The 55,568-nt window shown below is 69.1% G+C and carries 56 protein-coding genes and 2 pseudogenes (1 of these 58 cut by a window edge); 22 read left to right on the top strand and 36 right to left on the bottom strand.

Annotated elements, in window-relative coordinates:
* Together AVL48_RS13145 and ileS are read right to left on the bottom strand one after the other, a co-directional pair.
* Window positions 1-224: the beginning of a penicillin-binding transpeptidase domain-containing protein gene (locus tag AVL48_RS13145; protein WP_061983251.1), read on the bottom strand. The gene continues 1,381 nt to the left of window position 1, outside the view; the window shows 224 of its 1,605 coding nt (coding positions 1-224); it begins with the start codon at window positions 222-224; its stop codon lies off the left edge, out of view.
* A 209-nt stretch (window positions 225-433) separates the two neighbouring features.
* Window positions 434-3,604: an isoleucine--tRNA ligase gene (gene ileS / locus AVL48_RS13140; RefSeq protein WP_061983250.1), complete on the bottom strand. Its 3,171-nt coding sequence runs from the start codon at window positions 3,602-3,604 to the stop codon at window positions 434-436.
* Window positions 3,605-3,907: 303 nt separating this feature from the next.
* Here ileS and AVL48_RS13135 point away from each other — a divergent pair, with 303 nt between their 5' ends.
* The 3 genes from AVL48_RS13135 (at window position 3,908) to AVL48_RS13130 (ending at window position 7,503) form a co-directional block, all read left to right on the top strand.
* Window positions 3,908-4,537 (top strand): hypothetical protein, encoded by a 630-nt coding sequence (locus AVL48_RS13135; protein WP_061983249.1) that lies wholly within the window; start codon window positions 3,908-3,910, stop codon window positions 4,535-4,537.
* 210 nt (window positions 4,538-4,747) lie between these two features.
* Entirely contained in the window at window positions 4,748-4,912 is a 165-nt protein-coding gene (locus AVL48_RS39010; RefSeq protein WP_156515766.1) for a hypothetical protein, read from the top strand.
* A 773-nt stretch (window positions 4,913-5,685) separates the two neighbouring features.
* The gene (locus tag AVL48_RS13130) at window positions 5,686-7,503 is read left to right on the top strand and encodes an FUSC family protein (protein ID WP_061983248.1); all 1,818 of its coding nucleotides are present in this window, start codon (window positions 5,686-5,688) and stop codon (window positions 7,501-7,503) included.
* Here AVL48_RS13130 and AVL48_RS13125 read toward each other — a convergent pair.
* From AVL48_RS13125 to AVL48_RS13080, 10 genes and pseudogenes are all read right to left on the bottom strand, one after another.
* Window positions 7,500-8,078, bottom strand: coding sequence for a hypothetical protein (locus tag AVL48_RS13125; protein ID WP_061983247.1), 579 nt, complete (start codon window positions 8,076-8,078; stop codon window positions 7,500-7,502). The two genes, AVL48_RS13130 and AVL48_RS13125, sit on opposite strands and share 4 nt — an antisense overlap.
* A gap of 86 nt (window positions 8,079-8,164) precedes the next feature.
* Window positions 8,165-9,028, bottom strand: coding sequence for a DivIVA-like cell division protein Wag31 (wag31, locus tag AVL48_RS13120; RefSeq protein ID WP_061983246.1), 864 nt, complete (start codon window positions 9,026-9,028; stop codon window positions 8,165-8,167).
* Window positions 9,029-9,082: 54 nt separating this feature from the next.
* A complete protein-coding gene (locus tag AVL48_RS13115) occupies window positions 9,083-9,358 on the bottom strand; it encodes a YggT family protein (RefSeq protein WP_061983245.1) in 276 nt (91 codons plus the stop codon).
* A 114-nt stretch (window positions 9,359-9,472) separates the two neighbouring features.
* The gene (locus tag AVL48_RS13110) at window positions 9,473-10,087 is read right to left on the bottom strand and encodes a cell division protein SepF (RefSeq protein WP_061983244.1); all 615 of its coding nucleotides are present in this window, start codon (window positions 10,085-10,087) and stop codon (window positions 9,473-9,475) included.
* Window positions 10,088-10,169: 82 nt separating this feature from the next.
* Entirely contained in the window at window positions 10,170-10,901 is a 732-nt protein-coding gene (locus AVL48_RS13105; protein WP_061983243.1) for a YggS family pyridoxal phosphate-dependent enzyme, read from the bottom strand.
* A complete protein-coding gene (pgeF, locus tag AVL48_RS13100) occupies window positions 10,898-11,605 on the bottom strand; it encodes a peptidoglycan editing factor PgeF (protein WP_061983242.1) in 708 nt (235 codons plus the stop codon). The genes AVL48_RS13105 and pgeF overlap by 4 nt, the downstream gene beginning before the upstream one ends.
* An 86-nt stretch (window positions 11,606-11,691) precedes the next feature.
* Window positions 11,692-13,014, bottom strand: a complete 1,323-nt coding sequence (gene ftsZ / locus AVL48_RS13095) for a cell division protein FtsZ (protein WP_061983241.1) — start codon at window positions 13,012-13,014, stop codon at window positions 11,692-11,694.
* Window positions 13,015-13,264: 250 nt separating this feature from the next.
* Entirely contained in the window at window positions 13,265-14,035 is a 771-nt protein-coding gene (locus AVL48_RS13090; protein ID WP_061983240.1) for an anti-sigma factor, read from the bottom strand.
* Window positions 14,032-14,643 (bottom strand): ECF RNA polymerase sigma factor SigK, encoded by a 612-nt coding sequence (gene sigK / locus AVL48_RS13085; RefSeq protein WP_061983239.1) that lies wholly within the window; start codon window positions 14,641-14,643, stop codon window positions 14,032-14,034. The genes AVL48_RS13090 and sigK overlap by 4 nt, the downstream gene beginning before the upstream one ends.
* Window positions 14,636-15,286, bottom strand: a pseudogene (locus AVL48_RS13080) (DUF1365 domain-containing protein). The gene sigK and the pseudogene AVL48_RS13080 overlap by 8 nt, the downstream one beginning before the upstream one ends.
* 128 nt (window positions 15,287-15,414) lie before the next feature.
* Between AVL48_RS13080 and AVL48_RS39005 the strand changes: the two are divergent.
* Window positions 15,415-15,696, top strand: a pseudogene (locus AVL48_RS39005) (SAM-dependent methyltransferase); the annotation flags it as partial.
* A gap of 92 nt (window positions 15,697-15,788) precedes the next feature.
* On the opposite strand, the gene AVL48_RS13075 reads toward AVL48_RS39005, so the two are convergent.
* Window positions 15,789-16,298, bottom strand: coding sequence for a DinB family protein (locus AVL48_RS13075; RefSeq protein ID WP_061983238.1), 510 nt, complete (start codon window positions 16,296-16,298; stop codon window positions 15,789-15,791).
* A 215-nt stretch (window positions 16,299-16,513) separates the two neighbouring features.
* Here AVL48_RS13075 and AVL48_RS13070 point away from each other — a divergent pair, with 215 nt between their 5' ends.
* A complete protein-coding gene (locus tag AVL48_RS13070) occupies window positions 16,514-17,821 on the top strand; it encodes a wax ester/triacylglycerol synthase family O-acyltransferase (protein WP_082857629.1) in 1,308 nt (435 codons plus the stop codon).
* A gap of 78 nt (window positions 17,822-17,899) precedes the next feature.
* Here AVL48_RS13070 and AVL48_RS13065 read toward each other — a convergent pair whose 3' ends face one another.
* The 5 genes from AVL48_RS13065 to gltB form a co-directional block, all read right to left on the bottom strand.
* Window positions 17,900-19,291: a class II 3-deoxy-7-phosphoheptulonate synthase gene (locus AVL48_RS13065; protein WP_061983346.1), complete on the bottom strand. Its 1,392-nt coding sequence runs from the start codon at window positions 19,289-19,291 to the stop codon at window positions 17,900-17,902.
* An 80-nt stretch (window positions 19,292-19,371) separates the two neighbouring features.
* Complete coding sequence (locus AVL48_RS13060; protein ID WP_061983236.1) at window positions 19,372-20,313, bottom strand: trypsin-like serine peptidase; 942 nt, start codon at window positions 20,311-20,313, stop codon at window positions 19,372-19,374.
* A gap of 358 nt (window positions 20,314-20,671) precedes the next feature.
* Window positions 20,672-22,069: an alpha/beta hydrolase gene (locus AVL48_RS13050; protein ID WP_061983234.1), complete on the bottom strand. Its 1,398-nt coding sequence runs from the start codon at window positions 22,067-22,069 to the stop codon at window positions 20,672-20,674.
* 93 nt (window positions 22,070-22,162) lie between these two features.
* On the bottom strand, window positions 22,163-23,671 hold the full coding sequence (locus tag AVL48_RS13045) for a glutamate synthase subunit beta (protein ID WP_061983233.1): 1,509 nt from the start codon (window positions 23,669-23,671) through the stop codon (window positions 22,163-22,165).
* Window positions 23,664-28,232 (bottom strand): glutamate synthase large subunit, encoded by a 4,569-nt coding sequence (gene gltB / locus AVL48_RS13040; protein WP_061983232.1) that lies wholly within the window; start codon window positions 28,230-28,232, stop codon window positions 23,664-23,666. Before gltB ends, AVL48_RS13045 begins: the two co-directional genes overlap by 8 nt.
* Window positions 28,233-28,557: 325 nt before the next feature.
* Here gltB and AVL48_RS13035 point away from each other — a divergent pair, with 325 nt between their 5' ends.
* Both AVL48_RS13035 and AVL48_RS13030 read left to right on the top strand, forming a co-directional pair.
* Window positions 28,558-29,343 carry an SDR family oxidoreductase gene (locus tag AVL48_RS13035; protein ID WP_061983231.1) on the top strand — a complete coding sequence of 262 codons (786 nt, stop codon included), beginning with the start codon at window positions 28,558-28,560 and terminating at the stop codon, window positions 29,341-29,343.
* A gap of 10 nt (window positions 29,344-29,353) precedes the next feature.
* Window positions 29,354-30,418, top strand: coding sequence for an NAD(P)H-dependent amine dehydrogenase family protein (locus tag AVL48_RS13030; protein ID WP_061983230.1), 1,065 nt, complete (start codon window positions 29,354-29,356; stop codon window positions 30,416-30,418).
* A gap of 88 nt (window positions 30,419-30,506) precedes the next feature.
* Here the strand turns inward: AVL48_RS13030 and lgt are convergent, their stop codons facing one another.
* Genes lgt through AVL48_RS13015 form a run of 3 tightly spaced genes read right to left on the bottom strand, consistent with a single transcriptional unit; the run spans window position 30,507 to window position 33,894 of the window.
* On the bottom strand, window positions 30,507-31,556 hold the full coding sequence (gene lgt, locus AVL48_RS13025; RefSeq protein WP_061983229.1) for a prolipoprotein diacylglyceryl transferase: 1,050 nt from the start codon (window positions 31,554-31,556) through the stop codon (window positions 30,507-30,509).
* Window positions 31,557-31,585: 29 nt separating this feature from the next.
* The gene (locus AVL48_RS13020) at window positions 31,586-32,755 is read right to left on the bottom strand and encodes a M20 metallopeptidase family protein (protein WP_061983228.1); all 1,170 of its coding nucleotides are present in this window, start codon (window positions 32,753-32,755) and stop codon (window positions 31,586-31,588) included.
* The gene (locus tag AVL48_RS13015; RefSeq protein ID WP_061983227.1) at window positions 32,752-33,894 is read right to left on the bottom strand and encodes an amidohydrolase family protein; all 1,143 of its coding nucleotides are present in this window, start codon (window positions 33,892-33,894) and stop codon (window positions 32,752-32,754) included. Before AVL48_RS13015 ends, AVL48_RS13020 begins: the two co-directional genes overlap by 4 nt.
* Window positions 33,895-34,020: 126 nt before the next feature.
* On the opposite strand from AVL48_RS13015, the gene AVL48_RS13010 reads away from it, so the two are divergent.
* Together AVL48_RS13010 and AVL48_RS13005 are read left to right on the top strand one after the other, a co-directional pair.
* The gene (locus AVL48_RS13010) at window positions 34,021-34,263 is read left to right on the top strand and encodes a hypothetical protein (RefSeq protein ID WP_061983226.1); all 243 of its coding nucleotides are present in this window, start codon (window positions 34,021-34,023) and stop codon (window positions 34,261-34,263) included.
* Window positions 34,260-34,499 (top strand): hypothetical protein, encoded by a 240-nt coding sequence (locus AVL48_RS13005; protein WP_061983225.1) that lies wholly within the window; start codon window positions 34,260-34,262, stop codon window positions 34,497-34,499. The genes AVL48_RS13010 and AVL48_RS13005 overlap by 4 nt, the downstream gene beginning before the upstream one ends.
* Before the next feature lie 79 nt (window positions 34,500-34,578).
* Here AVL48_RS13005 and trpA read toward each other — a convergent pair whose 3' ends face one another.
* The 5 genes from trpA to AVL48_RS12980 all read right to left on the bottom strand — a co-directional run bounded on the left by trpA (window position 34,579) and on the right by AVL48_RS12980 (window position 39,725).
* On the bottom strand, window positions 34,579-35,370 hold the full coding sequence (gene trpA / locus AVL48_RS13000) for a tryptophan synthase subunit alpha (RefSeq protein ID WP_061983224.1): 792 nt from the start codon (window positions 35,368-35,370) through the stop codon (window positions 34,579-34,581).
* Window positions 35,367-36,596, bottom strand: a complete 1,230-nt coding sequence (trpB, locus tag AVL48_RS12995; protein WP_143104943.1) for a tryptophan synthase subunit beta — start codon at window positions 36,594-36,596, stop codon at window positions 35,367-35,369. Before trpB ends, trpA begins: the two co-directional genes overlap by 4 nt.
* Window positions 36,593-37,402: an indole-3-glycerol phosphate synthase TrpC gene (trpC, locus tag AVL48_RS12990; protein ID WP_061983222.1), complete on the bottom strand. Its 810-nt coding sequence runs from the start codon at window positions 37,400-37,402 to the stop codon at window positions 36,593-36,595. Before trpC ends, trpB begins: the two co-directional genes overlap by 4 nt.
* A 192-nt stretch (window positions 37,403-37,594) precedes the next feature.
* The gene (locus tag AVL48_RS12985) at window positions 37,595-38,170 is read right to left on the bottom strand and encodes a Trp biosynthesis-associated membrane protein (protein ID WP_082857633.1); all 576 of its coding nucleotides are present in this window, start codon (window positions 38,168-38,170) and stop codon (window positions 37,595-37,597) included.
* Entirely contained in the window at window positions 38,163-39,725 is a 1,563-nt protein-coding gene (locus AVL48_RS12980; RefSeq protein ID WP_061983221.1) for an anthranilate synthase component I, read from the bottom strand. The genes AVL48_RS12985 and AVL48_RS12980 overlap by 8 nt, the downstream gene beginning before the upstream one ends.
* A 95-nt stretch (window positions 39,726-39,820) precedes the next feature.
* On the opposite strand from AVL48_RS12980, the gene AVL48_RS12975 reads away from it, so the two are divergent.
* Window positions 39,821-40,426 (top strand): TetR/AcrR family transcriptional regulator, encoded by a 606-nt coding sequence (locus AVL48_RS12975; protein WP_061983220.1) that lies wholly within the window; start codon window positions 39,821-39,823, stop codon window positions 40,424-40,426.
* A 197-nt stretch (window positions 40,427-40,623) separates the two neighbouring features.
* On the opposite strand, the gene AVL48_RS12970 is transcribed toward AVL48_RS12975, so the two are convergent.
* The 4 genes from AVL48_RS12970 to hisF are packed head-to-tail and all read right to left on the bottom strand — an operon-like array spanning window position 40,624 to window position 42,497.
* Entirely contained in the window at window positions 40,624-40,986 is a 363-nt protein-coding gene (locus tag AVL48_RS12970) for a DUF1304 domain-containing protein (protein ID WP_061983219.1), read from the bottom strand.
* A 5-nt stretch (window positions 40,987-40,991) separates the two neighbouring features.
* The gene (hisI, locus tag AVL48_RS12965) at window positions 40,992-41,348 is read right to left on the bottom strand and encodes a phosphoribosyl-AMP cyclohydrolase (protein WP_061983218.1); all 357 of its coding nucleotides are present in this window, start codon (window positions 41,346-41,348) and stop codon (window positions 40,992-40,994) included.
* Window positions 41,338-41,727 carry a hypothetical protein gene (locus tag AVL48_RS12960; RefSeq protein ID WP_061983217.1) on the bottom strand — a complete coding sequence of 130 codons (390 nt, stop codon included), beginning with the start codon at window positions 41,725-41,727 and terminating at the stop codon, window positions 41,338-41,340. Before AVL48_RS12960 ends, hisI begins: the two co-directional genes overlap by 11 nt.
* Entirely contained in the window at window positions 41,724-42,497 is a 774-nt protein-coding gene (gene hisF / locus AVL48_RS12955) for an imidazole glycerol phosphate synthase subunit HisF (protein ID WP_061983216.1), read from the bottom strand. The genes AVL48_RS12960 and hisF overlap by 4 nt, the downstream gene beginning before the upstream one ends.
* A 38-nt stretch (window positions 42,498-42,535) precedes the next feature.
* Here hisF and AVL48_RS12950 point away from each other — a divergent pair, with 38 nt between their 5' ends.
* From AVL48_RS12950 to AVL48_RS12910, 9 genes are all read left to right on the top strand, one after another.
* Complete coding sequence (locus AVL48_RS12950; protein WP_061983215.1) at window positions 42,536-43,138, top strand: TetR/AcrR family transcriptional regulator; 603 nt, start codon at window positions 42,536-42,538, stop codon at window positions 43,136-43,138.
* Between the two features lie 9 nt (window positions 43,139-43,147).
* Window positions 43,148-44,395 (top strand): phytase, encoded by a 1,248-nt coding sequence (locus AVL48_RS12945; protein ID WP_244162311.1) that lies wholly within the window; start codon window positions 43,148-43,150, stop codon window positions 44,393-44,395.
* A gap of 91 nt (window positions 44,396-44,486) precedes the next feature.
* Window positions 44,487-44,996, top strand: coding sequence for an RNA polymerase sigma factor (locus tag AVL48_RS12940; protein WP_061983214.1), 510 nt, complete (start codon window positions 44,487-44,489; stop codon window positions 44,994-44,996).
* Entirely contained in the window at window positions 44,993-45,991 is a 999-nt protein-coding gene (locus AVL48_RS12935; RefSeq protein WP_061983213.1) for a hypothetical protein, read from the top strand. Before AVL48_RS12940 ends, AVL48_RS12935 begins: the two co-directional genes overlap by 4 nt.
* Window positions 45,992-46,019: 28 nt before the next feature.
* Window positions 46,020-46,943, top strand: a complete 924-nt coding sequence (locus AVL48_RS12930) for an NADP-dependent oxidoreductase (RefSeq protein WP_061983212.1) — start codon at window positions 46,020-46,022, stop codon at window positions 46,941-46,943.
* On the top strand, window positions 46,940-47,500 hold the full coding sequence (locus AVL48_RS12925; RefSeq protein ID WP_061983211.1) for a putative glycolipid-binding domain-containing protein: 561 nt from the start codon (window positions 46,940-46,942) through the stop codon (window positions 47,498-47,500). The genes AVL48_RS12930 and AVL48_RS12925 overlap by 4 nt, the downstream gene beginning before the upstream one ends.
* A gap of 48 nt (window positions 47,501-47,548) precedes the next feature.
* Window positions 47,549-48,274: an ABC transporter ATP-binding protein gene (locus AVL48_RS12920; RefSeq protein WP_061983210.1), complete on the top strand. Its 726-nt coding sequence runs from the start codon at window positions 47,549-47,551 to the stop codon at window positions 48,272-48,274.
* Window positions 48,271-49,005 (top strand): ABC transporter permease, encoded by a 735-nt coding sequence (locus tag AVL48_RS12915; RefSeq protein ID WP_061983209.1) that lies wholly within the window; start codon window positions 48,271-48,273, stop codon window positions 49,003-49,005. Before AVL48_RS12920 ends, AVL48_RS12915 begins: the two co-directional genes overlap by 4 nt.
* Window positions 49,006-49,014: 9 nt before the next feature.
* Complete coding sequence (locus tag AVL48_RS12910; protein WP_061983208.1) at window positions 49,015-49,410, top strand: PPOX class F420-dependent oxidoreductase; 396 nt, start codon at window positions 49,015-49,017, stop codon at window positions 49,408-49,410.
* 56 nt (window positions 49,411-49,466) lie between these two features.
* On the opposite strand, the gene AVL48_RS12905 is transcribed toward AVL48_RS12910, so the two are convergent.
* From AVL48_RS12905 to hisH, 3 genes are all read right to left on the bottom strand, one after another.
* A complete protein-coding gene (locus AVL48_RS12905; protein WP_061983207.1) occupies window positions 49,467-49,814 on the bottom strand; it encodes a DUF1330 domain-containing protein in 348 nt (115 codons plus the stop codon).
* An 80-nt stretch (window positions 49,815-49,894) separates the two neighbouring features.
* Window positions 49,895-50,632: a bifunctional 1-(5-phosphoribosyl)-5-((5-phosphoribosylamino)methylideneamino)imidazole-4-carboxamide isomerase/phosphoribosylanthranilate isomerase PriA gene (gene priA / locus AVL48_RS12900; RefSeq protein ID WP_061983206.1), complete on the bottom strand. Its 738-nt coding sequence runs from the start codon at window positions 50,630-50,632 to the stop codon at window positions 49,895-49,897.
* A 9-nt stretch (window positions 50,633-50,641) separates the two neighbouring features.
* On the bottom strand, window positions 50,642-51,265 hold the full coding sequence (gene hisH / locus AVL48_RS12895) for an imidazole glycerol phosphate synthase subunit HisH (RefSeq protein ID WP_061983205.1): 624 nt from the start codon (window positions 51,263-51,265) through the stop codon (window positions 50,642-50,644).
* 135 nt (window positions 51,266-51,400) lie between these two features.
* Between hisH and AVL48_RS12890 the strand changes: the two genes are divergently transcribed.
* From AVL48_RS12890 to AVL48_RS12880, 3 genes are all read left to right on the top strand, one after another.
* Window positions 51,401-51,580: a hypothetical protein gene (locus AVL48_RS12890; protein WP_061983204.1), complete on the top strand. Its 180-nt coding sequence runs from the start codon at window positions 51,401-51,403 to the stop codon at window positions 51,578-51,580.
* 71 nt (window positions 51,581-51,651) lie between these two features.
* Window positions 51,652-52,824: an acyl-CoA dehydrogenase family protein gene (locus AVL48_RS12885; protein WP_061983203.1), complete on the top strand. Its 1,173-nt coding sequence runs from the start codon at window positions 51,652-51,654 to the stop codon at window positions 52,822-52,824.
* A 42-nt stretch (window positions 52,825-52,866) separates the two neighbouring features.
* On the top strand, window positions 52,867-53,535 hold the full coding sequence (locus AVL48_RS12880; protein WP_061983202.1) for an NIPSNAP family protein: 669 nt from the start codon (window positions 52,867-52,869) through the stop codon (window positions 53,533-53,535).
* On the opposite strand, the gene AVL48_RS12875 is transcribed toward AVL48_RS12880, so the two are convergent.
* From AVL48_RS12875 to AVL48_RS12865, 3 genes are read right to left on the bottom strand one after another with little or no spacing between them, the layout of a single operon-like run.
* Window positions 53,521-53,949: an NUDIX hydrolase gene (locus AVL48_RS12875; protein WP_061983201.1), complete on the bottom strand. Its 429-nt coding sequence runs from the start codon at window positions 53,947-53,949 to the stop codon at window positions 53,521-53,523. The two genes, AVL48_RS12880 and AVL48_RS12875, sit on opposite strands and share 15 nt — an antisense overlap.
* 9 nt (window positions 53,950-53,958) lie before the next feature.
* Window positions 53,959-54,849 (bottom strand): transketolase family protein, encoded by an 891-nt coding sequence (locus AVL48_RS12870; protein WP_061983200.1) that lies wholly within the window; start codon window positions 54,847-54,849, stop codon window positions 53,959-53,961.
* 4 nt (window positions 54,850-54,853) lie between these two features.
* Entirely contained in the window at window positions 54,854-55,546 is a 693-nt protein-coding gene (locus AVL48_RS12865) for a thiamine pyrophosphate-dependent enzyme (RefSeq protein WP_061983199.1), read from the bottom strand.
* Window positions 55,547-55,568 lie beyond the last annotated feature (22 nt).

Genomic DNA, 55,568 nt, shown 5'->3' with positions numbered 1-55,568 from the left:
TCGTCGACCGGGGCGCCGGTCAGGTCACCGGTGTCGAACTGCCGCAGGAAACGGGTGGCGATCTGCGCCGGGCTCTCCGGCGCGCCCTCGGTGGATCCCCCCGGGCCGTCGGTGGCGGCGGGCGCCTGATCCTCCTGGACCAGCAGTACCACCGCGGCCACCACGACGGCGACGACCGCCAGCACGGCGCCGATCAGGATTCCTCGTTTTCGGGCAGGACTCATGGACTCGCTCTCCCCCAGTGCGGCGCACCCCTCGCGCGCCTCGGGCCAGCCTGCCCATTTCCCCCGCGCAAGGCTCCCTTCGAGCAGGAAAGCGACGTTTCCGAATCCGTTTCGTGATCCGCGCGGGTTCGGTCGTCGGGTCAAAATGAGATGAAAGGCCCCTTTATTGCAAAATTTGCAATGAAGGGGCCTTTCATCTCACTCTCGGGTCAAGCCTTGGCGACCGCCACGGTCACCTTGGTGCCCTCGCCGACCGTTCCGGCCGAGCCGTCGGCGACGGCGTCGTAAGCCACCGAAGTCGCCAAGGTCTCCGAAGAGATGAACTCCTCGTGCGTCTTCGCGGCCGTGACCACGTCGTCCGGCGCGTCGACGGTGAGCGAGATCCGGTCGGCGACGTCGAGACCCGCGTCCCGGCGGGCCTGCTGCACGACCCGGACCAGGTCGCGGGCCAGCCCCTCGGCCGCCAGTTCGTCGGTGACCTCGGTGTCGATCAGCACCAGCCCCGCCCCGCCGGGCAGTTCCGCGGCCGCGCCGCCGCCCTTGGCGACCAGGCGGCGCTCGTACTCGCCCTCGACGAGTTCGATGCCGGCCGCCACGACGGCGCCACTCTCGGACGTCGTCCACTCGCCCGCCTTGACGGCCTTGATCACCGTCTGGACGTCCTTGCCCAGCCGCGGCCCGGCGGCACGGGCGTTGACCGCGACCTCGAAGCCGCCGTGCGCGGCGACGTCCGTGGTCAGGTCGACGGATTTGACGTTGACCTCGTCGCGCAGGATGTCGGTGAACTCGCGCAGCGAGTCGGCCTCCTCCGCGGCGACGACCAGCTTGGCCAGCGGCAGCCGGACCCGCAGCTTGTTCGACTTCCGCAGCGAAAGCGCCGAAGACGCCACCTGCCGCACCCTGTCCATCGCCGTCACCAGCGCCGCGTCGGCGGGCAGGTCGAGGGAGTTCGGCCAGTCGGTCAGGTGGACCGAACGGCCGCCGGTCAGCCCGCGCCAAACGACCTCGGTGGTCAGCGGCAGCAACGGCGCCACCACCCGCGACGTCACCTCCAGCACGGTGTGGAGGGTGTCGATCGCGTCCTGCTCGCCCGCCCAGAACCGGTCGCGCGACCGGCGCACGTACCAGTTCGTGAGTACTTCGAGGAAGTCGCGGACGGTCGAACAGGCACCGGCGACGTCGTAGGTGTCGAGCGCGTGCTCGACGTCGGTCACCAGCTCGTGCGTCTTCGCCAGCACGTACCGGTCGAGCACGTGCTTCGAATCCGTGCGCCACTTGCCTTCCACACCCTCGGCGTTCGCGTACAGGGCGAGGAAGTAGTACGAGTTCCACAGCGGCAGCACGGCCTGGCGGACGGCGTCGCGGATGCCCTTGTCGGTGACGATCAGGTTCCCGCCGCGCAGGATCGGGCTCGCCATCAGGTACCAGCGCATGGCGTCCGAGCCGTCGCGGTCGAAGACCTCGTTGACGTCCGGGTAGTTGCGCAGCGACTTGGACATCTTCTGGCCGTCCGAGCCGAGCACGATGCCGTGCGAGATACAGGTGCGGAACGCCGGCCGGTCGAACAACGCGGTCGCCAGCACGTGCAGCAGGTAGAACCAGCCGCGGGTCTGCCCGATGTACTCGACGATGAAGTCACCCGGGTAGTGGTGCTCGAACCAGTCCGTGTTCTCGAACGGGTAGTGGACCTGGGCGTACGGCATCGAACCCGAGTCGAACCAGACGTCGAACACGTCCTCGATCCGGCGCATGGTGGACTTCCCGGTCGGGTCGTCCGGGTTGGGCCGGGTCAGCTCGTCGACGAAGGGCCGGTGCAGGTTTTCCAGCCGCACGCCGAAGTCCCGCTCGAGTTCGTCGAGCGAGCCGTAGACGTCCGTGCGCGGGTACGCCGGGTCGTCCGACTGCCACACCGGGATCGGCGTGCCCCAGTACCGGTTGCGCGAGATCGACCAGTCGCGGGCGTTCTCCAGCCACTTGCCGAACTGGCCGTCCTTGACGTTCTCCGGGTACCAGGTGATCTGCTGGTTCAGCTCGATCATCCGGTCCTTGAACTCGGTCACCGCGACGAACCACGACGAAACGGCGCGGTAGATCAACGGGTTCCGGCAGCGCCAGCAGTGCGGGTACGGGTGCTCGTAGGTCTCGTGGCGCAGCAGTACCGCGCCCTGGCGGCCGGCGGAACCGGTGCCGTTCTTGAGATCCTTGATGATGTTCGGGTTCGCGTCGAACACCTGCTGTCCCGCGTAGTCCGGGACGGTGGCGTCGAATTTGCCCTGCGCGTCGACCGGCGTGACCGGCACGATCCCGACGGCGTCGGTGACGGCCTTGTCCTCTTCACCGTAGGCGGGCGCGATGTGGACGACACCGGTGCCGTCCTCGGTGGTGACATAGTCCGCGGACAGCACGCGGTGCGCGTGCTCGTGCCCCGCGAAGTACGGGAACGGTGGGGCGTAACGGGTTCCGAGCAGTTCGGTACCGGTGTAGTGCCCGACGACCGTCGGCTCTTCGCCGAGTTCGCGCGCGTACGCGGCGACGCGCGCTTCGGCGAGCAGGAACCGCTTGCCTTCCTGCGCCTCCGACTCCACGACGACGTACCGGACATCGGGGTGCACCGCGGTCGCGAGGTTGGACGGCAGCGTCCACGGCGTCGTGGTCCAGATCAACAGGTATGTGCCGTCGAGTTCGTTGTCGTTGCCCTCCAGGCGGAAACCGACCGTGACGGCCGGGTCCTGGCGGCTCGCGTAGACGTCGTCGTCCATGCGCAGCTCGTGATTGGACAGCGGCGTCTCGTCGCGCCAGCAGTACGGGAGGACGCGGTAGCCCTCGTAGACGAGGCCCTTGTCCCACAGCTGTTTGAACGCCCAGAGCACCGACTCCATGTAGGTGATGTCGAGCGTCTTGTAGTCGTTGTCGAAGTCGACCCAGCGCGCCTGGCGGGTGACGTAGTCCTGCCATTCGCCGGTGTAGCGCAGCACGGACTCGCGGCACGCGTCGTTGAAGACGTCGATGCCCATGGCGTCGATCTCGGACTTCTCGGTGATCCCGAGCTGACGCATCGCCTCGAGCTCGGCGGGCAGACCATGGGTGTCCCAGCCGAAGCGGCGGTCGACGCGCTTGCCCTTCATGGTCTGGTAACGCGGCACCAGGTCCTTCACGTACCCGGTGAGGAGGTGACCGTAGTGCGGGAGACCGTTGGCGAACGGCGGACCGTCGTAGAAGACGTACTCGTTCGAGCCGTTGTGCCCGGCCTCGCGGGCTTCGATGCTGGCCTGGAAGGTCCGATCGGATTCCCAATACGCGAGGACGCGCTTCTCCGACTCGGGGAACGAAGGCTGGGACGGGACGCCGGCCTCGCCGTCCATCTGTGCCTTGGGATACATCTTCGGTGCTCCTCGCGGTTCGTCTCTCTCGTACGGGCTTTCACCCACACGGGGACGAGACGGCCGTTTCCGGCGCGTTCCGCGGTACCACCCCGCTTGCCCGGCCGGTGGTGTTCCGGCTGGGCCGCTCATTCGACGGCTGTGACGGGCCGTACCCGTCCGGTTCTACTGAGGGCGCGGGCCCTGTTCTTCCGGAGGCTCCCCGGTGATGGCCGGATCGGTGCCAGTTGTCTCAAGAGTAGCGCGCGGGGGCAACCCGATTGTCCGGGGTGGGCGAAAACGCGGAGGCGGTGATCGAGCGCCGTGGCCAGGCTGCGCTGGAGCTCCCCGCGCGAGAGTTCACGGTGCTCCAGATGTGGCGCGGGGATCAAGGCCGACCAGCTGATCCACGCGGGCAGACCGGAGGAGGCGACGCGGCTCCTCATCGACGAGGACACCTGCTCGCGGCAGCCCCATTCGATGCTCGCCGCGCTCATGCTCACTTACGTCCGGCTGGGGCGGCTGGAGAAAGCGGTCGACGCGTTCCGGCAGTCCTACTCCGCGTTTTGGTCCAAGCCGGAAAATCTCGACGCGATCGCGCGGCATGTGGAATTCTGTGCGCGCACCGGTAATTCCGAGGCGGCACGGAAACTGGTGGAGCGCCATGCCTGGAGGCGGTACGTTCCCTCGGCCGAGAGGGATTTCCACGCCGCCGCGGCGCTCGCGTTCGGGCCGGGGTCGGAACACGGTTCCGCCGCGCCGGCCGTCGCGGCAAGGTTCGACGCCCGCAATGGCAATTCCGCGCGAAGCGAGCGGATCCGGGCGTTCATGACCGGGGAACCGGTGGTGGATGCGCTGGATCTGGGGGATTCGTTGTCGCCGCGCGCTCGGGAACTAAGTCCGGCGTCAGGCCGCGCTCTCCCGGATCGCCCTGAACCGGTCTCTCGACGGTGACGACGCCCTCGCCGACCTACGGGAAAGGGTCGACCGCTTGGCCGTGCTGGACGAACCCGCCGAGCATCTGCGTGCCGCGCTGCGGCTCGCGGAAGCCTGGGAGTTTTCGGTGACCTTGACTCCGCGCTCAAGGCACTGGAGAACGTAAAACCGCGTACCGACGACGAAGTCTTGTTGGGAGACCACGCGCACCGTTGCGGGGACTTCGTGGTGAAATCGGGACTTGCTTTGCAATTCGTCCAGTTCGCCGCCGAGTACTACGAAACCGTCCACGCCCATTCGAAAGCCGCCGGAGCGCGGATGGGCGCGGCGTGGACCCTCGCCATGACCGGGGAATTCGCGGCGGCGCTGGAGATGTGCGAGCGGATCGGTTGAGGACTCGCCCTCAAGAAGCCCGCCAGGCGTCTTCGCAGCATGTTCTCCGCGCGGTCGTATAGATCGTTATACAGCCGCCAGGTCAGCCTGTGTCCTGAGGTGTGCGGCCAAGGGTGCCGTCACGGCGCTTGACGAACCACAACTCCGGCCGGGCGTCGTTCGGATCCTCGTTGCGGGGCTCCTTGCCATCGGGATCCAGCTTGTCCAAGAACCGTCGCCCCGCCCGACAAGCCAAATCGACCAGATCTCGGGCACGGTGGAAGGGATGCGGGCGAGGGTGCGGACGATCGCGTCGATCTGCGCACTACCGATCGCACCCTCCGCCGCCACCTCGGCGGTCGAAGGCGCCCAAGGAGACACCGGATCCCCACCCAGAGCCCGGCACCCGATCGGCGCGCACCTCGGCCTCCTTTGTCCGTTACCTGGAAATCCTCGAAATCAATGCCGCCAGAGTCGCATGACCCGAGCGGCCACGGACACCGCGACTGTTGATTTCCGCGAGGATCGCATTCCGCTCGGCCTCCAATTGCCGTTTGAGGACTTCCCATTCCTGTTTGCGGGCATACAGCGCCGCAGTGTCGGCACGCCACCACTCGGTGCACGCCGCATCGAACACCTGTGCTATAGCATGTTCAGACTACAGAGATCGAAGAAGCCTTGAAAATAGGCGAGCCGCAAAGTGGTGAATCGCGTTCCAAGGACACAGACCACCCCCGAGTTGCCGTCCCCGCCATCGCCTCTAGGTTGACGGGTATGCCGAATTGCGAGGCCCGATGAAAGGGCCCGGACTCCTCATCGTCCTGCTGGTGGTCCTCGGCGGCGTCAGTGGCCTCGGCTTCCTGCTGGGGCTGGGCAACGCCGCGATCCTCGCCGCGCTGACGGCGCTCTTCTGCCTCATCGCGGCGGTCGGCGGACCACTTTGGGCTGACCTGCGGCTGCTGGCGTGGTTCGCGCCGTCGCTGGTCCTCGCGGTCGGCGCGCCGAGGCTGCTGGGCCAGGTCTCGCAGTGGGCCGCGATCGGGCTGCTGGTGGTGATCGTGGTCGTCGCCGGCCTGCTGCCCGTGCTCGGCGCTCGGTTCGTCACGGTCGGCTTGGGCCTCGGGATGGCGTCCTTGTTCGGTTACGGCTTCCAGTTGACGGGGACGGCGTCGGCCGGGCAGATCCTGGGCGCGCCCGCGCTCGCGGTGGGGGTCGTGATCCTGCTGCGGATCCTGATGGGCGCCAAGGATCCGGCCAAGCCGACCCGTGAAGCGCTGGCGGACGCGATCGCCGCGGGTACGGCCGAAACGCAGGAGCGCGCGGCGAGACTCTGGCTCGCGGACCGGCCCCGTCGCTGGACCGGCAGGGTCCTCGGCGGCATGTTCCGGTACCGCGCGGCCACCGGATTGCTCGAGATCCGCGGAAAACACCTCGACAGTGCCGAAATAGCCCGAACACTCGACGCGGCCAAGGAAGAAGCCGTCAGGCTCGCCGACGTCGTCCGAACCCCGAAAGCAACGGACGGCGTCGAACCGGTGCGGCGGATGGAACTTGTCCAGCTGCCTGGCGCCACGGCCAGGCTCGTCGCCGCGCTCTGGGACTCCCTCGAAACCATCCGGTCGGCGGCGACCGAACGCGACGAATCGCATGTGGACGTTCCGAAAGGACTTCGCCAAGAACTGCGTCGCATCGAGCTGAGCGGCGCGTTGTCCTGGCGGTCACCGCAGTTCCGGCACGCGCTCCGCTGCGGGCTGGGGGTGGCGCTGGCGCTCGTCGTCGCGAGTTTCCGGCCGGGCGACCCGCTCACCGTGTCCTTCCTGCTCGCCACTTTCGCCATCATGCAACCGGACTGGCACGACAGCCTCCGCAAGGCCTGGCAGCGCATCGGCGGTTCCCTCGGCGGCGCCGTCGTCCTCGCGCTCGTCCTTTGGCTTCTGCCGCAAGGGTTTCTGCTGCCGATCGGGCTGGCGGCCCTGCTCGGCGGGTTCTCCGTCATGCGGACCCGGCCGACGATCTTCAACGGCTGCATGGTGCTGATGTCCGTCGGCATGAACGCGACGACCAAACACCTCGACCCGCGCTACGTTCTGGTCGAGTATCTGCTCCTGATGGTCCTCGCCGGCGCCATCGCGCTGCTGTTCGGTTTCGCCGCGATCCCCGGGGTACCGAAACCCGGTCCGGCTGAACGCTTCGGCACCGCGGTCGAGGCCACCCGCACGCTGCTCGGTTCGGTCGGGCGGAAACTACGCGGTGACAACGTCGACCCGCGGACGCTCGGTCGCGAGTTCCGCGCCGCCGCTGTCGCGCAGCACGGCCTGCTCGCCGCGGAGCCGGGCACGAAGGAACCCGCGCCTGGACAACGTGACGCGCTGGAGAACGCCGCCGAAGCCTTGCGCGGCCTCTCTGTCACGGCCTCGTCGCTTTTGCTGCGCCCTGGATCGGCCGGTGCCGCGGCCGCTGTCGGCGAAGCCGCCCGCGCGCTCGGGACCGAAGAAGTGGCGGAGATCCCGGTGCCGCCGGACGCCGACGAGGAACAACGCCTGGTACTCGACACAATCGCCGCCGACGTGGTCGCCCTCGGCGAGGCGGCTCGGTTGGTCAGGGCCGCTTAACCGTCCGCCTTGGTCTTGTCGCGATGCTGTCCGGCGATCTCCGCGTCGGGCGTGCACAGCGCGCACGGCGTGAAGCCGAGCTGCCGCGCCTCTCCGATACCGAGCGGAATGGTGTCGCGGGTTTCGAGCCACGCGCAGGTGGTCACGTGATAGCGCGGGTATTCGTCGACGACGACGATCTCGGTCTCCAGTTCGGAGACGATCGCCACATCCGCAGGATCGCTCTCCTCTTCACCGGGATCGCCGATGCGTTGCGGCTCGGCGGCCTCTTCCGGGTCGCCCAGTTCACCGGTGGTGGGCATCAGGACGGTCTGCTCGGCGTCCTGGGGCCTCTCTTCGTCATCCTCTTCGGAGTCAGCCGCCTCGTCGGCAGGGTCGTCCGCCGTCTCTTCGACGGGTGCGGCGCTCTCTGCGGAACGCTTCTTCCGGCGACGCAGCCAGTCGAAGACGAGGAGCAGCCCAGCGACGACGGAGAGGGCGATGGAGATCCAGGCCCAGAGGGAGTTCGCGGTGATGAGCGCCGCGACGAGCAGCCCCAGAGCCGTCAGTACCAGTACCAGGACGATGTAGAGCACGGTGAATTACAACATGACGGGCAAGCGGAACGGCCCCGACCCTCCGGAGAGTGCCGAGGCCGTTCCCATGCGTTGACCGAGAGCCGTCAGCCGGCTTCCGCGCGGGGACCGAACGAGTAGCCCTGTCCACCGCCCGAGGACGATGCCGACTGTCCCGAGTTCGACGAAGACGCCGAAGCCGGAGCGGCCGAACCGCGGTCGTCGAGCTCACGCAGCTGGGACTCGAGGAACCCACGCAGCCTCGTGCGGTACTCCCGCTCGATCGTGCGCAGCTCTTCGATCTTCTTGCCCAGCGAGCCCTTCTCCGCGTTCATGTTGTTCATGGTCTCGGTGTACTTGCGCTGAGCCTCGCGCTCCATGGTCGTCGCCTTGTCGCGCGCCTGGCGCTCCAAGGTCTCGGCACGGGTTCGCGCGTCGTTCAGCATGGTCTCGGCACGCGTGCGCGCCTCGTTCACCATCGAGTCCGACTTGGATCGCGCGTCCGAAAGCAGCTGCTCGGACTTTGTCCGGGCTTCGGCGAGCATGCCGTCCGACTCGGTCTTGGCCTCGGCGGTGAGCCGGTCGGCCATTTCCTGGGCCAGCCCGAGCACCTTCGCGGCCTGGACGTTGGGTTCCCCGTTGTCCGGCACCATCGAATGGGCCTGGGTCTGCTCCATCGCCGACTGCGGCGGCGGGACCGGCGCCAGGCGACGCGACGGTTCGTCACGCACCTGTGGCGGCGGTCCGACGGCACCGGCCTTGGCGTTTTCGAGCTCACCACGGGCGGTCTCGAGCTCGTTGTCGAGCTGCTCGACCTGCTGCCGCAGCTCGTTGTTGTCCTCGATCAACCGGGCAAGCTCGGTCTCCACCAGGTCGAGGAACGCGTCCACCTCGTCCTCGTTGTAGCCCCTTTTGCCAATGGGCGGCTTGCTGAACGCGACGTTATGCACGTCAGCGGGGGTCAACGACATCAGATCACCTCACGCACTCCATGGCCTGCAGGTCCACCCGGGCTTCCCCGAAAATCACCCTGGCGTTGTCAGCTGCATCGCGAAGAACACAACCAACAGCAGCACCATAATCGATAAGTCCAGTCCGACGCCGCCGATTCGTACGGTCGGGATGATTCGTCTGAACAGACGAACCGGTGGGTCGGTCACTGTGTAGATGGTCTCGAGCGTTACCGCAACCCCTCCGGCAGGATGCCACTCGCGAGCGAAAGCACGCACGAGCTCGACGACGATCCGTGCCGTCAGCAGGAGCCAGAAAGCGAACAGCACGTACCAGACGACCAGCAACACAGCATTCACGTAACCACTCTGCCATGTCCCGCGTCAAAAGACCCGGTTGACGGACGGCAGATGCCGATGAGTCGACAAAATCACATCCGGCTGCGCTCAGCGGTCACCAGGTGATCAGCCGCGCAGGAATAATCCACCTTCGGCAATCCGCCGACGGTCTTCCGCGGTGACGTCCACATCGGGCGGTGAGAGAAGGAACACCTTGTTGGTGACCTTGTCCATCGAGCCGCGCAACGCGAACGCGAGACCGGCAGCGAAGTCGACAAGGCGCTTCGCGTCCGCGTTTTCCATCTCGGTGAGGTTCATGATCACCGGGATGCCTTCACGGTAGTGCTCCCCGATCGCCCGCGCTTCGGCGTAGCTCGTGGGGTGCAACGTGGTGATCCGGCTCAACGGGTCACGAACGGCCGGACGGACCGGTTCGGTGACCGGACGCAACCGCGCGACCGGTTCCGGCTGACGATCGATCGCCAATGCCCCGTGGACCGCCGGCTCCGGACTGATCACGGAGCGTGACCGAGTCCGGGTGACAGGCTCGTCGTAAGTGTCGTCGACGTCCCGGTAGCGTCCACCCCGCGACCGGGCAACCGGCTCGTCGTCGTAGTCGTACTCGTCGTCGGCATATTCCTTTGAGGCGTAGCCTCGCCGGTAGCCTTCCTCGACGTCGTAGCCGTCTTCGTCCGCGGGCACCATCCCGAAGTAGGCCTTCAGCTTCTGCAGCGCGCTCATGCCTCTCCCTAGCCTTAGCCGCGTCCCGCACCGTGCTCCCCCGCCTCCGCCGCCACTCCCCGTAGCGACGAAACGGTATTCCCTAAGCCGAGGCTAAACCGCGCCCACCGAGCAGCGCGGTTCCGACACGCACACACGTCGAGCCGTGCGCGATCGCCTGCTCGAGATCATTGCTCATTCCGGCGGAGAGTTCACGGGCATTTGGGTGTTCTTCCTGAAGACGCTCCGAGGCCAAAGCAAGCTTCTCGAACGCCTCAGCGGGAGCAATACCCAGCGGGGCCACCGCCATAAGCCCACGGAGGCGAAGATCACCCACATGGACCATCCGCTCCGCCAACCGGGCCAGTTCGTTCAGCCGAATGCCCCCGCGCTTCGGATCGTCATCGAGACTTACTTGAATGAGGACGTCCAACGGGTGATCACGTTGCCCCGAATCAAGCGCCGACTTGGTCGCCTTCGCGAGCGCGTCGGCGAGCCGTTCGGAGTCGACGGACTGGACCTCGTCGGCCCAGCGCACGACCGAGCGCGCCTTGTTCCGCTGGAGGCTGCCGACCATGTGCCAGCGGACACGGGCGTCCGGACGCAGGACGGCGACCTCTTCGGCTTTCGGACCCGCCTCTTGGTCGCGGTTCTCGGCGAGGTCGAGCGCGCCGAGGTCGGCGAGCAACGCGGCGTCGAGCGCCGGGAAGGTCTTGGTGACCGCGAGCAACCGGACCTCGTCGCGCGCCCGGCCCGCGGCCTCGCACGCGGCGGCGATCCGCTGTTCCACTTCGGCGAGGTTGGCCGCGAGTTCGTCCTTACGGGCGTCGCTCACGACGCGTCCAGCCAGGTAATGCCCGCGATCCGGCCGGTGGTGCCGTCGCGGCGGAAACTGAACAGGGTCTTGTCTTCGTTGGTACAGCGCGGATCCACGCCGATCTTGCCGATGCCGAGGTCGGTGAGTTGCCGCCAGAGCCCGGCGCGCAGATCGAGCCCCGGCGTGCCCTTGCGGGTTTTGCAGGCGCTGCCCGGTACGTGCTTCTCGACGTCGGCCGCCATGTCGGCGGGGACTTCGTAGCAGTCACCGCAGATCGCGGGCCCGAGCAGTGCTTCGGTACGGCCCGGTTCCGCGCCGAGCGAGCGCATCGCCTCGATCGCGGCGGGGACGACGCCGACCCGGGCGCCGACGCGGCCCGCGTGGACGGCGGCGACGACCCCGGCTTCGACGTCGGCCAGCAGGAGGGGGACGCAGTCGGCGACGAGCACCACGAGCGCGAGGCCCGGCTCGGCTGTCACGAGAGCATCGGTCGCTTCCGCCGCGGCGGTTTCGGAGCCATCGACGATGGTCGCGGTGCGGCCGTGGACCTGTTCCATCCACGCCAGCCTGTCCTCGGCGAGGCCGAGCTCGGTGGCGAGGCGTTTGCGGTTGGCGTAGACGTCACCCGCGTCGTCACCGACATGGTCACCGAGGTTGAAGGTGTCGTAAGGCGGCCGGGATGCCCCGCCCGCCCTGGTCGTGACGACCCGCCGTACCCGCACGCGATTCCTCCTAGACCTGAGTGAAGGCCCCCTTCACTACCTTCAAGGTAGTCAAGGAGGCCTTCACGGAACGAGACTGGCGCTGGTTACCGCCGCATGAACGGGGGAACGTCGACTTCGTCGTCCGACGGGTCGTCGTGCACCGGGGTGGCGCGGCCGGGAAGGCTGCCGTGGGTCGAGTTCGACCCGATCGGCGAGTAGCCGCGTGAGCCGCCGCCGGGCTGCGGGAGCCCGCCGGTCATCGAGCCGTTGCCCTCGCTCCGGGAGGACGGCATCGGCGAGTGCGTGCGCGGCGGCGCGACCGGGTAGCCGTTGGAGCCGGTCGACGGCACCGGCGTGGCACCGGAAGGCGGGCTCTGCACCGGCGTCGCCCCGCCACCGCTGACCTGGCCCGCCTGCGCGGACGCGGTCGAGTTCGACCGGGAGCCGAAGGTCGACGGGTCGAGCTTCTTGTGGGTCGGCGTGCCCGCGTCGAAACCGGCCGCGATCACGGTGACCCGGACCTCGTCGCCGAGCGAGTCGTCGATGATCGTCCCGAAGATGATGTTGGCGTCGGGGTGCGCTGATTCCTGCACCAGCGACGCGGCCTCGTTGATCTCGAACAGGCCGAGGTCCGACCCGCCCGCGATCGACAACAGCGCGCCATGCGCCCCGTCCATCGACGCTTCCAGCAGCGGCGAGTTGATCGCCTTCTCCGCCGCCTGGATCGCCCGGCCCTCGCCGCGCGCCGAGCCGATGCCCATCAGCGCGGAACCCGCGCCGGACATGACGCTCTTGACGTCGGCGAAGTCCAGGTTGATCAGACCCGGCGTGGTGATCAGGTCGGTGATGCCCTGGACACCGGACAGCAGCACCTCGTCCGCGGAACGGAAGGCGTCCATCAGCGAGACGCCGATGTCGCCCAGCTGCAGCAGCCGGTCGTTCGGGATGACGATGAGGGTGTCGCATTCGTTGCGCAGCTGCTGGATGCCGTCCTCGGCCTGCTTGCTGCGGCGCTTGCCCTCGAAGGTGAACGGACGGGTGACGACGCCGATGGTCAGCGCGCCGAGTTTGCGGGCGATCTGGGCGACGACCGGCGCGCCACCGGTGCCGGTGCCACCGCCTTCGCCCGCGGTCACGAACACCATGTCGGCGCCCTTGATGACCTCTTCGATCTCTTCGCGGTGGTCTTCGGCGGCCTTCTGCCCCACCTCGGGGGCGGCGCCGGCACCGAGGCCGCGGGTCAGTTCCCGGCCGATGTCGAGCTTGACGTCGGCGTCGGACATGAGCAGTGCCTGGGCGTCGGTGTTCACCGCGATGAACTCGACGCCCTTGAGGCCGACCTCGATCATGCGGTTCACGGCGTTAACTCCGCCGCCGCCGATACCGACGACCTTGATCACCGCAAGGTAGTTGTGCGGGGGCGTCATCGGAGCCGCCTTCCTGATCGTGTGTGCTCGTGCTGCCCGCCGGTCGCTGAGCCTGGGCCGAACCCTCGAGCTGAAGTTCAGATTGAGAGTTATGTCAACTGCCGACGTTGAAGCAGGACGGTATGCACCAGGCTGGCTTGAATCCAGTAGCCACGCCGTGTGTCGCAAAGGTGTTTTGCCACAACATGTTCGCGGGCGCAAGACCGAGACCCGGCGGAAGCGCCGGACGGCGGCCTGGTATTGGCCGGAATCAGGTGGGCATGGACATGACCATGACGACGTCCTTCGACGGCGTTCCGGTCGGTGATCCGCCCGCCTGTTCGACGCTGAGCGCGAACTGCTCGGCCCCCGTGATCCCGTCGGCGACCAGCAACGCACCTTCCTGACCACCGGAAATGAGCCCGGCGGGCTTCGGCGCGGCCCCCGGGTACATGAACCAGGCCTGGTAGATCCGGCCAGGATCGTTCTTCGGCAGCTGTGCCGCCATGAAGACGAGTTTGTCCTTGGCGCGCGACATCATCACCGTCCCGCCGCCCCCGCCGGACGCTTCGGCGTGCCCGGTCCGGAGATCGGCCGCCGAAAGCACCTCGGCGACAGGGGCGTAGCGCGCCGCGTACTGCGCGGCCTCTTCCCGCGCGGCGGTCAACTGGGTGTGGTTCTCGTAGGCGATGCCACCGAACACGGCGGTGCCCGTCAGCCCGACGATCGCCGCGGCGGCCGCCCCGATCGCCCAGCGTGGCGCGCGCCTGCGGCCCTTGACGCGCCCTCCCGTTTCGAAGCGCGTCTTCGGCGGCTGCTGCCGGGTCGCCCTCGCCTGCGCGAGGACGCGGCGTTTGAGTTCCGGCGGCGGGTCTTCGGCCAGCGCGGCGCCGAGCCGGGTCGCGGTCATCTGCAGTTCGAGGACCTCTTGGGCGCACGAGGCGCACTCGCCGAGGTGCCGCCGGAACTGGGCACGCTCCACTTCGGACAACGCGTCGACGGCGTATGCCCCGGTGAGCGTGTGCATTTCGGGCATCGTCATGCCGTCACCCCCAGACAGTCCCGGAGCCTGATCAGGCCGTCCCGGAGTCGAGTCTTGATGGTCCCGTGCGGGGTCTGCAGCACTTCGGCGACCTCGCGATAGGTGTATCCCTGGTAGTAGGCGAGCAGCACGGCTTCCCGCTGCAGCTCGGTCAGGCTGGTGAGGCAGCGGCGTACCTGCGAACGCTCCCAGCGGGCCGCGACGGCCTCGGCGACCTCGTCGAAGGGCCGCGCGCGGGCGGCCTCGAAGGTCGCCTTGACCTCGCGATCCGAACTGGCCCGTGCCGAACGGACGCGGTCCACGGCGCGGCGGTGCCCGAGCGTCATGGCCCAGTTCAAGGCACTCCCCCGGTCCGGTGAATACCGCGTGGCCGTGCGCCACAGCTCGACCATGACCTCCTGGGTGACTTCTTCGGACTGGGCGGCGTCGCGAAGGATTCGCCGCACCAGGCCGAGGATCGGGCCGGCGAGCTGGTCGTACAGCGCGTCGAAGGCCCGCTCGTCCCCCTTCGCGACCCGGACGAGCAGGTCCTCGGCCGTCGGCCCGGCCGGTTCGTCACCCGTTCCGGGGGCGGGCGCCATCCGGCGTGGACGTGCCGATTCATCCATCGTGCCTGCCTCCGGTGGTCTGCGGGGTACGAGGGGTCAGCGGGGCCTTCTTCAGCCACAGTCTGGCCCCATGCCGCCGGATCAGCGCCGAGACCCGGTGCGACATGAACGGACGGGTGAGCAGCAGACGCGCCAGCCACCTGGCGGTGGCGGGCCGCCGCACGCCGAGCAGCGACGCTGTCAGCGGGCTTCGCCCGCCCTGACGGAGCGCGATCCGGACCGAGAGCAGCGGTCCCGGACGCGGCACCGCCATCCGGTAGCCGCCGTCTGTCGACTGGAATGACGAGACGCAGCACTCCTTGTCCGCGTGGGCGTTCCCGTCGGCGTCGGGGCGCAGGAGGTACGCGTGCCTGCCGCCGTAGGTGTTGTGGACCTCGGCGATGACGCATTCGAGTCCGCCGTCGGGCCGGTGGCCCGACGGCGCGCGCCGTGAGCCAGCGGTCCACTTTGGACCGGATACTGGCGGTGTCCTCGGGTGCGAAATGGTCGCGTGGGTCGAAGCGGACGAAGGGGCCCAGCCACCACGGCAGTTTCGGCGGCGCGTCGAGATCGATGAGCCACAGCCAGAGGCGGTGGCGAACGAGATCGGCGGATCGGCGCGCCGGACATGCGCCACCGTGGCGTCGCCGAGTTCGGCGGTCAGCTCCTTGGCGGCCCGTTCGATGGGTTGATCCCTGGTGTGCACAAGAGGGATTCGGAACAGGAGCCGGGCCGGATTGGACCAAGGCGAAGTCCGACCCATCGTTTCCTGTCCGCAGCCGAATGCCGACTATGCCGAACAGTCCCGCGTCTCGCCTGGCCCTGTTCGTCGAGCGGCTCCTCGGTGGCTCGACCGGTCGGTCTCCGTACGTGGGACGGCGTACGCGCCGGTCCGCCGGATGCCCCGACCGTGGTGCTCCGCAACCGGCGGGCACCGCGCCGCCTCCTGTACGCCCCCGGCGAACAGGGCCTCGCCAGGGCTTGCGTCTCCGGTGATCTCGACGTCGAAGGCGGTCTCGCCGACGGATCTGGGCATTGACCCGATCGGGTGTCGTCCGCGGTACCAGGCTCGGCCTGCTCCAGCCGATAGGGCCGGGTGAGTGACCAGCCGGTGCCGCGGCCCGGCTACGAGAATCCGAGAGCGCGCTTTGAGACCCAGGGCGGCTTCACTCCCCGGTGAGTCCGTCGGTCAGCTCGCGAAGCAGGTCGAAGTGGCCGGCGTGCCTGCCGGTCTCCTCGATCATGTGCGTGACCACGAACCGCACGTTGACCTCGCGGTCGCCGCGGAACGGGACCTTGTCGTCCAGCCCCATCCGGGTGACGACCTTGCGGCCTCGCTCGCACTCGGCCTCGTAGGCGGCGATCAACTGCTCGATCGGGGTCTGCATGGCGACCCGGAACTCGGCGTCGGGATCGACTTCGAGCGCCTCCTTCCAGACGTCCTCCTGCCCGTCGAGCACCACGGAGAACCAGTACTGCTCGGCCAGGGTCAGATGCCCGAGCAGGCCCGCGATGGTGGTCAGTTCGCTGGGCACGAGCTGCCGCCGGGCCTGCTCGTCGGTGAGTCCCGAGCACTTCCACACGACGGTGGCGCGGAGGAAGTCGAGGAAGCCGTTCAGCTGGGTGCGCTCGTCGCCGGTGAGTGGTGGTTCGGGGCGTTTCGGTTCGTCGGTCATGGTGGTGCAGTCTGCCGGTCCCCTCCGACAACTCGCGACCGAGGCCCGCGCCGGAGTGTCCACCATCTGCCGCGGATTCGTGGTCCATGTCCGAATGCGATCCCATCGTTCGAGTGAAACCGGCGGTAGTTAGCGCCCGCGAAACATGACGACCACCCGCCCGTCATGTCAGGCTGGTGCAGTTGTGTCCATAGCCGGAACACCACGAAAGGTAGATGATGGCTGGCCGTCAGCTGAGCGCACTCGATGTCGCTTTCCTTTGTCTGGAAAGCGACACGACGCCCATGCACATGGGAGCGGTGGTCACCTTCCGCCCGCACGGGCAGGTGCACGCGCGCAAGCTGACCGCGTTGCTCGCCGAGCGGGCCGCGCGCATCCCGAAGCTGCGCCAGCGTCCTCGCACCGTATTGTTCCCGCCCGGCGCCGCCAGCTGGGCCGAGGACCCGGATTTCGTTGCCAGTGAACATATTTCACATCACCACCTCAGCTCCCTGTACGAACCGGACCCACTGTCCGCCTACGCGTCGCGCTGGATGGGACGACCGCTCGACACCGGAAAACCCTTGTGGGACTTGCGTCTCGTCACCGGCCTGCCGGACGGCGAGTTCGCGTTGCTGCTGAAATTGCACCACGCCCTCACCGACGGGGCCGGCGCGTACGCCGTCGCCGCGGGCCTGCTGGACGAACTCCCCCGCCCGGCAAGGCGCGCGCACAGCGGCGCCGGACCGCCCGCGCCACGCTCCCCTGTGGACGCGGTCAAGGAGGCTCTCGGCGCCACGCTGGCCCAAGCCGGGATAGCCTCCTCGGTCGTCCGCGCGACCCGCTCGCCGGTGTCCCCGATCAGCGCGCCGCCCTCGACCGAGCGACGGCTCGGCCTGGTCCGGCTCGACGTCGGCGACATCCGGCGGATCCGCCGCTCCCACGGTGGCACCGCCAACGACGTCGTACTGGCCGTCCTCGCCGGCGCGCTGCGTGAATGGATGATCAACCGGGGTCAGCGCGCCGACGACCGGGCTCTGCGCGCGCTCATCCCGGTCAGCATGCGCGGGCGGTCCGCCGAGCAACTGGGCGGCAACAAGCTGTCCGGATACCTCTGTGACCTGCCGGTCGGCCTCGACGACCCGGTGGCACGGCTGCGGGCCGTCCAGCGCGAAATGAGCCGGAACAAAGCAGCGGGCCCCGCCCGGGGTGCCGGGGCGTTTCCGCTGCTCGCCGACCGGATGCCACCGATGCTGCACCGGCTCGGCAGCAAGGTCGCCGGGCTCGCGGCGCCGCTGCTGTTCGACCTCGTGGTGACCACGGTGCCGGTACCGCCCAACCGCCTCACCCTCGACGGGACGCGACTCGAAGGGGTGTACCCGTTCGTGCCACTGGCGCCACGGCAGGCGATCGGGATCGCGGTGGCGACCTATCGCGACTCCGTCCACATCGGACTTCAGGCGAACGGGGCGGCGGTCTCCGACGTGGGGTCGCTGCGGGACGGGGTGCTCAAGTCGGCCGCGAGGTTGCTCGACACCGCCTAGCGCGTGCAATGAAAGGCCCCTTCATTGCAAATTTTGCAATGAAGGGGCCTTTCATGTCACTCGCGAGAGTGGAACCAGTCAGCCGCGCAGCATCTCCGCGACCAGGAAAGCCAACTCCAACGATTGCTGTGTGTTCAGGCGCGGGTCGCAAGCGGTCTCGTACCGGCCCGAAAGGTCCAGATCCGAGATGTCCTGCGCGCCGCCGAGGCATTCGGTGACGTCCTCGCCGGTCAGTTCGACGTGGATGCCACCGGGGTAGGTGCCGAGTTTGCGGTGCACCTCGAAGAAGCCTTGGACCTCGTCCACGATCCGGTCGAAGTGCCGGGTCTTGTACCCGGTCGACGATTCGTGGGTGTTGCCGTGCATCGGGTCGCACTGCCAGATGACCTTGTGCCCGGACGCCTCGACCTTCTCGACGATCGCGGGCAGCACCTCGCGGACCTTGCCGTTGCCCATCCGGGCGATCAGCGTCAGCCTGCCGGGTTCGTTGCGCGGGTCGAGCCGCCGGACGTACTCCACGGCCTGCTCGGGAGTGGTCGTCGGGCCGATCTTGAGGCCGATCGGGTTGGCGAGGAGTTCGGCGAACGCGATGTGCGCGCCGTCGAGCTGCCGGGTCCGCTCACCCACCCACAGGAAGTGCGAGGACAGGTTGTACAGCTTGGGGTTCGTCGCGTCGGCGCGGTCCATCCGCAGCATGGAGCGCTCGTAGTCCAGCAGCAGCGCCTCGTGGCTGGCGAAGATCTCGGTGGACTGGAGCGAGGCGTCGGTGACGCCGCAGGCCGACATGAACCGCAGGCCCCGGTCGATCTCCGCGGCCAGCGCCTCGTAGCGCTCGCTGGCGGGCGAGGACTTCACGAAGTCCTTGTTCCAGTCGTGCACCTGGTGCAGATCCGCCATCCCGGCGCCGGTGAGCGCGCGGACGAGGTTCATCGCGGCGCCCGCGTTGGCGTAGGCGCGGATCATCCGGCCGGGGTCGGGCACGCGGAGTTCGGGCTTGGCGACGAGCGAGTTGATGATGTCGCCGCGGTACACCGGCAGGCCGAGCGCGTCGGTGGAAGCCGAACGCGGCTTCGCGTACTGACCGGCGATCCGGCCGACCTTCACCACCGGCAGGCTCGCGCCGTAGGTGAGGACGACGGCCATCTGCAGCAGGGTGCGCAGGTTGGCGCGGATGTGCGGTTCGGTGTTCGACTCGAACGTCTCCGCGCAGTCACCGCCCTGCAGCAGGAACGCCTCGCCGCGGGCGACCATGCCCAGCCGGTCGGAGAGCCGGTCGATCTCGGCGGGAACGGTGATCGGCGGCACGCTCTCCAGCACGCCCCGTACGCGCTTCGTCAGCTCGGGGTCCGGCCATTCCGGCTGCTGCGCGGCGGGCCGGGAAAGCGCGTCGTCGAGCCGGTTGCGCAGCTCGGGCGGCAGAGGAGGCAGTTCGGGGAGCGTGTCGACGGGAACGTCCACTGTCCAGTTCACAGGCACCAGGATATGCCGCGCCGAAAGCCGCCCGCCCACCGGGACGAAAGTCCCAAAAGGTGGACGGGCGGCTTCGGGGATCAGGCGGCCTGCGCCCTGTTGTAAAGGTTCTGCGCGTCCGTACCGAAGTACGGACCGAACATGTAGCCCGGCAGGAAGTTGTAGCCGAAGCTGTTCACCGACGCCTGGACGCCCGCCCCGGTCGCCTCGCTGAAGTTGAGGAACCACGGACCGCCGCTCGAACCACCGGTCATATTGCAATTCATGCCGTGGTCCTTGGTCAGCAGGAAGTCGGTGAAGGTGCTCCCGCTGCAGTAGATCAGCTTCGTGCCGTCGTACGGCGCCGCCGCCGGGTACCCGAAGGTGTACATCGACTGGTTACGCGCCTGGTTGAACGCGATGCCCTGCGCGCCGACCACGTCGGTCAGCTTCTGCCCGTTGAGCGGGTTGACCACGGCCGCGCCGACGTCGTAGTTCATGTCCTCGCTCGCTTCCCACTGCGGAGTGGTCAGCGTGCTCTTCGCGGTCCAGGTGCCGTACGGCGTGTTGCCGTTGTCGTAGCCGGGAGCGAAGGTCCAGTTGGTGTGCCACGCGCCCTGGTACTTGACGCAGTGCCCGGCGGTGATGACGACGCTGCCGTTCGCGCTGGTGACCGCGTCACCGGAGCACGACGCGTTCCGCCCGCCCATGGTGAAGAACACCCGGCCCGCCGTCTGGACGACCTTGCCTGCCCCGGTCCACGCGCCGCCGCCGTTGGGGATGCTCTGGATGATCGTGCTCTCGCCCTTCGCGACGTCCTTGAGCGAAAGGTTCGGCGCCTTGACCAGCTGTTCGATCGGGACCGCCGACCGCATTCGCTCGGGCGTCCAATAGGCCGCCACCGCCCGCGCCTCGGCCGCGGTATCCGCGCCCCGGTGCTCGACCGGCGCGGCCTGTGCCGGACTCGCGACCGCGGTCAGCGCCGTCACCGCCAGCCCGACGAGCGCCGCCAGGATCCCCGTCCGGGAAGCCGTCCTTTTCATGGCATACCACCTTTCGCTACCGGTGAATTGCCGTATGACCTGCACGACTTTCTGAAAGTATTTGCCTGGCTACCAGGCGTACAAGCGACCGTTCGGCCGCATCCAAGGCGGTGTATGGGCCGTTCGGCCCAGCAGAACGGACGCGGCGGCCGAAAACGTTTCGGAGACCACGGGGCGGGTGGGTCCAGTAGTGGGCCCGGTGCCGTGAAGTCCACGGGTCGTGATCGGCAGGAGCTTGATCGACGGAAGATCGGGGACGTTGAGTGTCCCGGATCTTCTGTCGATCAAGGTGCGAGACCTGACGACGATGCCCGCGTTGACCACCGCCCGCATCCAGTTCAGGCGCAGATACACGAGATCAAGCCGGGCAGTGCGCGTCGGCGGCCGGGAGGACGCCGTCCCGCAGGTATCGGACGACGGCGTCGTTGCCGCAGGCGTTCTCCTTGGTGAAGACGCCGTGCCCGCCGGCGTCCACGGTGACGAACTTCGCCCGCGCGCCCAGCACCGACCGCATTTCGCGGGCGCCGACGAGCGGGGTCGCCGGATCGCGAAGGTTCTGCACCAGCAGGATGTTCGACGGGCCGCGGTCGTGGATCCGCACCGGCGGCTCGCGGCGCTCGACCGGCCAGAACGCGCAGGGGGTGATGTTGGCAGCGGCCGGGCCGAACATCGGATGCGTCACGCGGGCCCGTTCGACCGCTTTTCGGTAGTAGCGCACGCTTTCCGGCCAGTCGGAGTCGTTGCAGAGCACTTGGAGCTGGAGCGCCGCGTGGTTGTCGCCGTCGAGCGGCCCGCCTTGCGCGGATGCGACCGGGGCGGCCCATTTCCCGGCCAGCGTGGGGAAGTTCGCGTCGTCGTACAGTGCTCCCCAGGTGTCGCTTCGGATACCGGAGCCGCGTTCCTCCACCAGTTCGAAGAACTTCGCCGTCACCTCGGCCTGCGTCCGCCCGAGGTGGTAGACGTCGTCCCGCGCCGCCGCCCAAGCCGTGAAGTCGCCGAACCGGTCGTCGAAACCGTCCGCGAAGCGTTGGTGCGCCCGGACGTCCAATCCGTCGGGACCGACGAGGCTGTCCAGCACGATCCGGTCCGTGCGCGTAGGGAACATCGACGCGTAGGCGGCGCCGAGATAGCTCCCGTACGAGACGCCGTAGTACGAGATCTTCCGCTCCCCCAGTGCCTCGCGGATCCGGTCCATATCGCGCGCGGTGTTGGCGGTGGTCATCTGCGGCAGGAGATCCGCCGTCTTCGACTCGGCGCATTGCTTCGCCACCACGCGGGACTTCGCCGCCTTCTCGGCGACGTCGCGCGGGCCCTCCGCGTACGGGCCGACGAGGATGAACCGCTGCTCCTCGGTGAGGTCACAGGTCACCGGCGTGCTGTAGGTGGTCCCGCGCGGGTCGAATCCGATGACGTCGTAGCTGTCGAGCAGACCGGACTGTCCCTGTCGCCGCGCGAGTTGCGCGGGCATCGCCAGGCCGGGGCTCCCCGGGCCACCGGGGTTCATCAGCAGCACGCCGCGGCGCTTCGGCGAGGTGCTCGCTTTACGGGAAAGGGTGAGTTCGATGGCCCGCCCGCCAGGGTCGGCGTAGTCCAGGGGCACCTTGAGTTTCGCGCATTCGAGGCCGGCCGTCGGTGAGGGTGTCATGCCGTAGTCCGGGCACGGTGACGTCCACTTCAGTGCCGGAGCCGCTTCGGCGGTCGCCGGAACCGCCGCCATGAACGGGAGGATGGCCAGTAAGGCCAGCGCTTTCTTCATGCGGGGATCGTCGCGTGCCCGACCGCCCTATCGCGTCGTACCCGAGGCTGGTCCCGGCCCTCCACTTCGGGTAGGAGCCGGGACCGACCTTCGTCAGACCACCGCGAGCGGCAGCGCCGTCGGGTGCACCGGAGCCGGGAGATCCGAAGCGCCGGTGAGGTACGCGTCGACGGCGCTCGCCACCGACCGGCCCTCCGCGATCGCCCACACCACCAGGGAAGCGCCGCGATGCGCGTCCCCGCAGACGAACACGCCTGGCGAGGACGTCTGCCAGTCCGCACCGCACGAGAGTGTTCCGCGCTTCGTCAGCGACAGCCCGAGCCCGTCCAGCAGTGGCATGTGCTCGACACCCTCGAAGCCGATCGCGAGCAGCACCAGATCGGCGGGCAGTTCCTCGACCTCGTCGTTGATCGGGGTCACCATGCGCCGGCCGGTGTCCGGATCCTTGACGACGCGGACCTGCCGGATCTCGACCGCGCGCACGTTGCCGTCGTCGTCACCGATGAACCGCGTGACCGCGACGGCGAACTTGCGCTCGCCCGCCTCCTCGTGCGCCGGATAGGTGCGCAGGATGTACGGCCAGGTCGGCCACGGCGAGCGTTCGTCGTCCCTTGTGGACGGTGGCGTCGGGTACTGGTCCAGCTGCGTCACCGAAAGCGCGCCCTGCCGGGTCGCGGTGCCGTAGGAGTCGGCGCCGGTGTCGCCACCGCCGATGATCACGACGTGCTTGCCCGCCGCGTCGACCGCCGACGGACCGTCGCCTTCGACGTACTTGTTGGCCGGGACGAGATGCTCCATCGCCAGATGGATCCCGGACAGCTCACGCCCCGGCGTCGTGGTGTCGTCGCGGCCGCGCAGCGCGCCCACGGCGAGCACCACGGCGTCGTAGCCGGCGCGGAGCTCCTCGACGGTCAGGTCGACGCCGACCTCGCAGCCGGTGACGAACTTCGTGCCCTCCTTGCGGAGTTGCGCGAGCCGCCGGTCGAGGACCTTCTTCTCCATCTTGAACTCGGGGATGCCGTACCGCAGCAGGCCGCCGAGCCGGTCGTCCCGTTCGTAGACGGTCACCTCGTGGCCGGCGCGGGTCAGCTGCTGCGCGGCGGCGAGCCCGGCCGGGCCGGAGCCGACGACCGCGACGCGCTGACCCGAGGAGACCTCCGAGATCTGCGGCTGCACGTAGCCCGCTTCCCACGACTGGTCGGCGATCGTCTGCTCGACGCGTTTGATCGCCACCGGGCCGCCGGACAGCGGCGAAACCGACAGGACACAGCCCGCCTCGCACGGCGCGGGGCACAGCTTCCCGGTGAACTCGGGGAAGTTGTTGGTCGCATGGAGCCGGTCACTCGCCGCGGCCCAGTCGCCGCGGCGCACCAGGTCGTTCCACTCCGGGATCAGGTTGCCCAGCGGGCAGCCGGAACCACTGGAATGGCAGAACGGGATGCCGCAGTCCATGCACCGCGAAGCCTGCTTGCGCACCTTTTCGTTGCGCTCGCCCGATTCCACGTCGGCGTACACCTCGCCCCAGGTGGCGAGACGTTCCTCCTTGGACTTCTTCTTCGGCTCTTCGCGTTCGTACTTCAGGAAACCCGTCGGATCAGCCACGAGCGGCCTCCATGATCGCTTCGTCGACGTCGCGGCCCGCGGCACGCGCCGCCTTCGCCGCGTCAAGGACACGCTGGTAGTCGCGGGGCATCACCTTGGTGAACGCCGCCGAGCGACGCGGCCAGTCGCCGAGCAGCGACGCGGCCACGGCCGAACGTGTGAGGTCGTAGTGCTTCTGCACGGTCTTCTTGAGCCAGGCGAGGTCCTCGGACGTCGGGGTCAGGAGGTTCACCATCTCCTCGTTGACCCGGCCGCGGTCGAGGTCGAGCACGTAGGCCTCGCCACCGGACATCCCGGCCGCGAGGTTGCGCCCGGTCGGGCCGAGCACGACGGCCTGCCCGCCGGTCATGTACTCGAAGGCGTGGTCGCCGACGCCCTCGGCGACGACCACCGCACCCGAGTTGCGTACGCAGAACCGTTCGCCGACCTGGCCGCGCAGGAACATCTCCCCGCTGGTGGCCCCGTAGGCGAGCGTGTTCCCGGCGATGGTCTGCCGCTCGGCGGCGAACTTCGCGTCCGGATGCGGGCGCACGATGATCCGGCCGCCCGAAAGCCCCTTGCCGACGTAGTCGTTCGCGTCACCGACCATGTCGAGCGTGATGCCCCGGGGCAGGAACGCGCCGAGCGACTGTCCGGCGGAACCGGTCAGCAGCACGTGGATCGTGTCCTCGGGCAGGCCTTCACCGCCGTAACGGCGGGTGATCTCGGAGCCGAGCAGCGTGCCGACGGTCCGGTTCACGTTCCGCACCGGCAGTTCCAGCCGGACCGGATGCGCGTCCTCCAGCGCCGCCTCGGCGAGCTGGATCAGCGTCCGGTCGAGTGCGTGCTCCAAGCCGTGGTCCTGCGTCCGCGTGCGCCGCTTCGCCCCGCCGTACGGGGTTTCGGCGGGCATCTCGAAGATCGGCCCGAGGTCGAGCCCGGAAGCCTTCCAGTGCTCGATCGCCTCGTCGGTGTCGAGCACCTCGGCGTGGCCGATCGCCTCGTCGAGGGTGCGGAAACCCAGTGCCGCCAACGTTTCCCGCACCTCTTCGGCGACGAACCGGAAGTAGTTGACGACGTGGTCGGCCTGTCCGGTGTACCGCTTGCGCAGTTCCGGACTCTGCGTCGCGACGCCGACCGGGCAGGTGTCGAGGTGGCAGACGCGCATCATGACGCAGCCTTCGACGATCAGCGGAGCCGTCGCGAAGCCGTACTCCTCCGCGCCGAGCAGCGCGGCGATGACGACATCGCGGCCGGTCTTCATCGCGCCGTCGACCTGCACGGTGATCCGGTCACGCAAACCGTTGAGCAGCAACGTTTGCTGGGTTTCGGCGAGGCCGATCTCCCACGGCGTGCCCGCGTGCTTGAGCGAGTTCATCGGGGAGGCGCCGGTGCCGCCGTCGTGGCCGGAGATCAGCACGACGTCGGCGTGCGCCTTGGACACGCCCGCCGCGACCGTGCCGACACCGAGCGAGGACACCAGCTTCACGTGGATGCGGGCCTTCTCGTTGGCGTTCTTGAGGTCGTGGATCAGCTGGGCGAGATCCTCGATCGAATAGATGTCGTGGTGCGGCGGCGGCGAGATGAGCCCGACGCCCGGCGTCGAGTGCCGCGTGCGGGCGATCCACGGGTAAACCTTGTTGGGCGGCAGCTGCCCGCCCTCGCCCGGCTTCGCGCCCTGCGCCATCTTGATCTGGATGTCGTCGGCGTTGACCAGGTACTCGCTGGTGACGCCGAACCGGCCGCTCGCGACCTGCTTGATCGCGCTGCGCCGTTCCGGGTCGTAGAGGCGTTCGGGGTCTTCCCCGCCCTCTCCGGTGTTGGAGCGGCCGCCGATGCGGTTCATCGCGATGGCGAGGGTTTCGTGTGCCTCGGCCGAAATCGAGCCATAGGACATCGCACCGGTGTTGAAGCGCTTGAAGATCGACTCGACCGGCTCGACCTCGTCCAGCGGGACGGGCTCGCGGGTGCCCGCGCGGAAGGAGAACAGCCCGCGCAGCGCGCCGCCCTCGCGGTAGAGGCGGTGCACCTCGTCGGAGTACTTCTTGTACACCTCTTCCCGGCCGGTCTTCGTCGCGTGCTGCAGCAGGAAGACCGTCTCCGGAGTGAACAGGTGCAGTTCGCCCTCGCGGCGGTACGCGTACTCGCCACCGGTCTCGAGGCCGCGGTGGACCCGGTCGGTCGGATTGTCCGGGTACGCGCGGCGATGGCGGACGGCGACCTCTTCGGCGAGCACGCTCAGGCCGACACCGCCGAGTTTCGACGACGTGCCGGTGAAGTACTCGTCGAGCAGGTCCTGCGCGAGGCCGAAGGACTCGAAGACCTGGGCCGCGGTGTAGGCGCCGACGGTCGAGATGCCCATCTTGGACATGATCTTCAGGACGCCCTTCACGAGCGCCTTGACGTAGTTGCGGATCGCCTTGGCGGGCTCGATCCCGGTGATGGCACCGGTCGAGATCATGTCCTCGATGGTCTCGAAGGCCAGGTACGGGTTCACCGCGGCGGCGCCGTACCCGAGCAGCAGCGCGATGTGGTGGACCTCGCGGGCGTCCCCGGTCTCGACGACCAGCGCGACCCGCAGCCGTTCCTTGGTGCGCACCAGATGGTGGTGCACCGACGAGACCAGCAGCAGCGACGGGATCGGCGCCATGCGGTGGTCGGAATCGCGGTCGGACAGCACGAGCGTGCGCGCGCCCGCGGCGATCGCCTCGGAGGCTTCGCGCCGGACCCGCTCGATCGCCGACGCCAGCGCGTCGGCTCCACCGTCCACTTCGTACAGTCCGGAAAGGACACTGCAGGCGAAGCCCGGAAGGTCGCCGTCGTCGTTGATGTGGATCAGCTTGGCGAGTTCGTCGTTGTCGATCACCGGATACGGCAGCTGCACGTGGCGGCAGGACGCCGGGCCGGGGGCGAGCAGGTTTCGCTCGGGCCCCATGATCCGGCTCATCGAAGTGACGAGCTCTTCGCGGATCGCGTCGAGCGGCGGGTTGGTGACCTGCGCGAAGTTCTGCTTGAAATAGTCGTAGAGCAGCCGGGAACGCTGTGACAGCACCGCGGGCGGGGTGTCCGACCCCATCGAACCGATCGGCTCGGCCGCCTTGACCGCCATCGGCGCGAGCAGGATCTTCAGCTCTTCTTCGGTGTAGCCGAAGGAAAGCTGGCGCCGCAGCACCGAATCGTGGCTCTGCACGATGTGATCGCGGTCCGGCAGGTCGGCGATCTGCAGGAGACCGGCGTGCAGCCAGCCCTCGTACGGGAGTTCCTTGGCCAGCTCCGACTTGACCTCTTCGTCGTCGACGATCCGGCCGGCCTCGGTGTCCACCAGGAACATGCGGCCGGGCTTGAGGCGGCCCTTGGCCACGACGTCCTCGGGGGCGACGTCGAGGACACCCGCCTCACTGGCCAGCACGACGCGGTCGTCGGCGGTGCGCCACCAGCGGGCCGGGCGCAGGCCGTTGCGGTCGAGCACCGCGCCGACGAGCGTGCCGTCGGTGAAGGTGACACAGGCCGGGCCGTCCCACGGCTCCATCAAGCTGGCGTGGAACTGGTAGAACGCACGACGCTGTGCGTTCATCCCGGTGTGGTTCTCCCACGCCTCGGGGATCATCATCAGCACCGCGTGCGGCAGCGACCGCCCGCCGAGGTGCAGCAGCTCCAGCACCTCGTCGAAGGAGGCGGAGTCCGACGCGTCGGGCGAGCAGATCGGGAACAGCCGGGTGAGGTCGCCGGGGATGAGGTTCGATTCGAGCAGTGCTTCACGGGCGCGCATGCGGTTGCGGTTGCCGCGGATGGTGTTGATCTCGCCGTTGTGCGCGACGAACCGGAACGGGTGCGCCAGCGGCCACGACGGGAAGGTGTTGGTGGAGAACCGGGAGTGCACGAGCGCGATGGCGCTGGCGAGCCGGGTGTCGGTCAGGTCGGTGAAGAAGAGGGGAAGCTGCGCGGGGGTCAGCATTCCCTTGTAGACGATCGTGCGCGAAGACAGCGACGGGAAGTAGGTGCCGCAGCCCGCGGTCACGCTCTCGTTTTCGACGCGCTTGCGCAGGCAGAAGGCCAGCCGGTCCAGTTCGAGCCCGCTCGGACGCCGCCCGTCGGTCTCGTGGGCCGCGACGAACAGCATCGCGAAATGCGGCATCACCGAACGCGCCGTCGGGCCGATGTCGGCGCGATCGGCGTCGACCGGGACCTCGCGCCAGCCGAGGACGTCGAGGCCCTCTTCGGTGGCGATCCGCTCGATCAGGGCGACGGCTTTGCCGCGCTCCTCGCTGTCCGAGGGCAGAAAACCGATCCCGGTCGCGTAGGTCTGGTGACCGTCGGCGTCCGCCTCGGGCAGGATGAAGCCCGTTTCCGCGCGCAGCAGCTCGTCAGGCAGCTGCAACAGGATGCCCGCGCCGTCACCACTGGTGGGTTCCGCGCCCGCGGCGCCCCGGTGGTCGAGGTTCGTCAGCGCGGACAGGCCGTCGGTGACGATGCCGTGCGAGCGGCGCCCGCGGATGTCGGCCACCATGGCCACCCCGCAGGAATCCTGTTCGGTTTCGGGGTCGTAGAGACCCTGCTTGCCGGGAATGGCGGAGAAGATCATGAAGGGACCTCCTTCGTCGTCTGTGCTCAGCGACCGGACAGACCGGCCGGGGGAATGCGCACGGGACGACGATGGCCCGTTCGTTGACGCGACTTTAACACCTAGGAAACACGTCGGCACCAATTCAGCGGGCCCGAAACCTCGCCGATGGGTAACAATCTGGACGACCGGAACGACACAGTTCCTGATGGGGTCATGGTAGTTCGTACCGCTAAGTATATGTCCTGTTCCGGGAAGTCGAGAGTCGCGGTGAGGCGACCCTAGTCACTCCGGACGTTCTTCGCATCCTGGGGTGCCATTACTAGAACGTGTTACAGTTCCGGCCATGATCCTGGACCGTTTCCGGCTCACCGACCAGGTCGCCGTCGTCACCGGCGCCGGACGCGGGATCGGCGCGGCGACGGCCGTCGCACTCGCCGAGGCCGGCGCCGACGTGGTGATCTCGTCCCGCACCGAAGCCCAGCTCGACGACGTCGCGGCTCTGGTCGCCGCCACCGGCAGGCGAGCCCGCGTGGTGCCCGCCGACCTGAGCGATCCGGCGGCCGCCGCCGAACTGGCGGCGATCACGACCGCGGAATTCGGGCGGCTCGATCTGGTGGTCAACAACGTCGGTGGCACCTATCCCCGCCCGCTGCTGGAAACCACCCCCGATTTCCTCGAAGAGGCCTTTCGCTTCAACGTTTCCACCGCGCACGCGCTGACCGCCGCCGCGGCGCCCGCGCTGCTGGAGGCCGGCGGATCGGTCGTCAACATCTCGTCGGTCATGGGGCGCGTGAGCGGCCGGGGCTTCGCCGCGTACGGGACGGCGAAGGCCGCGCTGGCGCACTACACCCGGCTCGCCGCGGCCGACCTCGCGCCGAAGGTGCGGGTGAACGCGATCTCGGTCGGCTCCGTGGCGACCTCGGCGCTCGAAGTGGTGGTGGGCAACGACGAACTGCGCGGCCGGATGGAGGCCGCCACCCCCCTGCGCCGGATCGGCGAGGCCGAGGACATCGCGGCCACGGTCGTGTTCCTGGCGTCGCGGGCGGGCCGGTACGTCACCGGCAAGATCCTCGAAGTCGACGGTGGACTGCAGGCCCCGAATCTGGAACTGGGCCTGCCCGATCTGTAGGAGACAACGCATGCGCGTGGTCCAGTGGAGTACCGGGAACGTCGGCCGCCACGCGCTGGCCGGGATCGACGCCCGTCCCGATCTCGAACTCGCCGGGGTCTGGGTTTCGAGCGAGGCCAAAGCGGGCGTGGACGCCGGAGAGCTGGCCGGGCTGGGGCGCCCGCTCGGGATCCCCGCGACGACCGACGCGGACGCGCTCATCGCGCTGAAGCCGGACTGTGTCGTCTACACGGCGATGGCGGACGACAGGCTCGTGGAGGCCGTCGAGGACCTGAAGCGCTTCCTGCGCGCCGGGATCAACGTGGTGTCGAGCAGTCCCGTGTTCCTCCAGTACCCCGAGGGTGTCGTCCCGCCGGAGATGATCGAGCCGATCCGCGAGGCGGCCCGTGAAGGCGGCGCGTCGCTGTGGGTCAACGGTGTCGACCCGGGTTTCGCCAACGACTGGCTGCCGCTGGTGCTCACCAGCGTGTGCGAACGGATCGACGAGGTGCGCTGCCTGGAGATCCTCGACTACTCGACGTACGACAACGGCAAGGTCCTGTTCGACATCATGGGCTTCGGCCGCGAGATGGACGACCTGCCGCTGTTGTTGCAGCCAGGTGTCTTGTCGCTGGCCTGGGGCAGCGTCGTGCGGCAGCTCGCGGCGGGGCTGGACGTCGAACTCGACACCGTCGAAGAGGTCTACGAACGCCTGCCCGCCCCTGAGACGTTCGAGATCGCTTCGGGGACGATCAAGGAAGGCACGGCGGCGGCGCTGCGGTTCGAAGTGCGCGGCATGCGGGGCGGGCGGCCGGTGTGCGTGCTGGAGCACATCACGCGGCTGCGGTCCGACCTCGGGCCGGACTGGCCGCGGCCGTCCGGGCAGGGCTGCTACCGGGTGCAGGTGACCGGCGAACCGGAATACGTGCTGGACCTGCGGCTGCTCGGCACCGACGGCGACCACAACACGGCCGGGCTGAAGGCGACCGCGATGCGGTTGGTCAACGCGATCCCGGCGGTGGTGGCGGCTCCGCCCGGGCTGCTGACCGCGCTGGATCTGCCGTTGGTGACGGGACGGGGTCTGGTCGCTCCCTGAGGTCGCTCCGGGCGCAATGAAGGGGCCTTTCATCGCAAATTTTGCGATGAAAGGCCCCTTCATTGCGCGCTTGGGGAGGTGAAGCGGGCTACTTCTCGGAGTCGGGCTTCGGGTCCTCGGTCGCCTTGTCGGCGGCGGAGTCCCGGACCGTGTCCGGAACCGCCGCGACGTCCGCGTGCTCCTCCCTCTCCGGCTCCTCCGACGGGGAAGAAGCCAAAGCGGCGGCGTCTTCCTCTCGCGGCACGTCCTTGCTCCACAGCGTTTCCGGGGCCTCGCGCGGCCCGCGCTTGGCGGCCAGCACGAAGTAGACGATCGCGGCGGCGAACAACAGGATCGAGGTCCACACGTTGACCCGCAGGCCGAGGATGTGGTTCGCGCTGTCGGTGCGCATCAACTCGATCCAGAACCGGCCGGCGGTGTAACCGGCGACGTAGAGCGCGAACACGCGGCCGTGGCCGAGGCGGAACTTCTTGTCCGCCCAGATGATCAGCAGCGCCACCCCGACGTTCCAAAGCAGCTCGTAGAGGAACGTCGGGTGTACGGGGCTGTCCGGCAGCGGGACGTGCCCGATCGCGACGCCGTTGAGGAAGTCGTCCGGGTTGGTCGGGTTGTAGCGCTGGTAGATCTCCAGGCCCCACGGCAGGTCCGTGTGCGCGCCGTAGAGCTCCTGGTTGAAGTAGTTGCCGACCCGTCCGATGGCCTGCGCCAGCACGATCCCCGGCGCCAGCGCGTCGGCCATCGCGGGCAGCGGGATCCCCCGGCGGCGGCAGGCGATCAACGCGCCGACCGCGCCCAGTGCGATCGCGCCCCAGATGCCGAGCCCGCCGTCCCAGATCTTCAGCGCGTTGAGCGGATTCTTACCCTCGCCGAAGTACAGCTGGTTGTCGGTGATGACGTGGTACAGCCGGCCACCGACCAGGCCGAACGGCACCGCGAAGACGGCGACGTCGATGACGGTGCCCTTCGTGCCGCCTCGGGCGATCCATCGCCGCTCACCCAGCCAGATCGCCGCGATGATGCCGGCGATGATGCACAGCGCGTATGCCCGGATCGGGATCGGCCCGATGTGCCAGACGCCCTGGTCGGGACTGGGGATGGTCGCGAGGAACGCTGCCGAGGCGGTATTCACGTCGGCCACCGTAGCGCTTCCGCCGCGTCTTGGGGGCGTCAGCCCTCGACGGCGGCCAGATAGCCCGCGATCAGCGCGGACGCGACCTGCCCGACAGCGGTGTCCGGCGGCAGGAACAGCTCGTCGTGCAGGCTCGGCGCGCCCGCGGTGTCGCCGAGACCGACGAACATCATCAGCCCGCGCGCCATGCCGCAGTAGTGCGCGAAGTCGTCGGCGCCGAACGACCGGAACTCGGTGTCGACGCCCGCCCCGGTGCGGACCAGCCGCCGGTGCGCGCGCTGCGTGAGCCCGGCGTCGTTGTGCAGCACCGGTTCACACGGGTTGATCTCCAGTTCCGCCCGGCAGCCGTGTGCCTGCGCGGTGCCCTGGACGATCTCGGCGAGTCCCTCGAGCGCGCGGTCGCGGTCCTCGGCCCGCATCAGCCGCAGGGAACCCGACAGGCGGGCCTCGTTCGGCACGACGTTCGCCGTCCTCCCCGCTTCGATCCGGCCGACCGAGCAGACCGCGCCGAAGACCGGGTCGACCCGGCGGCTCGCGAGCTGCTGGAGGCTCACCACGATCTGGCTGAGCGCGAGGATCGGATCCCGCAGCAGATGGGGATATCCGGCGTGTCCGCCTTGACCGCGGACGACGACGTCGAACTCGTCGGTGGAGGCGTTGACCGGCCCCGGCACCGCCGAGACCACCCCCGCCGCGAGCCGGGGCTGGACATGCGCGCCGATCACCGTGTCGACGCCGTATTCGTGGAGCACACCGGATTCGACGATGTCCAGCGCACCGGACGGCGACGTCTCCTCACGCGGCTGCAGGAGCGCGAGGAGCGGCCGCGGCACCCCGACGACGGCCGCGGCGCGGCAGGTGGCGACGAGCGCGGCCATGTGCACGTCGTGCCCGCACGCATGCATGAGCGACGTCTCCGAAGCCCACGGGACCCTGGTCCGCTCGACGACCGGCAACGCGTCCAACTCGGCACGCAACGCCACGGCCGGCCCCGACCCGGTGCCGGGGATCAGCATGGCGCGGCCGGTCTTGGCGACCCGGACGCCCTCGTCACCGCCCAGTGCCTCGACGAGGACCCGCGCGGTGTCCTCTTCGTCCCCCGACGCGCGAGGATCGGCGTGCACCCGATGCCGCAGCTCGATCGCGGACGGCAGCTCCGCCTCGACCGCGGCCTCCCACCGGTCCTGCAGTTCGTCCAGTTCCGTCATGTCCCCTCCAGCCCGTACACCCGTTCGGCGTTGCGGTGGCCGACCAGCGCGGCGATCCGCCGTGCGTCCACTTCGGACAGTACGTCCGCGGTGAGTCCCGCGTACAGGAAGTCCGACAGTCCTGCCCGGAACAGCGCGGTGCCGAGGTGGTACAGCTCGGCGAGCCCGAACGCGTCCGTGGAGAACAACAGCTTTCCGAACGGCACCAGCTCCATTGTCTCCGCGATGATCGCGGGCGCACGGTGACCGGCGTTGTGCGTCGCGAGTCCCACATCGATGAACACGTGCTCGAAGACCTGCGCCAGATACGCGGCGTTCCGGTGGAAGGGGTAATTGTGCAGCAGCATGATCGGCACCCCGCGTGAGCGCGTCGCCCGCAACAGCCCGGTGAGCAGCAGCGGATCGCAGCGGTGCAGGTCCACGTCGGAATCGCCGAAACCGACGTGGAACTGGATCGGCAGGGCGAGGTCGATCCCGGTCCAGACGAGGAACCGGTGCAGTACCTCGTCCGCGAGCCGAACCGGTTCGCCTGCCTCGATCCTGGCGAGCCAGCGGCCCGCCGCGTCGGCGACTTCGCCGTCCGTCGGCCGCTCCCCCGCCAGCTCCAGGCCGACCCGGTAGGCGGCGATGGACTTGAACCCCACCGCCGTCGTCGCGCGTTTCGCCAGTTCGTCGGTGAAGACCGAGGCGAACGAGGCGGCGGTGGTGGACTCCACGACGGCTTCGGCGACCTGTTCGAGCCGGACGATGTCGCGCGCACGGGCCCCGGACAGCGCCGCGAACTGCTCGGTCGTGGTCAGCGTGTCCGGCAGGAAACCGCCGTCGAGCAGGAACTCCGTGGTGCCGGTGGCGCGCAGGAACCGCGCGTTGACCTCGGCGGCGCCCAATTCGGCGCGGCGGGCCAGATAGGTATCGGCCGGGATGTGCGGCGGCAGGCCGAGCACCGGCGCGCAGCGGGCACGGACCGCGAGCCCGATCAGCGAGTCGAACAGGGTCGTGCCCAGCGAGGAGACGGTGTCGGCCTCGGTGAGCAGCTGTTCGAACTCGATGCGGCCGAGGTCGCCGGTGACGACGCCGTGGCAGTGGTGGTCCACCAGCCTCGTCTCGGCCACGAACGGCAGAATCCCGGGTCCCGGCATGGCGCGTCCCTTCTCGTGATCGACGAGTGCGCCCCACCCTAGGGGCTGGTCCGGCACCCGGGCCGTCTCCAAAGTCACCCTCACTCGTCCACGTCGGACGAGCTTTTCGCGAACTGGGGATTTTCGATGAAGAAACTGAAAGCCGTCTTCGTGACGGCCACGCTCGTGCTGACCGCGTCGGTCTCGACCGCCCCGATGGCCAACGCCGCGGTCGGGACCTCGACCTCGCTGAAGCCCGAACACCGCGAAGCCTGGGTGCATTTCAGGCCGGCCCTCGACTCCGCCCACCTCGTGGTCAGCAACGTCGCGCTCAGGACGATCTGCTACACACGACGCAGTCGACACAGTGGTGCGGGAACGTCGGCATGAAGACCGGCGGCGCCAAGGGCGAGACGTGGGTGCATCTCTACCCGAGACCCGATTGGGCTTATGAGGCGATGTACTCGGGGCACGACGTCGCGGCCGTCTGCACGCTCGGGTTCATCACCGATCCCGATGGCGTGTCCCGACGCTGGGACCTGTACGTCGATCACGCGAACAACGTCGCCGGATTCACCTGGTACACCAGCTTCTACGCGTCGCCGCTGTCCATCACCGAGTGCTGAGCCGAAGTCGTGGGATATACCGAAAGGGCCCTTCACCGCGCGAGATGCGGTGAAAGGCCCTTTCCGGCTCGCGATCAGCTCAAGCGGGAGCGACGGTCTTGCGCACCCCGGCGGCCAGTTCGGCCGAAAGCTCCCGAACGGCGTCCAGTCCGCTCGCGGCCGCGGTCACCAGCGCCGAGCCGACGATGACGCCGTCGGCGAATCCGGAGACCTGGGCCGCCTGCTCGCCGGAACGGACGCCGAGCCCGACGCCGATCGGCAGGTCCGTGTGCGCGCGGGTCCGCGCGACCAGGTCCTCGGCGTGCACGCCGACCTGCGCACGGGCACCGGTCACGCCCATCACCGCGGTGGCGTACACGAAACCCGAAGCCGCCTCGACGGTCTTCGCGATCCGCTCCTCCGAGGAGGACGGTGCGACCAGGAAGATCCGGTCCAGACCGTGCTGCTCGGAGGCGGCCATCCACTCGTCGGCCTCGTCCGGGATGAGGTCCGGGGTGATCAGCCCGAGCCCGCCCGCGGCGGCGAGATCCCGCGCGAAGCGGTCGACGCCGTAGCGGTGCACCGGGTTCCAGTACGTCATCACGACGGCCTTGCCGCCGCGCGACGACACCGACTCGACGACTTCGAACAGGTTCTTGAGCTTGAAACCGCTGGAGAGCGCGCTCACCGACGCGGCCTGGATGGTCGGGCCGTCCATCACCGGGTCGGAGTAGGGCACGCCCACCTCGACCAGGTCGGCACCGCCGTCGATCACCGCGGCCAGCAGGTCCTTCGACCCGTCGACCGTCGGGAAGCCCGCCGGGAGGTAGCCGATCAGCGCTCCGCGACCCTCCGCGCGCGTCGCCGCGAAGAGCTCCTTCAAGCCGCTCATGCGTTCTCCACCAGGCCGAAGTACTTCGCGGCCGTGTCCATGTCCTTGTCGCCGCGACCGGACAGGTTCACGATGATCAAGCCCTCGGGGCCGAGTTCGCGGCCGAGCACCAGCGCGCCGGCCAGCGCGTGCGCCGACTCGATCGCCGGGATGATGCCCTCGGTCCGCGAAAGCAGCTTGAACGCGTCCATCGCCTCGGCGTCGGTCACCGGCCGGTACTCGGCGCGGCCGGAGTCCTTGAGCCAGGAGTGCTCCGGGCCGACGCCCGGGTAGTCGAGGCCCGCGGAGATCGAGTGCGACTCGACGGTCTGGCCGTCCTCGTCCTGCAGCAGGTACGTCATCGCGCCGTGCAGGTTGCCCGGGGTGCCCTTGGTCAGCGTGGCGCCGTGGCGGTTGCCCTCGATGCCTTCGCCGCCCGGCTCGAGACCGACGAGGCGGACCTCCGGGTCGTCGATGAAACCGTGGAAGATGCCGATCGCGTTCGATCCCCCGCCGACGCAGGCCGCGACGGCGTCCGGCAGACGGCCGGCCTGCTCCAGGATCTGGGCGCGGGCCTCCTCGCCGATGATCTTGTGGAAGTTCCGCACCATCATCGGGAACGGGTACGGGCCCGCCGCCGTGCCGAACAGGTAGTGCGTGGTGTCGGCGTTGGTGACCCAGTCGCGCAGCGCCTCGTTGATCGCGTCCTTGAGCGTGCGCGAACCCGTCTTCACCGGGATGACCTCGGCGCCGAGCAGCTTCATGCGGGCGACGTTGAGCGCCTGCCGCTCGGTGTCGACCTCGCCCATGTAGACGATGCATTCCAGGTCCAGCAGCGCGCAGGCGGTGGCGGTGGCCACGCCGTGCTGCCCGGCCCCGGTCTCGGCGATGACCCGCTTCTTGCCCATCCGCTTGGTGAGCAACGCCTGGCCCAGCACGTTGTTGATCTTGTGTGAACCGGTGTGGTTCAGATCCTCGCGTTTGAGGAAGATCCGGGCGCCGCCCGCGTGCTCGCCGAAGCGCTTGGCCTCGGTGAGCAGCGACGGGCGACCCGCGTAGTCACGCAGCAGACGGCGGAACTCGTTGACGAAATCCGGATCCGTCCGCGCCTTGTCGTACTCGGCCGCGACCTCGTCGACGACGCCGATCAGGGCCTCGGGCATGAACCGGCCGCCGTACGGGCCGTAGTAGCCCCGGCCGTCCGGGTCGTGCTTGCCGTGCGGTTCCTCGTGGTACTCAGTGGTCATCGAGAAGGCCTCGGGCAGGCAGGGTGCGAACCGGCGGTGACGAGCTTGACCAGCGCGCCCTTCGGGTCGCCGGACGCGACGAGCCCTTCGCCCACGAGGACGGCGTCGGCGCCGTGACCCGCGTAGGACATCAGGTCACCGGGGCCGCGGACACCGGACTCGGCGACCTTGAAGACGTCCATCGGCAGGCCAGGGGCCAGTCGCGAAAAGACGTCCCTGTCGACCTCGAGGGTGTGCAGGTTGCGGGCGTTGACGCCGATCACCTTCGCACCGGCTTCGAGTGCCTTGTCGGCCTCTTCGGCGTTGTGGATCTCGACCAGCGCGGTCATCCCGAGGGATTCGACCCGGTCCAGCAACGCGATCAGGGCGTTCTGCTCCAGTGCCGCCACGATCAGCAGGACCATGTCCGCGCCGTGCAGCCGGGCCTCGTGCACCTGGTACGGGCTGACGATGAAGTCCTTGCGCAGCACCGGGATGTCGACCGCCGCGCGGACCGCGTCGAGGTCGGCGAGCGAACCGCCGAACCGCCGCTGCTCGGTCAGCACGCTGATCACCCGGGCTCCGCCGTCGGCGTAGTCCTTCGCCAGCGCGGCCGGGTCCGGGATCTCGGCCAGATCACCCTTGGAGGGGCTGCGCCGCTTCACCTCGGCGATGACGCCGATGCCGGACTCGCGCAGGGCCGCGAGCACATCTCGGGGAGGCGCGACCTGGGTCGCGCGCTTCTTCAATTCGTCGAACGGCAGAGCCGCCTCGCGCTCGGCGAGATCGGCGCGGACGCCGGCGACGATGTCTTCGAGGACGCTCACCGGCGGACCTCACCGGCTGTCGTACTCACGGATTCCTTCGCAAGGTCGCTCACAAAAACCTTCCCCTTCCCGCCGAAACGATGCTAACCCCCGCACGAATACGGCCTGGTTCCGGGTATGTCCGTTACTCCGAATGCCCACCGTGTCATCTTTGCCGGGAAAGATCTCCGAAACCCGCGAATTCCGCTGTCGTCACCGGGTCGCCGTGGGGTCTTCGCCTTCGGACAGCGCCTCCCACAGTTCGGTCTCCGGATCCTTCGCGGCCCGCTTCTTCGCCGACGGCGCCGAGTACTTCGCGCCGAGGCGTGGCATCCGGCCCGCGCCCTTGATGGCTGCCAACCCGCCCGCGGTGACGAGAATTCCGCCGAGGATCGCCAGTCCCCTCGCTCCCACCATCTGGGCGACGGGCAGACCGTCGGCGAATCCGGTGAACGCGCCGCCGACCACGCCGATCCACACCGCCGCGACACCCGCCACCGCGAGTACCACGCCGAGCACCCGGCGTGGCCAGCCGCCGGTGGCGATCAGTCCCGCCGTGCCCGCCAGCGCCAGCAGGGCGAGCGGAATCAACGCAACCGCCCGCTGTGACCCGATTTCGGTGTACAGCACCGTGCCGCGCACGCCGCCGTCGCGGAACTCCGCGAACCACACCAGCCGAGAGGATCCCCACAGCGCGACCGCGCCGAGCAGCAGGCCGACCACGGCGATCCACAGTGGACGCTTGACCTGTTTCGCCCGAGGTGCGGCGTCTTCCGGGGCCTCAGACACGAGTGCGGTCACCCACCGGGTCCAGTTCGTCCGCCGCGATCATCGTCTGCGCCGCCGCGACGGCGGACAGCACGGTGCGGGCCTTGTTGAGCGACTCGTTGTCCTCGTAGTCGGCCACCGAATCGGCGACCACGCCACCACCCGCCTGGACGTACGCGACACCGTCCTTCATCAGCGCGGTGCGGATCGCGATCGCGGTGTCGGCGTCCCCGGCGAAGTCGAGGTAGCCCACGACGCCGCCGTAGAGCGCCCTGCGGGTCGGCTCCAGCTCCTCGATCAGCTGCATCGCGCGGACCTTCGGCGCGCCCGAGAGCGTTCCTGCCGGGAAACAGGCGGCGACCGCGTCGAAGGCCGTCTTGTCGTCGAGGAGTTCGCCGGTGACCGTCGAGACGATGTGCATGACGTGGCTGTAGCGCTCGACGTCGAAGAAGTCGACGACGCGCACGGTGCCGGGCTTACAGACCTTGCCGAGGTCGTTGCGGCCGAGATCGACGAGCATCAGGTGCTCGGCGCGTTCCTTCTCGTCCGCGAGCAGGTCCTTGGCCAGCTGCGCGTCCTCTTCCGGATCGGCGCCGCGCCAGCGGGTGCCCGCGATCGGATGGGTGGTCGCGCGGCCGTCCCGGACGGTGACCAGCGACTCCGGGCTGGAGCCGACGATGTCGAAGCCGTCCAGGCGCAGCAGGTACATGTACGGGCTCGGATTGGAGGTGCGCAGCACTCGGTAGACGTCGAGCGCGTCGGCCTGGGTCTCGATCTCGAATCGTTGCGACGGCACGATTTGGAACGCTTCGCCCGCCTTGATCGCCTCGACGGCCTTGTCGACGGCCGCGTGGAAGTCCGGCTTGGCGCGGCGGCGCGTGAAGTCGGGCGCGGGGCGATCGAAGACGGCCGCCGTGGCCGGGGCGGCGACGTGCAGCTGCTTGGTCATCGCGTTGAGGCGCGCGACGGCGTCGTCGTACGCCGCGTCGACCCGCTCCGGCGAGTCGTCCCAGTTGACCGCGTTGGCGATCAGCGTGACCGTGCCCTCGTGGTGGTCGAAGGCGGCCAGATCGGTCGCCAGGAGCATGGTGAGTTCCGGGATGTCGAGGTCGCGCTCGGCGAGTTCGGGGAGCCGTTCGAGCCAGCGGACGGCGTCGTAGCCGATGTAGCCGACCATCCCGCCGGTGAGCGGCGGCATGCCGGGCAGCTGTTCGGTGTGGAGCGTGGCGACGGTCTCGCGCAGCACGGTGAGCGGGTCGCCCTCGGTGGGCAGGCCGACCGGCGGGGTGCCGGTCCACACGGCCTCGCCGTCACGCACGGTCAGCGCGGCGGGGCTGTCGACGCCGATGAACGACCATCGGCTCCAGGAAGCGCCGTTCTCCGCCGATTCGAACAGGAACGTCCCCGGCCGGTCGGCGGCGAGCTTGCGGTAGACCCCGATGGGGGTCTCACCGTCGGCGAGCACGCGACGGACAACAGGGATGACGCGACGGCCCTCGGCGAGCGCGCGGAACTCGTCGCGCGAAGGGCTGACCGAGCCGAGCCCCGACGGGCTGGCGTGTGCGGCGCTGACCATGTCGCTCATTGTGCTGCAACGGCGGGCGGCACCGGGACCGGGGGCAAAATTCAAGTATTGTTGAATTTTGCGGCCGGTCCGTTCATGATGGCGCCATGGCTGCTGAAGACACTACCGTCCGGCGCCGGGGACGGCGGCCGGGCGGGCAGGACACCCGCACCGCGCTGATCGAAGCGGCGCGCGCGGTGTTCGGCGAGAGCGGCTTCGACGGCGCGACGGTGCGGGCGATCGCGACCCGCGCCGGGGTCGACGCGGCGATGGTCAACCACTGGTTCGGCAGCAAGGAAGGGCTGTTCGCCCAAGCCGTGTTGAAACTGCCGTTCGACCCGCACGAACTGCTCGCGGAACTGAAGAACGGCCCCGACGACGAGTTCGGCAGCCGGATCGTGCGGGCCTTCCTCACCCGCTGGGACGGCGCGGGCGGCGAGGTGTTCCAAGCGCTCGTCCGCAGCGTCGCCGGGCACGAGCAGGCCGCGCTGGTGCTCCGCAGCTTCTTCCAGAGCTTCTTCACGAAGATCATCGGGGAGATCGGCTCGGACCGCGTCGAACTGCGGACTTCGCTCTGCGCCTCGCAGCTCGTCGGAATGGGATTGGTGCGGTACGTCGCGAAATTCGAGCCCATGGCGACGAGCGAGATCGAGCCGCTGGTGACCGCGATCGCGCCGACCGTCCAGCGGTATCTGACCGGGAACATCGACTGAGTCAGTCCGTGTCCGGCTCGATCTCCTTGACGGGAACCGTGTGCAGCCGGTCCTTGAAGAACCGTCCGCGCGGGACGATCACGATCATGTCCGTCTTTCCGCCGCCGCTGAAGACGGGGACTTTCTCGAGTCCCTCGAAACGAGGAGCGATCCGCGGAGAAAGAGTTCACTGTCGCTCCGGGGGAAGTCCGTCGGGTTCAGCCCGCGATCAGGACCGCGATCAGCGCCAGCGTGCCGGGGACCACCTGCACGAAGAAGATCTTCTTGCTCGCCGTCGCCGTCCCGTAGAGCCCTGCCATGATCACGCAGGCGAGCCCGAAGATCTTGAACTGCCAGGCGGTACTACCGGTCGCGATCAGGCCCCAGATGAGCGCCGCGGCGAGGAAACCGTTGTACAGCCCCTGATTCGCCGCCAGCGCGGAGCTTTCCCTCGCGAATTCCTCGGTGGTGCCGAAGGAGGCACGGGCGCGCGGCGTGGTCCACAGGAACATCTCGAGCACGACGATGTACAGGTGGATCAGGGCGACGATACCGACGAGGATGTCGGCGACGACGTTCACAGGTTCTACTCGCTCTCGTCGGCCAGCAGCAGCCGTTCGTCGGTGTCGAAACAGGTGTGCGTGCCGGTGTGGCAGGCCGGGCCGGTCTGGTCGACGCGCAGCAGGACGGTATCGCCATCGCAGTCGATCCGCATTTCGCGCACGTGCTGGACGTGGCCGGAGGTCTCGCCCTTGACCCACAGTTCCTTACGGCTGCGCGAGTAATAGGTCCCTCGCCGGGTGGTGAGGGTGCGCTCCAGCGCCTCGTCGTTCATCCACGCCATCATCAGGACGTCCGAGGTGGAGTGTTCGACGACGACGGCGGCGATCAGCCCGTCGGCGTTGCGTTTCAAGCGGTTCGAGAGGGCGGCATCAAGCGTCATTCGTGGCTCCGAGCAGGTACCGTTTCACCGGCATCGAGTTGAGCAGGACCGCCGCGTAGATGTAGCCGGCGAACAGGATCCCGGAAACGATCTTCACCCAGAAGAGTTCCGCCGCCAGCATGGACAGCGCGTGCAGCAACGCGAACAGGAAACTGACGCCGAAACCGGCGAACCGCGCCGAAGACATGCGCAGCACCAGTCCGGCCACGACCAGCCCGCCGAGGAGCAACGACGTCCCCGGCAGCAGGAACGTCCGCGCGGAGGAGTACGGCGCGAGCATGAGGATCCCGGCCATCGCCACGTATGCCAGGCCCAGTCCGAGCAACAGCGCGCAGACGACCTTGACCTCGGTGGCGGCCTTCCACTTGTTCGGGATCACCGGACCACGACTCCCCCGGCGCGCAGCGCGTCCTTGACCTCGCCGATCTTCAACTGTCCGAAGTGGAACACGCTGGCGGCGAGCACCGCGTCCGCGCCTGCCTCGACGGCGGGCAGGAAGTGTTCGAGCGCGCCGGCACCGCCGCTCGCGATCACCGGGACGCGGACCGCCCGGCGCACCTGGGTCAGCAGTTCCAGATCGAAGCCGTTCTTGGTGCCGTCGGCGTCCATCGAGTTGAGCAGGATCTCGCCGACGCCGAGTTCTTCACCGCGCGCGGCCCATTCGACGGCGTCGATGCCGGTGCCGCGGCGACCGCCGTGCGTGGTCACCTCGAATCCGGACGGCGTCGGCTCGGTCCCCTCGGGGACCCGGCGGGCGTCGACCGACAGGACGACGCACTGCGCGCCGAACCGGCGGGACGCCTCACGCAGGAACTCCGGCCGCGCGATGGCCGCGGTGTTGATGCTCACCTTGTCCGCGCCCGTGCGCAGCAGCCGGTTGACGTCGTCGTTCGTGCGCACGCCGCCACCGACGGTGAGCGGGATGAACACCTGCTCGGCGGTCCGGCGGACGACGTCGAAGGTGGTCTCGCGGTCCCCGGAGGAGGCCGTGACGTCGAGGAACGTGAGCTCGTCGGCGCCTTCGGCGTCGTACAGGCGGGCGAGCTCGACGGGGTCGCCGGCGTCGCGCAGGTCGGCGAAGTTGACGCCCTTCACCACTCGGCCCGCGTCGACGTCGAGACACGGGATGACCCTGACTGCGACAGACATGGGGACAAGCGTAGTCAAGGGCGTTCTAAGCTCGCGGAATGGCACAGGCGGGGCGGCGGCCGGGGCAGACCGAGACGCGGGAGAAGATCCTCGACGCGGCGCGGCGCCGGTTCGCCGAGCAGGGATACGACGGGGCGACCGTACGCGCCATCGCGGCCGACGCGGGGGTCAACGCCGCCCTGCTGCACCACTTCTTCGGCACCAAGCAACAGCTCTTCGCGGCGTCGATGAACCTGCCGGTCGATCCCGGCGAACTGGTCCCCCACATTCTCGACGGCCCCGAGGACGAGATCGGCGAACGTCTGGTGCGCGCCTTCCTCAGCCTTTGGGAGGCCCCGGACGGGCGCGCGCCGTTCCTGGCGATGATCCGGTCCGCGACCACCAACGACCAGGTCGCGACCATGATGCGGCAGTTCCTGGAACGGGCGGTGCTGGCGCGGCTCGCCGAGGCCCGCGGGATACCGAAGGTCCGGGTGGCCGGGGTCGCCGCGCAGATGATCGGCTTCGCGTTGCTGCGCTACGTCATCGGCCTCCCGCCGCTGGTCACCGCGTCGGAGGACGAGGTCGTGGCGATGCTCGCGCCCGTCGCGCGGTACTACCTGACCGACGGCGTTCACCGGCCGGACACCCGGCGCGGCTAACTTCCCCGCGTGCGCATCGCTGCTCTCCTCCCCCTGTCGCTGCTGGCGGCCTCCCTTCTCGCCGGTTCCCCGGCCGAAGCGAGCCATGACCCTTCGCCCGTGGCGCAGACCAGGGCGTTCGTCGACGACGCGGGCGCGGACCCGGCGAACGCCGACGCCGACGACCCGGCGATCTGGGTGCACCCCACGGATCCGGGGCGGAGTGTCGTCCTCGGCACGCTCAAGGAAGGCGGACTGGCCGCGTTCGATCTGCGGGCGAGGCGGCTCCAGTTGCTCCCGGCCCCGAAGGCGCCCACCGGAGACGCGGCGCCCGGCCGGTTCAACAACGTCGACGTCGTCGGCGATCTCGCGGTGGTGAGCGACCGCGGCCGGGACCGCGTGCGCGTCCACCGGATCGACCCGGACGGCGCCGCGGCCGGCTCGCGGGTGCTACGGGACGTCACGGATCCTTCCGCCGCACCGGTCTTCTCCGCGTCGGAGTCCGAAGTGGACGAACAGCGGACGGCGTACGGGCTCACCGCCGGACGCGATCCGCGCACCGGCGCGCGCTGGGTCGCGGTGACCCGGCGGCACGGGACCCGCGTGGCGCTCTTGCGACTTGTCGACAAACCGGGCGGCGTCGTCGGCACGGTGCCGATCGGCACGATCGACCTGCCCTCGTCGTTCCGGCTGCCGAACGGGAAGACCTGGTCACCGTGTGGCGAACCGGACGAGCGACCGCAGCTGGAAGGTTCGGTCCTCGACGTCGAACACCGGGTGCTCTACACCGCGCAGGAAGACGTCGGCATCTGGCGGATCCCCGTGAGCGGCACCGGTTTCGGCCGTCCCGAGCTGGTCGACAAGGTGCGTTCGTTCGGGGCACCGCAGCGTTTCGACGAGGCGACCGAGGACTGCGTCGCCGACGGCCCCGACCCCGGCTTCGGCGGCAAATGGCTGACCGCGGACGCCGAAGGGCTGACGCTGTCCGCCGACAAGCTGGTCGCGTCGAGCCAGGGCGACTCACGGTTCGTGGTCTACGACCGCACTGGCCCTAACACCCCGCGGCGCGACTTCCGGATCGTCGCCGGACGCGGCACCGACTCGGTCGAGCACTCCGACGGCGCCGCGATCGCCGCCAAGGCACTGGGGCCGCTGTTCCCGCACGGCCTGCTGGTGGTGCACGACGGCGAGCGGCGGCCCGCGGTCACCGATCCGGCGGGTGAGGAACCGGCGACGACCGGTTTCGCCTTCGTCCGGCTGGAGACCGCCCTGCGGTGATCATGTTCACCGACGAAGTTCCGCTCCCGATGCATCAGCCAGGTGGTCTCGCGCGTCACTAGGGTCGAGACCACCGGCTGAGGGGGAACACGTGCCTGCGACCTTCGACGAGTTCGTCGCGGATCGCCTGGACGGGCTCCTGCGCTACGCGACCGTCCTGACCGACGATCCGTATCTGGCGCAGGACATCGTGCAGGAGGTGCTGCTGCGTGCTCAGCAACGCTGGCCGAAGATCGAGTCACCACCGACGTACGTCCGCCGGATGGTGACCAACGAGTACCTCTCGTGGCGACGCCGCCTCGCGGTCCGCCGGGTGGTGCCGTCCTCGCCGGAGGTACTCGATCTGGTGAGCCCGCCGGTCTCCGATCACACCATCGAGTACGACGAACGCGACGCGATGCTGGACAGACTCGCGAAACTCCCCCGGAAACAACGCGCCGCGATCGTGCTCCGCTACTACGAGAACTACTCCGACGAGGAGATCGGCGCGGTGCTCCGCTGCGCGACGTCGACCGTGCGCAGCCAGATCTCGCGCGCGCTCGCCGCGCTGCGGGAAGCCGGCCCGGCCACACCTGTTCAGCCCACGGGAGCGCGCAAATGACCCGACTGAGTGAAGACAACACCGAGGACCTCATCCGGAAGAGCCTCGAACGCCTGGCGACGCGGGCACCCGACGGGTCCGAGATCCGCGACGCGCTGAACCAACGATCGCGAAGCCGTTCCAGAATGGCCTTGGCGCTGGTCGCGGCGGCGGTCGCGATCATCGCGCTCGGCGTGCCGCTCGGCCTGCGGGCCTACACCGCGGTCCCCCCGGCCTCGCCGCGCAACGCCGACTGGGCGGTGCTGCCCTACAAGCCCGGCTGGCTGCCCGACGGCTTCAAAGAAGCGATCCGTTGCGCGAAGCCCTACCCCGCCCCGCAGACGAGGGACTGGAGCGCCGGTGACCGGGGCCAGATCCAGCTGACCACCACCCCGCTCGACGACCGGCGCGGACCGTGGACGATCGCGCCCGCGCCGAACCAGATCATCGTGCACGGCAGGGTCGGGATGGTCACCGAGGTGTACGGCGACGCGACGATGCTGACCTGGTCTCCCGACGACATCTACCTGCTGAGCCTGACTTTGTACGGGGTGAAGGAGCCGCGTGAGGTCGGTCAGCGGATCGCCGACGAAATGGTCAAGGACGACCGCGCCCGGGTCTCGGGCGAGTTGCGGTTCGGCAGGCTGCCCGCCGATCTGGCGCTCTCGGGGGTGAAGACCTTCATGCGGGTCAACGGGGGTGCGACCGAACTCGAAGCCACCAACGCCGGGCAGCCGGCCGCGGCCGCGGTCGTCACCGCGTCGATCGGTGGCGAGCGCCCGGAAGCGGACGGGGCGGAACCGGTCACGGTCAAGGTCAGGGGCGTCGACGGCCTGTACCTTCCGGTTCGGGAGGGGCGACTCGGTCATCAGGACGAAACGGTCGCCGTCCAGCTCGGAGACGGACGATGGCTGACCGTGTGGGGCAAACGGGACCGCGCCACCCTGCTCGACATCGCCGAGAACCTGCAGATCATTCCCGGCGACTACAGCTGGTTCGGCAAGCCACCGGAATAGGCGTGGGCGAGCGGAGGTTGTCGACGGCATGACGGCCACCTACCGCTCCATCGCGTTCACCGAATACGGCGACTCCGGCGTTCTCCGCGTCGTCGAGCGGGAGCTTCCCGAACCCGGCCCCGGCCAGGTCAGGATCGCCGTGCGCGCCGCGGGGGTGAACCCGATCGACTGGAAGATCCGGGCCGGGCTGATGGCCGAGGTGTATCCGACCACCTTTCCCGCGGTCCCCGGTGGGGACGTCGCCGGCGTGGTGGACGCCGTCGGTGAAGACGTGCCCGGGTTCGCCGTCGGCGACGAGGTCCTCGGCAGGGGCATCGGCGGGTACGCGGAGTTCGTGCTCGCGGATCCGGCCGGTCTGACCCACAAGCCGGAGGCGCTGTCCTGGGAGCTGGCCGCCGCGCTGCCCGTCGTCGTCACCACCGCCTATCGCGCGCTCAATCTGCTGGACCTCACCGAGGGCGAGACGCTGCTCATCGACGGCGCGGCGGGCGGTGTCGGCACGATCGCCGTCCAGCTCGCCGTCGCGCGCGGGCTCACCGTCGTCGGCACCGCGAGCGAAGCGAACCACGACTACTTGCGGTCATTGGGCGCCATCCCGGTGCAGTACGGCGAAGGGCTCGAAGAGCGCGTACGCGCTGTCGCGCCGCAGGGCATCGACGCGTCCTTCGACACCTCCGGCCGGGGTTCGCTGGGCACCCTGGTCGAGCTGACCGGTGGTCCGAAACGCGTCGTCACCATCGCCGCGCCGGACGCGTCCGACCACGGCGTCCGCTTCACCTCGGGCGGCCCTGCCGAGCAGGTCCCCGGTGCACTGGCCGAAGGCGTCGCACTCGCCGCCGAAGGCAAGCTCGACCTGCCGATCGCCCGGGTCTACCCGCTCGCCGAGGCGGGCGCGGCCCAGGACGAGAGCGAAGCGGGCCACGTCCGGGGCAAGCTCGTCCTGGTGCCATGAGCCTCCCCGCGGCGGCGAGCTGGCGGCATCAGGATTCCAGAACCGGCCTCGAAGTCGCGTTCTTCACCGAGCACGACGGCGGCTGGCGCATCAACGGCGCCACGACGGCCGTCCAGGGCGGCGAGGCCTGGTTCGTCGAGTACTCGATCGCCGTCGACGCCGCCTGGCACACGAGACGGGCGGAGATCTCCGGCCGGTCGGCCACGGGCAGCAGGCGCACCGTGCTCGAAGCGGACGGTGGCGGGCGATGGCGCGTGGACGGCGTCCCGGATCCACGCCTGGACGGCTGTTTCGACGTGGACCTCGAGTCGTCGTCGATGACGAACACGCTGCCGGTGCACCGGCTCGGCCTCGCCTTGGGCGCGGCCGCGGAGGCGCCTGCCGCGTACGTCCGCGCGGGCGACCTCGCCGTAGAGCGGCTGGAGCAGCGCTACGAACGGATCGGTGACCACGATTTCGCTTACACGGCGCCGGTTTTCGCCTTTTCCTGCGTCCTGCGTTACGACGAGCATCTGCTGGTCGTCGACTACCCGGGTATCGCCGTCCGGCTGCCCTGAACCGCGCCCTCTTGACTCGGGGTTCTCAACGGGCGCAGAATTAAACGCATGGCTAATTCCGCGATCTCCGTGACCGGCCTGCGAATCGTCCGCGGCGGGCGCGAGGTCGTCAGGGACATCGGGTTCGAGACGCCGCGCGGCCGGATCACCGGACTGCTCGGCCCGAGCGGCTGCGGCAAGACGACGCTGATGCGCGCGATCGTCGGCGTACAGATCGTCGCGGGCGGCGAAGTCACCGTGCTCGGCCATCCGGCGGGCAGCGCGCCGCTGCGACGACTGATCGGCTACGCCACCCAGAACCCGGCCATCTACGCCGACCTCACGATCGCGGAAGCCTTGCGCTACTTCGCTTCCGTCCTCTGTGCGCCGGTGTCCGATGTGGACAGAGTGATCGGCGAGGTTGGACTCGCCGACCATGCCGACAAACTGGTCGGCTCGCTGTCGGGCGGCCAGCACAACCGCGCCAACCTCGCCGTCGCGCTGCTCGGCAAACCCGAACTGCTCGTCCTCGACGAACCGACCGTGGGTCTCGATCCCGTGCTCCGCGACGAACTCTGGTCGCTGTTCCGCCGTCTCGCCGACGGCGGGGCGACCCTGCTCGTGTCCAGCCACGTCATGGACGAGGCCGCGCGATGCGACCGCCTGCTGCTCATGCGCGAGGGCCGGATCCTCGCCGACGACACCCCGTCCGGACTGCGCGAGCGCACCGGCACGACCGATCTGGAGCAGGCGTTCCTGCGGCTGGTCCGCGAGACGGAGGTGACCCCGTCGTGAATCCCACGCTGACCTTGGCGACGGCCCGCCGCATCCTCCTGCAGCTGCGGCACGATCCCCGCACCGTCGTGATGCTGGTCGTCGTCCCCTCGCTGTTGATGGTGCTCCTGCGTTTCGTCTTCAACTCCGAGGCGGTGTTCAGCCGCGTCGCCCCGGCGCTGCTCGGGGTCTTCCCGTTCCTGATCATGTTCCTGATCACGTCGATCACCACGCTGCGCGAACGCACCACGGCGACACTGGAACGCCTGATGGCCCTGCCGATCGGCAGGCTGGACCTGCTCTTCGGCTACGCGATCGCGTTCGGCTCCATCGCGATCGTGCAGGTCGGCGTCGCGGCCGGGATCTCGCTCGCCTGGCTGGGTCTCGACATCGCGGGTTCGATCGGGATGCTGCTGCTCATCGCCGTCTTCGACGCCCTGCTCGGGATGGCGCTCGGCCTGTTCGTGAGCGCGTTCGCACGGACGGAGTTCCAGGCGGTGCAGTTCATGCCGCTGTTCGTGCTGCCGCAGCTCCTGCTGTGCGGACTGTTCGTGCCGCGCGGCCAGATGGGCTGGTTGCTGAACCGGCTCTCGGACGTGATGCCGCTTTCGTACGCCGTCGAGGCGCTCACCCGCGTCACCACTTCGGGCACCGCGGACGCCACGCTGATCCGGAACCTGATCGTCGTCGGCGCGTGCGCCCTGGCCGCACTGGTACTCGGCGCGGCGACGCTGCGCCGCCGGACCCCATAAACTCTCCACATGGGATCGGAATTCGAGCGGCTCGCCGCCGAGAAGTACGTCGTCCTGACCACCTTCCGCAAGAACGGCACCCCGGTGCCGACGCCGATCTGGGTGGCGGGCGACGGCGGCGAACTGGTGCTCTGGTCCGAACGGAAGGCAGGGAAGGTCAAGCGCATCCGCAACAGCGGCCGCGTCGAGGTCCAGGCTTGCGACTTCCGCGGTGCCAAGACCCATGGCGCCGTCGTCGCGGGCGAGGCGCGGCTGCTGGACCTCGACGGCACCGAACGCGTGCGCAAGGTGATCGCGCGGAAGTACGGGATCACCGGGCGGGTCACGATGTTCTTCAGCAAGCTGCGTGGCCCGAAGGACCGGACGGTGGGGATCGCGGTCAAACTCGCGGGCGAAAGTACATGATGGCCCCCTTCCTTGCGTCTAGCGCAAGGAAGGGGGCCATCATGTACTTCGAGCGTTCAGGCGGCCTGTGCCGCCCGCATGGCCGCCGCCATCGCGGCCGAGTCGTGGTCCGGTCCGCAGCCGTCGACCAGGATCAGGTCACCCGGGATGTGGTCCGCCCGCAGGTGCAGGATCTCCTGGTACGCGGGCGAGTCGTACCACTCGCGGGCGATCTCGGCACTCGGGAACTCGATCATCACCAGCGCGCCGGGCCATTCGCCTTCGAGGACCTGCACCGCGGCCCCGTGCACGAGGAACTTGCCGCCGAAGGGATCCAACGTGTCCTGGATCCGCTCCAGGTACTCGAAGACCTCTTCCGCCGTCACGGCGGGCGGGCGAAGGTGGGCGATTCCGTAGGCGGTCATGGGTCCTCCCAGGTTTTCGTCGTCCTGGAAGAAATTCTGACCGAACGGCCGCGTGGCGTCGATTACCCGGGAGGTAAGGCTCAGAACTCCGCGACGGCCGCGAGCGCCTCGGGGAGGGTGAACGCCCCCGCGTAGAGCGCCTTGCCGACGATGGAGCCCTCGACACCGTCGCGGGCCAGCGTGGCCAGCGCGCGGAGATCGTCCACACTGGACACGCCGCCGGAGGCGATGACCGGCGCGTCGGTGCGGGCGGCGACCTCGCGGAGCAGGTCGATGTTCGGACCCTGGAGGGTGCCGTCCTTGCTCACGTCGGTGACGACGTAACGCTGCGCGCCGTCGCGGTCGAGCCGGTCGAGGACCTCCCAGAGGTCACCGCCGTCCTGGGTCCAGCCGCGGGCGGACAGCCGGTGCCCGGCCTCGGTGATCCGCACGTCCAGTCCGATGGCGACCCGGTCGCCGAAGGTGGAGACGACCTTCGCGGTCCACTCCGGGTCCTCCAGCGCGGCGGTGCCGAGGTTGACCCGGCGGGCGCCGGTGGCCAGCGCGGCGTCCAGCGAGGCGTCGTCGCGGATGCCGCCGGACAACTCCACCTGGACGTCCAGCTTGCGCACGACCTCGGCGAGCAGCTCGCGGTTGGAGCCCTTGCCGAACGCGGCGTCGAGGTCGACCAGATGGATCCACTCCGCCCCGTCACGCTGCCAGGCGAGCGCCGCCTCCAGCGGACTGCCATAGGAGGTTTCGGTGCCGGCCTCGCCCTGGACGAGTCGGACGGCCTGGCCATCGGCCACATCAACGGCGGGAAGGAGCGTGAAAGTCACGCGCACACTCTAAGCGAGGGTGCCGAGCCAGTTGCGCAGCAGGTGCGCCCCGGCGTCGCCGGACTTCTCCGGGTGGAACTGCGTCGCCCACAGCGGCCCGTTCTCGACGGCGGCGACGAAGTCCTGGCCGTGGTTCGCCCAGGTCACCTTGGGTTGCCTGCCGGCGAGCCCGGAGTCGAGTTCCCAGGTCCGCGCGGCGTAGGAGTGCACGAAATAGAACCGGGTGTCCGCGTCGAGACCCGCGAACAGCTGCGAGTCCTCCGGCGCGCGGACGGTGTTCCAGCCCATGTGGGGCAGGACGTCGGCCTCCAGCCTGTCGACCGTGCCGGGCCACTCACCGGCGCCCGCGGCCTCCTCGCCGTGCTCGACCCCGCGTTCGAACAGGATCTGCATGCCGACGCAGATGCCCAGCACCGGACGGCCGCCGGCGAGGCGCTTGCCGATGATCTTCTCCCCCGAGACCGAGAGCAGGCCCTCCATGCAGGCCGAGAAGGCACCGACCCCGGGAACGACCAGGCCATCGGCTTCGAGCGCGGCATGGGGGTCGGCCGTGACCTCGACATCGGCGCCGGCGCGCTCGACGGCGCGTTCGGCGGACCGGAGATTGCCGGACCCGTAGTCCAGGATCACCACACGAGGATTAGCCACGTGCCCCAGGTTAGCGGACCGGGTTTTCTCCGGATCCCTTGTTTCAACCGCCACTCGTTCGGGTAGTAACCACCCCGAGTGAGAGGCCGGCGCAGGACCGCCTGCACTTCTGGAGGAACGATGCGGGACGCCGACGACCTGACCTGCCTTCTCGACGCCTGGCGCGAGGACATCGAAAGTGTCCCCTTCCCCACCTTCGCGGAGCTGCTGATTCCCGCGCAGAAACAGCGCATCGCCCCCGGCCTGACCGCGACGGCATCGGTTCAGGTGACGAAGACCACCGGATGGTGCGATCGCTGACACCCGACTCCGGTCGTGTGTGTGGTTTTCTTCATGGAGCCACCTACCAGCGAGCCGACCAGGAGTGACGCATGAGCAGCAGCCCGGATCCGCGCGACTTCCTCGATCTCGACGCCGAACTCTCCGCCGAGGACCGCGCCATCCGTGACGCCGTGCGCTCGTACGCGCACGACCAGCTCCTGCCGAAGATCGCCGATTGGTACGAAACGGGCGCGCTGCCCGCCGCCGAACTCGCCAAGGGGTTCGGCGACCTCGGCCTGCTCGGCATGCACCTGGAGGGCTACGGCTGCGCCGGGACCAGCGCCGTCGCCTACGGCATCGCCTGCCGCGAACTGGAGGCCGTCGACTCCGGGCTGCGCAGCTTCGTCTCGGTGCAGGGCTCGCTGGCGATGTACGCGATCCACAAATGGGGTACCGACGAGCACAAGCAGGAGTGGCTGCCGCGGATGGCCGCCGGTGAGGCGCTCGGCTGCTTCGGCCTGACCGAACCGGACGCCGGCAGCGACCCGGGCAGCATGCGGACCCGCGCGGTACGCGACGGCTCGGACTGGGTGCTGAGCGGCACGAAGATGTGGATCACCAACGGCACCGTCGCCGACGTCGCGGTCGTCTGGGCGCAGACCGACGAAGGCGTGCGCGGCTTCGTCGTCCCCACGGACACGCCGGGCTTCACCGCGAACGAGGTCAAGCACAAGCTGTCGCTGCGGGCCTCGCTGACCGCGGAACTCGTGCTCGACGGCGTCCGCCTGCCGGAATCGGCGGCGTTCCCGGAGGTCCGCGGTCTGCGCGGACCGCTGTCGTGCCTGAACGAAGCGCGCTACGGAATCCTGTTCGGCGTCGTCGGCGCCGCGCGTTCCTGCTACGAATCCGCGCTGGAGTACACGCTGAGCCGCGAGCAGTTCGGCAAACCGCTGGCCGGGTTCCAGCTCACCCAGCGCAAGCTCGCGGACCTCGTCGTCGAGGTCAACCGGGCCGGGCTGGTCGCGCTGCGGATCGGGCGGCTCAAGGACGCGGGCACGGTGCACCACAACCACGTCAGCTTCGGCAAGCTCGCCAATGTCCGCTCGGCGCTGGAGGTCGCGAGGACGGCGCGCGCCATGCTCGGCGCCAACGGGATCTCGCTGGAGTACCCGGTGATGCGGCATATGTCGAACCTCGAAACCGTGCTGACCTACGAGGGCACCGAGGAGATGCACGCGCTCTCGCTGGGCCAGTCGGTCACCGGGCTCGCCGCCTTCCGCTGACTCGGTCCGAAACTGTCGGTGCGGGGCTCTAGGGTCCGCCGCATGACCGATTCCGCCGAGTTCCAGTCCGTCGTCGAGCTGCGCCGGTACACCCTGCACCCCGGCCGCCGGGACGAGCTGATCGAGCTTTTCGAGCGCGAGTTCGTGGAAACGCAGGAAACCTGCGGCATGCGCCTGTTCGGTCAGTTCCGCGAGGCGGGCGAACCGGACAAGTTCGTGTGGCTGCGCGGTTTCCGGGACATGGAGACCAGGCGGGCCGCGCTGGAGTCGTTCTACTTCGGGCCGGTGTGGCGCGAGCACGGTCCGGCGGCGAACGAGACGATGATCGACGCTTCCGACGTCCTGCTGTTGCGGCCGTCCGGGCCGGGATTCCCCGCTCCGGACGGCGCACCGGATTCCCGGGTGGTGGTGACGATCTGCCATCCCACCGGGCCGGTGAAGGAATTCTCGGAGTATTTCGCGGACACCGTGGCTCCGGCGCTCCGGGAAGCCGGTGTGGTCACCTTCGGCCACTTCGAGACCGAGCCCGCCGAGAACACCTTCCCTCGCCTTCCCGTACGAGAGAACGAGACGGTGTTCGTCTGGTTCGCCAAGGCAGGCGAAGAACACCGGGAAATTCTCGGCCGGACAGGCGCCGGGCTCGCCGACCGGCTCGAACGCCCTTGGCGGCGGCTGGAGCTCACGCCGACCCCGCGGTCACGCCTGCGCTGAAAGGAGTTCCGCGAGCCCATCCGGATAGAGAATCGCCTTGCCGTTCGCCACGTCGGCCATCGGCAGCCAGTGCACGCGTGCGCCCTCGTCGAGGACGACGCCCACCTCGTCGCGCTCGTAGAACGCCTTGTCGGCCAGTTCGGCGGCGAACAGGAACACGATTTCGTGCCCCGCTCTGCCTTCGTAGGTGAACACGTTCTCCAGTACCGCGATCTGCTCGACCGAGGTCAGTTCCGCCGCGAGTTCCTCCCGCAGCTCGCGGCGGACCGCTTCCGCCGCGGTCTCCCCGAACTCGATCCCGCCCCCGAGCGGGCGATGGTAGGTCTCGCCCTTGGCCCCGTCCCGGCCTTCGAACACCAGGAGATCGTCACCACGGCGGACGACCGCGAGCGCGAGCGGGCGGATGGTGGGCATTCCCCGAAACTAGCGGAGGAATTCCTTGACCGACAGGGCGACGGATCCCGCGTCGAGACCGTGCGCGAGGTCGTGGTCGGCCATTTCGCCGTAGATCCGCACTTCGGCCGCGCGCCGGACGCCGAGCGAGAGCAGCCGGTGCGGCGTCTCGGCCAGCGCGTCGGACACGGTGTGCGCCGACGTTCCCGCGAGGTAGGGCTCGATCAGCACGACGTCGGCCGTACCGGTGGTCTCGACGGCCGAACGCAGCCCGGCGGCGTCGAACGGCCTGACCGTCGACGTGTACAGCACGGTCACGTCGAGATCGGCGGTCGCTTCCAGCGCGCGGTCGAGCATCGGCCCGACGGCCACCACGACACCTCGGCCGCCTTCGCGCAGCGTCTGCAGGCCGGCGCCCAGATGCGGGTTAGCGTTTTCCTGCGCGGAGAGCCGGAGGTAGACGCGCCCGTTGCCCGGAATGGACTCCAGCAGCAAGCGCCGCGCTTCCTCGGGGTGGCCCGGCACGTGCACGGTCCACCCCGGCAGGGTGTCGATGAGGGCGACATCCCCGGGTGCCTGATGTGTCCGCCCGGCGGTCGGCATGTCGTAGGACGCGCCCGAGGACACCAGCACGGCGCCGACGTCCTGGTGGCCGAGGTCCAGTTTGACCTGTTCGAACGCCCGCTCCACGAGGAACGACGAGAAGGTGTGCACGATCGGTCGCATCCCGGCCAGCGCGAGACCGCCGGCGGTGCTCATCATCAGCTGTTCGCGGATACCGACGTTGAGCACGCGGTCCGGATGTTTTCGCGCGGCGAAGGCGAGTTGCGCGGCGGAGATGTCGGCCAGTACGACGGCGACGTTCGAATCTGTGTCGAGCACCTCGGCGGCGGCGTCGAGGAACGTCTCACGCATGTTCACGGTTTCAGCCCTTTCGCTCGACGGTCGCGACCACGGCGAGCGGCCGGTCCGGATGGGGGGTGGTGAAGGCTTCATAGAGCGCTTCGTGATCCCGGCCGTCGACGGTGCGGACCGCCCAGCCCTCGACCTCGAACCGCCGTCCGATTCCGCCCGGCCAGCCGTGGGTGGCCGAGGAGTTGTCGATGACGACGGTGGTCAGCTGCGGCATGCCGATCCGGCCCGCCACCGCGATGGCCTCGGAGTTGGAACCTTCGTCGAGTTCCGCGTCGCCGATGAGCGTGACGACCTTGGCCTCGCGGAATCCCTTGGCGCGCAAGCCGAACACGGTGCCGATGGCCAGCGGGAGACCGTGGCCGAGCGAGCCGCTGGAGATCTCGGCGCCCGGCAGCCGCGCGCGGTCGGGATGGTGCCCGAGCCGGGATTCCGCCGACGTCCAATCGGCGAGTTCGTCCTCCTCGATGAAGCCCTTCTTCGCCAGCACCGCGTAGTAGGCCATCGGGCCGTGGCCCTTGGACAGCAGGAAGCGGTCACGGCCCGGCTCACGGAAGTTCTCCGGCGTGATGTCGAGCACGCGATCGTAGAGCACCCACAGGACGTCCACAGTGGACTCGGCGGCGGCCTGGTGTTTTTCGTCCCCGGTCATCAGCGAGATCAGCCTCGGCAGGTCCTCGTAGCCGGTTTTCGTGTCGGTGGTCATGGCATCGAGCGTGCAACCTCGA

Source organism: Amycolatopsis regifaucium (genome assembly GCF_001613935.1).
In the GTDB taxonomy this organism is placed as follows: Bacteria; Actinomycetota; Actinomycetes; order Mycobacteriales; family Pseudonocardiaceae; genus Amycolatopsis; species Amycolatopsis regifaucium.
The sequence above is the reverse complement of the archived record's forward strand: the minus strand, read 5'-3'. Positions and strand labels throughout refer to the sequence as shown.

Bases quoted from the DNA above. Each gene is read 5' to 3' on its own strand.
- AVL48_RS13005 (WP_061983225.1), top strand. From the start codon at position 34,260: ATGAAGACCGGCGGCGCCAAGGGCGAGACGTGGGTGCATCTCTACCCG.
- AVL48_RS13035 (WP_061983231.1), top strand. From the start codon at position 28,558: ATGATCCTGGACCGTTTCCGGCTCACCGACCAGGTCGCCGTCGTCACC.
- gltB (WP_061983232.1), bottom strand. From the start codon at position 28,232: ATGATCTTCTCCGCCATTCCCGGCAAGCAGGGTCTCTACGACCCCGAA.
- ileS (WP_061983250.1), bottom strand. From the start codon at position 3,604: ATGTATCCCAAGGCACAGATGGACGGCGAGGCCGGCGTCCCGTCCCAG.
- hisI (WP_061983218.1), bottom strand. From the start codon at position 41,348: ATGACGCTTGATGCCGCCCTCTCGAACCGCTTGAAACGCAACGCCGAC.
- AVL48_RS13020 (WP_061983228.1), bottom strand. From the start codon at position 32,755: ATGACGGAACTGGACGAACTGCAGGACCGGTGGGAGGCCGCGGTCGAG.
- AVL48_RS12980 (WP_061983221.1), bottom strand. From the start codon at position 39,725: ATGGTCAGCGCCGCACACGCCAGCCCGTCGGGGCTCGGCTCGGTCAGC.
- AVL48_RS12875 (WP_061983201.1), bottom strand. From the start codon at position 53,949: ATGCCCACCATCCGCCCGCTCGCGCTCGCGGTCGTCCGCCGTGGTGAC.
- AVL48_RS12950 (WP_061983215.1), top strand. From the start codon at position 42,536: ATGGCACAGGCGGGGCGGCGGCCGGGGCAGACCGAGACGCGGGAGAAG.
- trpA (WP_061983224.1), bottom strand. From the start codon at position 35,370: ATGAGCGGCTTGAAGGAGCTCTTCGCGGCGACGCGCGCGGAGGGTCGC.
- AVL48_RS13010 (WP_061983226.1), top strand. From the start codon at position 34,021: ATGAAGAAACTGAAAGCCGTCTTCGTGACGGCCACGCTCGTGCTGACC.
- ftsZ (WP_061983241.1), bottom strand. From the start codon at position 13,014: ATGACGCCCCCGCACAACTACCTTGCGGTGATCAAGGTCGTCGGTATC.
- AVL48_RS12935 (WP_061983213.1), top strand. From the start codon at position 44,993: ATGACCCGACTGAGTGAAGACAACACCGAGGACCTCATCCGGAAGAGC.
- AVL48_RS13130 (WP_061983248.1), top strand. From the start codon at position 5,686: ATGAAAGGGCCCGGACTCCTCATCGTCCTGCTGGTGGTCCTCGGCGGC.
- AVL48_RS13110 (WP_061983244.1), bottom strand. From the start codon at position 10,087: ATGAGCGCGCTGCAGAAGCTGAAGGCCTACTTCGGGATGGTGCCCGCG.
- AVL48_RS12885 (WP_061983203.1), top strand. From the start codon at position 51,652: ATGAGCAGCAGCCCGGATCCGCGCGACTTCCTCGATCTCGACGCCGAA.
- hisF (WP_061983216.1), bottom strand. From the start codon at position 42,497: ATGTCTGTCGCAGTCAGGGTCATCCCGTGTCTCGACGTCGACGCGGGC.
- AVL48_RS12920 (WP_061983210.1), top strand. From the start codon at position 47,549: ATGGCTAATTCCGCGATCTCCGTGACCGGCCTGCGAATCGTCCGCGGC.
- AVL48_RS12880 (WP_061983202.1), top strand. From the start codon at position 52,867: ATGACCGATTCCGCCGAGTTCCAGTCCGTCGTCGAGCTGCGCCGGTAC.
- AVL48_RS12910 (WP_061983208.1), top strand. From the start codon at position 49,015: ATGGGATCGGAATTCGAGCGGCTCGCCGCCGAGAAGTACGTCGTCCTG.
- trpB (WP_143104943.1), bottom strand. From the start codon at position 36,596: ATGACCACTGAGTACCACGAGGAACCGCACGGCAAGCACGACCCGGAC.
- AVL48_RS13015 (WP_061983227.1), bottom strand. From the start codon at position 33,894: ATGCCGGGACCCGGGATTCTGCCGTTCGTGGCCGAGACGAGGCTGGTG.
- wag31 (WP_061983246.1), bottom strand. From the start codon at position 9,028: ATGTCGTTGACCCCCGCTGACGTGCATAACGTCGCGTTCAGCAAGCCG.
- AVL48_RS12905 (WP_061983207.1), bottom strand. From the start codon at position 49,814: ATGACCGCCTACGGAATCGCCCACCTTCGCCCGCCCGCCGTGACGGCG.
- AVL48_RS12890 (WP_061983204.1), top strand. From the start codon at position 51,401: ATGCGGGACGCCGACGACCTGACCTGCCTTCTCGACGCCTGGCGCGAG.
- AVL48_RS12930 (WP_061983212.1), top strand. From the start codon at position 46,020: ATGACGGCCACCTACCGCTCCATCGCGTTCACCGAATACGGCGACTCC.
- AVL48_RS13070 (WP_082857629.1), top strand. From the start codon at position 16,514: ATGATGGCTGGCCGTCAGCTGAGCGCACTCGATGTCGCTTTCCTTTGT.
- AVL48_RS12865 (WP_061983199.1), bottom strand. From the start codon at position 55,546: ATGACCACCGACACGAAAACCGGCTACGAGGACCTGCCGAGGCTGATC.
- AVL48_RS12925 (WP_061983211.1), top strand. From the start codon at position 46,940: ATGAGCCTCCCCGCGGCGGCGAGCTGGCGGCATCAGGATTCCAGAACC.
- AVL48_RS13060 (WP_061983236.1), bottom strand. From the start codon at position 20,313: ATGAAAAGGACGGCTTCCCGGACGGGGATCCTGGCGGCGCTCGTCGGG.
- sigK (WP_061983239.1), bottom strand. From the start codon at position 14,643: ATGGATGAATCGGCACGTCCACGCCGGATGGCGCCCGCCCCCGGAACG.
- AVL48_RS13030 (WP_061983230.1), top strand. From the start codon at position 29,354: ATGCGCGTGGTCCAGTGGAGTACCGGGAACGTCGGCCGCCACGCGCTG.
- AVL48_RS13075 (WP_061983238.1), bottom strand. From the start codon at position 16,298: ATGACCGACGAACCGAAACGCCCCGAACCACCACTCACCGGCGACGAG.
- AVL48_RS12975 (WP_061983220.1), top strand. From the start codon at position 39,821: ATGGCTGCTGAAGACACTACCGTCCGGCGCCGGGGACGGCGGCCGGGC.
- AVL48_RS13090 (WP_061983240.1), bottom strand. From the start codon at position 14,035: ATGACGATGCCCGAAATGCACACGCTCACCGGGGCATACGCCGTCGAC.
- AVL48_RS13050 (WP_061983234.1), bottom strand. From the start codon at position 22,069: ATGAAGAAAGCGCTGGCCTTACTGGCCATCCTCCCGTTCATGGCGGCG.